Consider the following 41,139-nt stretch of genomic DNA (forward strand, 5'->3'; position numbering starts at 1 on the left):
GCTACTTACTCTGCCAATAAAGGTTGGAATGCGTTTATGGAGTTGCGCAATCAGGCCCAGCAAGGCCCTGCCGCAGGGATGAGTGAAGAAGAAATTGAAGCAGAAATTTCAGCCTACCGCGCGGGAAAGTAACAACGGCGGAGGAGCTCGTGGTGTACGCTGTTATTGACACTAATGTCATTGTGTCATCTTTGTTGACGAAGAATCCTTTGTCTCCTGTGATGTTGGTGATGCACGAACTTTTTGCTGGGAAAGTGCAATTGCTTGTTAATGACGCTATTCTTGCGGAATACAAAGAAGTCCTTTCTAGACCTAAGTTTGAGCTTGACGAAAAAGCGGTTTGCGAAACTTTGGAAAATATCAAAAGCCTTTGTATAAACGTTGATGCTCCAGAAAGCGGAGTTGTACTTCCGGATCCAAAAGACATTGTGTTCTATGATGTTGCTCTTGCTTGCCGTGACAAGGATGCGTCGCTTGTAATGGGGAATACCAAACATTTTCCAGGAGTTTCTTTTGTTGTAACTCCTCGAGAGTTTCTAGAAATTCTTGTGAAGGAGGGGGTGTGAAGAACGAACATGAAAAGTCGTTTCTTGAGGAACTTGAAAAATGGCGCAAGGATTACAATGTGACTGACGATAGTGTTGCTAAAGTCCTGAATAGAAAATCCAGGGAACTATCCAATGCGAAAAAGAATCCCAAAATTTGGGATTCTTCTTTCGTGTTTTGAAGTTCAGATTACTTCACCACGTAGATGCTGTTTCGAGGCATTCCTGGGATTGAAATCTTTTTGCCTTCTTCCACAAAGATTTGACGGATGGCGATTCTTTGTCCCATGGGATTGAAAACGTGGACGGTGGCCATGCCGCTCTTTGGGGTGATTTGCATATCCTTTGCTATTGCAGTGGGGTCCGTACTATCTGCAGGATTCTTTTCTACTTCAGAACTGTCAGCAGGAATTTCCCCTATTTCGGTACTATCCGCGGGCGTTTCAATATCGGGGACCTTGGTGGAGTCATCCTCAACGGGTTTTGTGTATCCGTCCACTAATCCGTTCAGGTAGATTTCCATATTCAGGTAGCCAGATGCGTCCTTCTTCAAGGCGTCACTGGGATCGTTCTTATTCAAACCCATTTTCTCTTCCCATTCATCGGGAATACCGTCCTTGTCGGTGTCGGTCTTAGTGCTGCTCTTAAAGTTGCCTACCACGTTGGCGAGGCTTAAGCTTGCTTCGTCAGAAATGATAGCACCCTTTTTCCCCAGAGAAGTCAATTCGTCAATCATGTATTTGTCAACGTCATCGCGTGCGGGGTAAGAGGCACCTACTTCTTTCACGATAATGTCGTAGGCTTCCTTGGCGGATGTTTGCTGGGTGATGGCTGCAAAGGCTACGGGCAAGTTTTCGAAACTATCGTGCGATGCTACCGTTTTAGACCCGTAGAAAGATCCGTCGGATTCTGTGGTCGCCAGGGATCCGCCCAGCTGTCCGTTTCCATCGGCGTCGATATAGTTGCCCTTCTGGTAAATCTGGAACGTTTGTGTGCCGCGGGTAAAGGCGGATGTGCCGCTGGAATTGGGGCCGCCAATAAAGTAGTTGTCTTCTACGGTGGCCCAGGAGTTCCCTTCGGAATCACCCATAATGTAGCCGCCGCCTCCGCCCCAGTTATAAACCACGTTGTTTACAAACTGGTTCAGACCCTTCACCTTCGGGTTACGAGTCTTGTTATCAATGTACAAATTGCGGAATAAGGTTACACCGCCATCAGTTTGTATCAGGCCACCGCAGGAATGGTCGTGCAGTCCTTGGCCGATAATGGAATTCTGGATGGTAATGTTTGCGGGTTTGCTACCCTTGTTGTCCCAGCTAATGGAGAAGGTTTCATCGCGGCCCCAGCTAATGGACAGATGGTCAAAAATCATATCGGTGCCGTTAGCCACACCGGCGGCATCCTTCTTGCCGCTAGGCGCGCTTTTACCCATGCGGAAACGCATGTGGCGAATAATCAAGTTCTTGGCGCCAGAAAAGGAAACGCGATCGCCGTAAACCACAACGCCATCCCCTGGGGCCGTTTGCCCGGCAATGATGGAGTTGCCCTTGAAAACCAAGGTACTCTTCAGCTTGATAATGCCACTGACGTCGAAGACCACAATGCGACCGTCCTTGCTGACGGCGTCTCTCAAGGAGCCTGTGCCGGAGTCGTCTAAGTTGGTGACGTGATAAACTTCAGGAGCGCTGGCGGCGCGAACGCCCAAAGTGAAGCGGCCAAATCCCTCGGCAGAGGGGAATGCCAACAGAGGTTCAGCGGCAGATGCTGCGGAGATCCCGAAGGACAAAATCAGAGCTGAGCTTAGAAAATTTTTCATACAAACAATCCCTTTTTAACACCAGCTGTAAATCTAATGTTTTTCAGGAAAAATACGATGAAAAAGTCTAGGAAGCGTTCAAAAACCGTTGTCTTTGGACAATTCTACTTTTTGGGGGCTGTATTGAGGAGAATTAGCAACTCACCCAAACAGTTTTTGGTTAAACTCTATCTCAAAGCCTGCGTAATGGGGTGTCAGCTTGCGAAGGGCGGTGCAGAGTCCGTCGGATTTTCCTTGGTAGGGAAAGTTTTTACGAACTTTCAGTTCCGGGGCCCTAGCGTGAATTTCGCTGATGATTACGTTTGCAATCATGTTTTCTTGGGGACGGCTCGGGTCAAAGAGAATGCCGATGTCGGCGTCCCTTTCCTTGCCGTTCAGTACCGGCGTAAAACTGTGGATCGCCAGATGTAGAACGGGTGTTGTTGCTGCGGTGGTGCTGACGTATTCTTCTACGGCATTGCGGTAACCCAGATAGTAGGCGAAGGCTCTCTTTCTTAGGGCGAAATATTTTGCGTCCCCCTGATTGTCCTTGATGGAATCCCAGAATTCGCTGAACACGCTATGGTTCCATAGGCTTCGATTTAGGTCGATAAAAAGTCTGCTGTATTTTCCAGCGCAGTAGAAATCGGGCTTTTCCTGTTTGACAAGACGTTTATAGATGTCATAAACACCATAGTCGTAACCCCGATGAGATTCCAAAATTTCGCAGGGAATGTTTAGATTCCTGGCGAATGAGGGAACTGCGTTATGAGCGTGTTCGCAGGAGAGGAGTAGTTTGAAATCGTTGAACATAGAATGGCTCTTGTTGTGCGGTTTGATTGGATTACTCTTCCACTCCATAGAGGGTATTTTCGGCTAGGCAGTGAGCCAAGCGTCCGTATTCACAAACAAAGTCGTCATGGCCGGGGTTGGCACCTACATTTTTTACTAGAGCACTTGCCAGGGTTCCGCGCTTAAACATTTTGCGGAGAAGCTCCAGGGAATGTACGGAAATTTTGGCTTGAACCTTAGAAGTGATTTTCTGAATCAGTTCGCCGGCGGTGATTTCGCTAGCCTCGATGCCAAAGACGGTAAGGAAGTTTCTGTCGCGGATGATGGTCTTTTCTGCAAAGCGGGTGGTGTCCATCAGGATCTTTGCTAAGGCCTCCGTTTCCAAAGCTTTTACGCGTTTCAGGGCGCAGCTGGAATTGATGCCGTTGAAGGCGCCTTCAGTAAGGCCCTTCAAGACTGCTACTTCCCATTCGGCGATGGCGATGTCTGCATCGGGGCATTCCTGAATATCCACCAGGCGGATTTCTACGGCGCCGCGATCAAAGCGGGCGATGGCTCCGCGGCTGTTTAGGAAGAAATGGTTCAGCAGGTGTTCCGGATCGTGGGGGGCGATGTCCTTCTTTACTTTCTCGAAAATCTGCTTGTTATAGTCTTCGTAGGTAAAGACGGCTTCCGGAATCACGAGCCCTGCAATGCTAGGGACTCTATCCTGATTGTGGCGGTAGGTTTCAATACGGCCGTCCAGGAAACCGCAGTATTTCCCATCCAGGAAGGGGCTGGAGGCGGCGATGGCGGGAATCAGGGGCAACAGCGCGCGAATAGCGGCGTGCAGTTTTCCAAATTCTTCGTCACCATTGAAGCTCAGGTTGATGTGGGTGCTCTGCAGGTTTGCCCAGCCGTGACCCTTGCAGTTGAAAATGCGGTCATAGGTCTCGTAGATTTCGTTGCAGTCATAGGGCCACAACTGCATTTCTGCCGGATCCATAAAGGGGTGGGCTGCGCTAGGCAGGAGCATGGCGTTTATGGATTTCAGCTTTTCGTTGGCAAGGAGAATTTCCTTGTGGAAGGTGGCTCCCAGATTCTTTAGGTGGTCCACCGGTTCGGCGCATTTCAGTTCCAGAACATGGCTAACCAGTTCGTTGGAAAGGCCAATGGGGCCGTGCTCCACGTCGGAAAGTTGTTCGCCGTTCTTGTCATGACCCAGGGGCACATCAGCACGAGGGAGAACATTGAGATTGTCACGGTCAACGATCATGTATTCCATCTCGATGCCGTATTTTTGCCAAAGTTTGTATGCGTTCATAATTATTCTCCACTCGTCATTCTGAGCGCAATGCCGAAGAATCCATAAAGCATTTCACTGGATCCTTCATTTCGCTGCGCTCCATTCAGGATGACGTATTCAGTGCACCCTTATTCCTACAGGTAAAACTCTCTTTCGTGTTGAAGGATCTTTTGCTGTGCTGCGTTCAAGCGGTCTTCAATTCGGTGACGCAAAGATCGCATAATGGCTGAATAAATTTTCTTTTTGCCCACTTGGTCTTCGATGCCGGCGTCAATGCTGGGGTTGTCATTGACTTCCATCACGATGGGGTGGCCGTTCCATTCCTTAAGATCTACACCGTACAATCCGTTTCCGATCATGCTGCAAATCTTTAGGGCGGTTTTCACAACGCCATGGGGCACGCTTTCGATGGGGAGGCAATCGAACATGCCGCAGATTTCGTCCTTGTCTTCGCTGGCCCAGTTGTAAATCTGCCAATGGTCCTTGGCCATATAGTACTTGCAAGCGTAAAGGGGCTTTCCGTCCAGAACGCCAATGCGCCAGTCAAATTCCGTGGGGGTGAATTCCTGGGCGATAAGCAGGTCGCTATGTTCGAACATCTGGTCCAGAGTCTTTTCCAGTTCTTCCTTGTTGGAGACTTTCTTGACGCCTAAGGAGAAACTGGAATCCGGGGACTTGAGCACCATAGGGAACCCGATTTCCTTGGCCAAAGTATGGCGGTTTTCGGAATGGGCGATGATGGTTCTGGGGGTATGGATTTTGGCGGCCTGCATCAGTTCCTGCAGGTAGACCTTGTTGGAACAGCGGAGGATACTGTCCGGATCGTCGATGACGGCAATGCCCAGAGATTGGGCGCGGCGGGCGAAACTGTAAGTGTAATGATTGACGTTTGTAGTTTCGCGGATGAACAAGGCGTCAAATTCGCCTACTCGGGCGTAGTCCTTCTTGGTAATCAGTTCTACGCGGAAACCTGTTTCTTCGGCAGCCTTGATGAAATTCTGGATGGCCTGCGCGTTGCTGGGAGGTTCCTTTTCATCGGGGTTGGTGAGGATGGCCAGGTCGTAAAGGTAATCCTCTTCCTTGCTTGCCACGTAGCGGTTCTTTTCGAAGTATTCCTGGGCGAACTTGTTCACCATTTCCATATGGGTTTCGGGAATTTCGTCGACGCAAATGGGGCGGATACTCTGGATAAACCATTTCTGCTTGAAAATGAACTTTGCACGAAGCAAGGGCGCCTGGAAAAGGCGGTAAAGTTCCTGGGAAAGTTCCAGATATTGGGGGCTGACATTCTGACCGAAATAAATGCTCAGTACGAATTCCGTGCCGGTCAGCTTGTGAAGATTTTTTTGAATCAGGTTGTCGATTTCGTCGGAGATATGCTTGATGACCGCAGTGGTCTTGAAGTCGCGAATGTTCTTGACGCAAGGAATTACCTTGTGTCCGCGGGCTTCTGCCAAAAGGGATACGTAGTAGCCCTTGCTCTGGTAACTGTAATCGCGGCAGAGGTTGAATACGCGGGTATTCTTTTCGCCGGTGTATTTGTGGGAGATCAGGTAATCCTGTGCGGATACGATTTCAATTCCTGGAACATTTAGTTTCCAGTTCTTCGGGTTATTCACCACGATGATTTTTTTCATGATTGTCTTCTGTTGAAGTTTTTCCCTACTTCTTTTCTACTACAAGAACGTTGCCGTCGTAGGTCATGACGCCAAGTAAAATGCTGTGGATCAATCTGAACTTATCCACCTTGTAGTAAGGTCCTTTGCAAAGGGGATTTGTGCAATCCGGGTCTGCCACCAGAAAGTTTTTCTTTTCGTCTAGGCCGTAGAGTACCACGAAGTGTCCGCAGGGGTCACCCTTGATATCGTCAGAGACGGAACGATCGTTTTCGTCGGTGTATTCCCGCTTGCATCTGTAGAGATAGGTGGCCGAGAGACCGCAAAGGACAGGGGTGCCCTTCTTAAAGAATTTCTCGAACATGCTAGCCCGCAAATCGGCGGTTGCGATGGTTCCTCCAAGGTCAATGAAGCGGATGTAGGCTTCGATGGCCTTCTTCAGCTTGGGGGCGTGTTTTGCCTTGTGCAGCGCGCAAAGTCTTTCGCGCAGTTCCGGCATTTTCAAGTCGCTCCAGCTGGGATCGAAAATCTTGAGATTGTAAGAGTAGATGGTGGCATTGAATCCTCTTTTTAAAGCGTCTATGCCCAAGAACACCCCGAGGGTGCCGCCTTCTTCAAGAGATTCAATTTCTGAGATGAGTTGGTGGAGGGGAACGTTTAAGCCAAGATGCGCGTAAACCGCATGAAGGCTCGTGGGGCCGCAGGTTACATCGTTAGGCTGCGGCAGGATTCTGATGTCCATCTTTGCCTCTGTCGAACGCCCTGGTCAACATGACCTAGGCCCTAAACTTGGCGGAGTCAGGTTGCCATCCTGGACCGTCGATTGGACATGTATAAAACTACCAATAAAAAGGTAGGAAAACAAGGGGGTCAAAAAAATTATTTTTTATACACTCTAATGTAGTCCACCAGCATTTCGTTGGGGAATTGAGAGTCGTCGATTTCGAAGCCCGGCCAGGTACCGCCAACAGCCACGTTTAGGATGAAGAAAAAGTCCTTGTGGAAGGTTCCCATTTCGCCGGCGGCGTCCTCAATCCCGATTTCCTGGTACTTGAAATCGTCCACGTACATGGTGATGGCGCTCTTGTCCCAGGTCATTTTGTAGTTGTGGAACTGGGTGATGTCCATGGGGTAGGAGGTACCGTAGTATTCCTTGGTGTTGTTGCCGTATTCGGCGTGTTGACCTTCGTGGGCCCAGTGGTGGGTGCCATAGACTACGCTTTCGTCGTTGACAGCTTCAATAATGTCGATTTCGCCGCAGGTGGGCCAGCTGACCTGATCAATGTTCTTGCCTAGCATCCAGAAGGCGGGCCGGATTCCCTTGCCGGAGGGCAGGGCGATGCGGGCCTCGATGGTGCCGTAGGTAAATTCGAACTTGCCCTTGGTAATGATTCGGGCGGAGGTGTACTTGGCGGTTCCGAAGTCTTCCTTCTTGGCGGCAATGTGGAGGATGCCGTCCATCACGTAGGTGTTTTCGGTACGGTCGGTGTAGTATTGGAGTTCGTTATTGCCCCAGCCGGAATTTCCTGTTTCGTAGGTCCATTTGGTAAGGTCCAGGGCGGTGCCGTTAAATTCGTCGGACCAGAAGGCTGTGGGGTCGGCGGGGGTGTCTGTGGGGAGTCCTGCGGATTCGCTGCTGGCAGGGTCGTCTGCGGAACTTGACTGCGCAACGTCTGCAACAGAGCTACTAGAAATAGACTCGTTGCTGCTACTAGATTCCTCGGCTACGCTCGGAATGACATTCTGGGAACTGCTAGAAGGTTCCGCGGCGGAACTTAACGGATTCTCCACGGCAGAACTTGCCAGCGTTGCGTCACCGGAGCTTACTTGCGCTACATCTGCGGAACTTTCCAGAACGTCACTCACGGAACTTGATTCGGGAGCATTGTTGTCAGTACCTGCTGGACTGTCTGATGAACACGCAAAAAAGTTAGCGCTTGCCAACAGGAGTGCAAAAAAGTAGCGTTGAACGTTTGCCAGTTGCATAATTCAAAATTTAATCTCTTTTGTGTCGAGTTCTCATTGAACTTTTGTATATTCTCGCTTGCATTAGCGAATGCAACATAGTTTATTAGATCACTTTCCTGCCTTGTGGCGGAGGTGGTCTTTTTTTTATGCTGACAAAAAATGACCTGTGAAAATGAGTGTATTTACAAAGTGTAATACGTTTTGTATATTAAATTCTGATCGGGGGCGTGTGTGAATATTACGGACCATGCGGCCGATCAGATGAAAAAAAGAGGCTTCACAGTAGAAATGCTGGGGCAGCTTTTGAAAGGACGATACTGGTTGAAACCATCGCCTCAACGACAGAATTGTTGTTTGATGACGGGCTTTGTTGATGGAAAATGGTGGACTGTGGTTACCGAAAGTGATTTGTATACTATGGTAACAGTAAGGAGAGCTCATGCGTCGGAAATTGAAAGTGATTAGAAGGATAAATGACGATTTTACCTTGGTAGAGGATTGGCATACTAAGGAAGAATTGGAAGAGATAGAAAACGAAGTGGGGGTGGGCGAAGGTATTGTAATCCCTGCTGGCGAACCTGGCGAGTCCGTTGACCAAGCTTTGGAACGTGCACGCAAGGCCATAAGAGAATATGAAAAACAGCAAAAGAAAGTTTATTCCTTCCGTTTGAAAATCAAGACCGTAGAAGGTTTGAAGAAAAAGGCCGCCGCCCTTGGTATCCCTTATCAAACCTATGTGGGAACTATTCTTGATCAGTTTGCTGTTTAGGTAGTCATGCCCATCCAACTTTCTGACCATTTCAATTATTCTAGGCTTCTGCGGTTTACCCTGCCCTCTATCGCAGCCATGGTGTTCACGTCCATCTATAGCGTTGTGGACGGCTACTTCGTTTCCAACTATGCGGGGGCACAGTCCCTGGCGGCGGTGAACATGGCCTGGCCCGTGATTATGATCCTAGGAACCCTGGGCCTGATGTTCGGTATTGGCGGTAGTGCCTTGATTGCGGCTGCCCAAGGTCGCGGTCGCTTGAAACGTGCCAATGAATATTTCTCACTGATTGTGTATGCGGCCATGGGGCTGGGCGTACTTCTGACGGTTATCACTTGGTTCTTGATGGAACCTTTGATGAAGATGTTGGGAGCCGAAGGCGGCCTGTTGTCAGACTGTATTTTGTACGGTCACATTGTTCTACTGGGACTTGTGCCTTTCATTATGCAGATGATGTTCCAGACCTTGTTCATTACGGCGGAAAAACCGCAGTTGTGTTTTTATGTGACTCTTGGTGCCGGCGTTGCCAACATGTTCCTGGACTGGCTTTTGGTGGGCATCCTGGGCTGGGGCTTGTTTGGCGCTTCTGTGGCTACGGATGTGGGTTTCCTCATAGGTGGCATTATTCCTCTGGTCTATTTCGCCCGCAAGAATTCTAGCACTTTGCGCCTGGGTAAAACTCGTTGGATGCCTCACGCTTTGATCAAGGCGACTTTCAATGGAAGTTCCGAATTGCTGTCCGGGATTTCCTCTTCCATCGTGACTTTGCTTTATGATTATCAGCTGTTGCGTTTCGCAGGCGAAAACGGTGTGGCTGCTTTTAGTGTCATCATGTACATCACCTTCGTATTCTTTGCGCTGTTCATCGGCTTCAGTAATGGAATCGCTCCCGTCATTTCGTACCATTTCGGTGCCCGCAACAAGGACGAATTGAAAAACCTGTTCAAACGCTGCTTTGTGATTATTGGTGTCTCTGGTCTTGCCATGTTTGGCTTGGCGGAGGCTTCCGCGTCCCTGCTTTCGAAAGTTTTTGTAGGCTACGACGTAGATCTCTATAATATGACGGTCTATGCCTTCCGCATTATCAGTTTCTGTTTCCTTCTTTCTGGCTTTAACATCTTTGCGTCATCTTTATTTACCGCTCTGAACAATGGCCTAATTTCTGCCACCATTTCCACTAGCCGTTCCATTGTTTTTGAATTGGTGTCGGTGCTGTTGCTGCCGCTCCTTTTCGGAATTGACGGTATTTGGTTTGCTATTTGGGGTGCAGAAATAGCCACCATTATTATGGCGGCTATCTTCATTATTCGTAAGCGAAAAACTTACGGCTATTTGTAATGTACGGCGTTAAACCTTTTTTAGATGTCAAAGTCGCTGCAAGAGTAAGAAGTTATTGAATCCAGCGACTCTGCTCTGAATCCGGAATCCAGCGCTTCCGATATCGAATCTATTCATCAGGTTCGCCTGATGGCTGCCGGTCTCAAGGCTGCACTCAAGGCTCGTTTCCATGCAGGCGTCTACCTGGTAAAGCAGGCGCTGTGGTCAAGAGTGTTACGGTTAAGTAATCCGAAACGTCTAACGGAAAAGAATTAAGCCACTCCTTCGGGAGTGGCTTTTTCGCTGTATAAAACGTTTTGTTTTGGGGACCTCGGAAAGGGCTGTCTAACTAGTCCTGGGGGGCTTCGGGCGGAACGCGGGCGATGCTGCCCACGGTGGCGCGGCAGGCCTTGATCAGGTCGGCGGGGGCGATCTTCAGCTGCAGTCCACGTTCACCGGCGCTCACGTAAATGTAGGGGAAGTTGTTGCAGGTCTCGTGCATAAAAATAGGGAAGTTCTTCTTCAGGCCAAGGGGGCTGCAACCGCCACGGATATAGCCTGTCAGCGGAGTCAAATCTTTTAGGGGAACGGTTTCGATTTTCTTGTTGCCGCTAACCTTGGCGGCACCCTTCAGGTCAACTTCGAGATTGCCCGGCACCACACACATGAGGTAACCGATCTTGTCGCCATGAACAAGGATGGTCTTGAAAACCTGGTTGATGTCTTCGCCCAGGGAGTCGGCTACATGCTGTGCGCCCAGGTCATTTTCGTCCACCACATAGGGAATCAGTTCGTAGGAAATTTTCTGCTTGTCCAGGATGCGTGCGACATTTGTCTTCTTGATTTCTGCGGCCATTTGAAACTCTCTTGATTTTTCCCAAATATAAAAACTGCGGAGATTCCCTGCAATAAGGCTAGCGTATGGATTCCTTGAGGGCGGCCAATGCCTTTGCCAACTGCGGGTCCATGGAGCCGGGAGAATTTTCCTGGCGGAGTTGTCTTGCCTTTTCCAGGGCGGCAGACGTGGGGTTGTTCATGATGGCTCGGGCGACTTTTGTGGCCTTTGGTACAAGAGGCTGCTTTAGAGGTTCCAATAGCGGTTCTAGACCGTTGACCTTGATTTCGTACAGCAGTCCCAGTAATTCTCCCAGGTGACCGTTTGGGAAACCTTTGGAATGGTACCACACTACATAGGGTTCGGGTAAGTCGATAAGCCTTACGCCTTGATAGCGGCCAAACGGCATGGTGGTGTTGGCAAGTTCTAGGAGTACTTCGGGATTCACGCCGAAAAAATACTATAAGATGACTTAATTGAAAGTCGCCAAAACGACAAAGTTGTTAAATATGGTTTGATTATGAAAGAGCGCACCGCCATATTGATTGGTTGCGGCACGATGGGCAAGCGTCATCGTTCCCGCTTCGAAGAAAACGGAGTCCGTTTTACGGAAACTCTGGATATGGATGCTGCTGAAATCTTGAAGCAGGAAAAGTGGACCCGCCCGGATTTTGCGGTGGTGGCGTCCCCTGCGTCGACCCATTACGAATATGCCAGGTTCTTTCTGGAACGTCGGATCCCCGTGCTGGTAGAAAAACCGTTGGCTGTTTCTGCTGACCAGGCCCGAGAACTCGTGAAGTTGGCCCAGGAGAACGAGACCCTTCTTTTTGTGGCCCAGTCCGAGTGCTATAACCCTATTTTCCTGAACTTCCGTAAGCACCTGCTGGTGGACCTGAAAAAGGCCGCTTCTGGACCTGCTCCTCTGAAGGTCAAGCTGGAATTCCGTCGCGAACATGGTTACAGCCCCCGGTGTCGTGATGTGGATGTGGCGTTGGACCTGCTGGTTCATGACGTCAGCCTGTTCCTGAATCTGTTTGACGCTAGAGACGTGGTGATGGTCGATGACGGCCGTGGATGCGCCTGTGGTGACCGCATCCGTATGAGCCTCAAGGTGGTGTCTGGTGAGTTTGCCGGCGTCGAGGCGGAGTTTATGGCCGACCGCGATAGTGAACATGATGCCCGGACCATTTCTGCTGAATTTGGTCGTAATGGGGACGATCCCGGTTTTGACTATTCTGTGAGCCTTGTTCATTATACGTCTTCTGGAGATGTGGCCCACATTCCCGATTCGCTGGATAACGAACATCGGTTCTTTTTGAAATTGTTGGCGGGGGCTTGCGGTGAGTGGGGAAATCGCGCCTTGTTGAATGCCGCCAATGCCGTAATTCTTGCCGCTGGAGAGGCTTCGGCGATTAAGGGATGAATTATTGGCGTCTTAGATGAATTTCGTCTAACTATAAAAAAGGCCCCGCCTTGGCGGGGTTTAAAAGTTTGCATTCCCTATCAGACGTCCACCATTAAATGGCTTGCATCTTGGTAGTGCTCTTGTGGTTGTACATCATGTGGCTGGCGTCCTTGATCAGATATTCCAGGTCGTCGCCCTTGCCCTGGGAGTAGCCCACCGCTGCAGAAATCTTGATTGAAGAACCGCTGTTCAGCTGATCCACCTTGACGTTCCACTTTAGAAGGGCCCTGTTGATGTCGCCCTTGGTGGAATTTTCAATAATAAGGATAAAGCGGTCGCCGCCGTAACGGAATAGGCGCTGTGTGGGAGTCTGCAGAATCTTGATGGAATCAGCGGTCATGGCTACCAGCGTGTCGCCAACGCTTTGCCCGTGGAGATCGTTGATCCGCTTGAGATCGTTGATGTCCCAGACGATTACGGAAATGCTCTTGAGGGTGGGGTAGAATTCCTTGGTGAGGCGGTCGAAGCAGATTCGGTTGAAGACGCCTGTCATGAAGTCGATGTCGGTTTTCTGGCCTAAGGCCATTTCGCGCTGGGTGCGGGATTCAATCTGCTTGGAGATGTGGAACAGGACCGGCAGGAACGAAATCAATATGAACCACTGGGGCACGATGAAGAATACGAACAGGGCGAGGTTGATGGGCATGCCCGGATCATTGGGTCCGAAGGTTCCCGCTACAATCTGCTGAATATAATATTCGGTGGTGTTGGCGGTGAACAGCAGCATGTTGCCGTTGCACAGGCCGAAATAGTAGCCGCCATATACGTTGACAATGTGGCCGATTAAAGTCAGGATGTAGGCGAACCGGATCACCTTCTTGCTGCGGTACTGCACCGATAGGAGAATCGGGAATATGGTAATCAGCAACGCGTGGTAAGTCAGCATGACGGCGATGAACTGGAAACTGACCGTGGCAAAGAATAGGGCTACGTACTTGGTGCGGCTATCGCCCAAGCCGAGAACGCGGGCCACGCTAAATGTGATGGCATTGATAAGGATGCTTCCGAAGAAGCCGATATTCATAATGGACTGCTCCACGATGAATATGCTCAGGAGATTTAGAACCCAGACCACGCCGAACAGCGCAGCCGTAAAACCAATGGCCTTCAACGTAAAGGCATTGGCGGTGAGCTCAAACTCCTTAAGGTATTCCTTAGTCATATTTTGAAAATAACAAAACTTTTATTGATGTGAATAGAATCACAGCGAAAAATGTAAAAAATGTTAAACCGTTTTGAAATTATGTAATAAGAATAACGTTTTTGGACTATTCCAGTGTGATATATGTCAAAACGACGATGAGGCAATATGTCCGAAAAGTCCGCGGAGCAAATACGAAAAAAGCCCGCGGCAAAACCGCGGGACTTTTTTAGCTTAAAGCGGAAAGTTTAAAGTGTAAAGAAATATCTTTAACCTTTAAACTTTATCCTCTACGCTAATTACAGCTTGATGCTGCAAGCCTTGGCGTTCCAGATTTCCTTAGCGTACTGGTCGATGGTACGGTCAGAGCTGAACTTGCCCATGCGAGCCACGTTCAGGATAGCCATTTCTGCCCAGTGCTTCTTGTCCTGGTAAGCTTCTGCGACCTTCTTCTGCATGTCGACGTAGCTACGGAAGTCTGCGCAGAGCATGTACGGGTCGTGGGTCAGGAGCTTGTCTGCAATGTGCTTGAACAGGTCCGGACGATCCGGGCTGAAGAAGCCAGAGCCGATCAGGTCGATCACGCGACGGAGATCGTCGTCGGATTCGTAGAAGTCGCGAGGACGGTAGCCCTTAGCGAGAAGGTCGGTCACTTCTTCAACGGTGAGACCGAAGATGAAGATGTTTTCGTCGCCGACTTCTTCCTTCATTTCGACGTTAGCGCCATCGAGAGTACCGATGGTGAGAGCGCCGTTGAGGGCGAACTTCATGTTACCGGTACCAGAAGCTTCGGTACCTGCAGTGGAGATCTGTTCGGACAGGTCTGCTGCCGGGATGATCTTTTCTGCGAAGGAAACGCGGTAGTTTTCCAGGAAGACCATCTTCAGCTTGCCCTTACATGCCGGATCAGCATCGATGATTGCTGCGACAGCGTTTGCAAGACGGATGATCTGCTTAGCCATCCAGTAACCCGGAGCGGACTTACCACCGATCATGATGGTACGCGGCATGATTTCCTTGCCGTCCTTGATCTGGATGTACAGGTGGATAGCGTGGAGGATGTTCAACAGCTGGCGCTTGTATTCGTGAATACGCTTGACCTGGACGTCGAAGAACATGTTGGTATCCAGTTCGACACCCTGTGCTTCCTTCAGGTACTTGGCCAGGCGTTCCTTGTTCTGCTTCTTCACGTCCATGAAGGCCTTCTGGAACTTGGCGTCCTTGGCCAGCTTTTCCAGCTTGCGCAGATCGTCCAGGTCCTTAACCCAGGAGTCACCGATCTTGGAGGTGATGAGGTCAGACATAGCCGGGTTAGCCTTGCGGACCCAGCGGCGAGGAGTAACGCCGTTAGTCTTGTTGTTGAACTTTTCAGGCCACAGTTCGTAGAAGTCCTTGAACAGGGTGGTCTTGAGAAGGTCGGAGTGCAGAGCGGCCACACCGTTCACAGCGTAGGAACCTACGATGGAGAGGTATGCCATGCGGATCATCTTGCAGCCACCTTCTTCGATGAGGCTCATGCGGCCGAGACGTGCGTTGTCGCCGGGCCACTTGAGGGAAACCATGCGCAGGAAGCGGGCGTTGATTTCGAAGATGATCTGGAGATGGCGGGGGAGCAGCTTTTCGAAGAGGCTGACGGGCCACTTTTCCAGAGCTTCCGGCATCAAGGTGTGGTTGGTGTATGCGAAAGTCTTGGTGACGATTTCCCATGCTTCATCCCATTCCAGGTTTTCTTCGTCCAGGAGGATGCGCATCATTTCGGCGATGGAGATTGCCGGATGGGTGTCGTTCAGCTGGATAGCCACCTTTTCGGGGAACATCTTCCAGTCGTTGTTGTGGAGCTTCTTGAAGCGCTTGATGATGTCCTGCAGAGAAGCGGAGCAGAGGAAGTACTGCTGCTTGAGGCGCAGTTCCTTACCGTTCATGGAGGAGTCATTCGGGTAGAGAACCTTGGAAATGGTTTCGGAAAGTTCCATGTCCTGCACAGCGGCGATGTAGTCACCGTTGTTGAAGTAGGAGAGGCCGAAGTCGTCGGTGGACTTGGCGCTCCAGAGGCGCAGGTTGTTCACGGTGTTGTTCTTGTAACCCGGAATCGGAGTATCGTAGGGGAGGGCCAGGACGTAGTCCTTGGTTTCCCAACGGTTGCGGAGCTTGCCCTTTTCGTCCATCCAGCTAACGACGTAGCCGTAGAAAGGAACCTTGATTGCGTTAGCCGGGCGAGCGATTTCCCACGGGTTGGGGAGACGCAGCCAGTTATCCGGCTGTTCTTCCTGTTCGCCGTTCACGATCTTCTGGCTGAACATGCCGTATTCATAACGGATGCCCATACCGGTGGCGGGGAGTTCGAGAGTTGCCATGGAATCCAGGAAGCAAGCGGCGAGACGGCCGAGACCGCCGTTACCGAGACCTGCGTCCACTTCCTGTTCGCGGAGGTCTTCCAGGCTCATGCCCAGTTCATCGAGAGCTTCGGTCACAGCACCTTCGACGTCCAGGTTCAGAACGGAGTTGCCGAGGGTACGGCCGATCAAAAATTCCAGAGACAGATAGTAGACGCGCTTCACGTCCTTTTCGTAGTAGGTTTCCTGGGTCTTGATCCAGCGGTCTACCAGACGGTCACGGACGGCGTATGCCACTGCCAGGAACTTTTCGTGGTCGGTAACAGTAACGCTGTTACGGGCCAAGGTGTGATGAATGTGGTCGGTAAAGGCCTTACGGAAGGATTCCGCATCGGTGCCGAGCACGGGGGCTTCTACTTTCTTAGTTGCTTTTGCCATAAGACATCCCTATGGGTTTGTGGTTAAAATTTTCTTACATGAAGTTTAGAAAAAAATGGGGATTATATAAAGGCATAGGGGATTATAAAAGGTTTTTTTGTTGGATAAATCACAACTAGCTTTTTTATTTTATAGCCATGAAAGTTGCAGTTCTTGGATCTACAGGCCTTATTGGTAAAAATGTGGTCAAACTTCTGTCCCGCCTAGACCAGGTTGTACGGGTTTATTGCCCTGTACGTACGATACCTGGAACAGATGGCGCGCCTGACCTTACGTCTATGGGTATTTTACAGGGTGCGTCAAAATTGGATTTTGAGGTGGTGGACTTCGGGAAACTTGCCGCAGACGGTGAAGGAAATAAGAAATTACTCGCCGGATTTTTAGGCTGTGAAGCCGTAATCTGCTGTCTGGGGACGACCATCAAACAGGCGGGATCCAAGGCGGAACAGGAACGTATCGATACCCGTTTGCCCTTGACCTGTGCGGCCATCGCCAAAAGGGCGGGGGTCAAGAACTTCCTTTGCGTTAGTGCCATGGGGGCAGATTCCCATTCCCCCTTCTTCTATAATCGACTGAAGGGTATGCTGGAAGACGGTCTGACCATGATGAACTTCGAAACACTGACCCTGGTCCGTCCGTCCTTGCTGTTGGGTAAGCACAAGGACCGTCGAATCGGTGAAGAACTGATGCAGAAACTCTTTGGCAAGAATCCTATGCTGGTGCCCAGCTTCTTTAGACCGGTACACGCCGAGACGGTGGCGGCTCACCTTGTGACTTCGCTGCTGAAACCGCCCAAGGACCACGTCTGCGTTTCTGACAACGTAAAAGGCAAGCGTATCATCTATAATAGAACGCTTGCCAAGACGAAAGTGGATCAGTTGTTTTAAAATTCTTTTAGCTGCAGGATGCGTTGCCGTAGGAGGCTTTGCATTTCTCCTTGGCGTTGTCCCAGGCTTCCTTCAGACGTTCTTTCTCTTCATTAGAACAGTGGGTGCAAGAAGTGTAGGCTTTACGGGCTGCATCCAATGCTTGTTTGTCGGATGATTGATTGCCTGTATTTGTATTTGTGTTGTTGTCGGTTTTATTGTCGGTTTTGCCGTCTGCACCGTCATCTGTCTTATCGGTGAAGTTGTTATCATCGCTACCGCTAGCAGAAATTTGCGTGGCGTTCGCGCAGTCTCCGATTAGAGTGTTGCCGATTTGCCAGTTAGAGGTAAATGCGAGACAGGGCTCATAGCTGAGATTGTAGTTGAAACTGACAGAATTTTGGCTGGAAGGGGTCATCTCGATAGACCACCAGCTTCGCATACCGCATTCGTTAAGCGCAACCAGGTTGGTGGCTCCCCATCCGATAAGACTTGCGCTCAGTCCTTCCCGAGAAATCTTTTCATCGGTAATGGCTCCCTGGCTGTAGCAGAAATTTTCTGTGGAACCGTTCCCGGGGGCGATGTAGCCGATAGTTTTCCAGTTGCCTAGGGCTGAGTTTTCTGCCAGGTAGATGTCCTGGAGCTTGACGTAACCAGAGGCGGCTACGGGAACTTCACTTGCCTTGGCCTTGGCTATGGAGTTGAACAGTTTGGGGGTACCTACGGCTGCAAGAACGCCGAGGATTACGATTACCACCATAACTTCAATAAGAGTGAAACCTTTTTTCATAAAAATCCTTCTTAGTATAATAGATATAACTTAATCCATCAAAAAAAAGGTTCCCGCTATTGCGGAAACCTTAGTCTTTTTGACAATATTCAGGGGTTTAGGCCTTGAATTTGGTAAACTTGTAGAGATATTTGGCTGTCTGGATGGGAGTTTTCAGGAAGGCGGACTTCTTGTAGCCGCTCAAGGCGAAGCCCTGCAGCACCTTGTAGAGCCCAACCTGGTCTTCGCGGTTCAGTTCCAGCAGGAATCTGCGGAACTTGTATTCGAAGTCGTGCATCTTGCCAAAGTAGTCGTAGCAGCGCTTTTCGTAAGTCTTCAGGAACTGCTTGGAAAGATTGTCTTCCTTGAATGCTTCAACCACGGTCTGGGCGCAGAATCGGCCCGCGCGCATTGCTGCCGCAATGCCGCCGCCCGTAAGCGGATTGGTATGATGGGCGGCGTCGCCCACCAGGGCGAAGCGGTCCAGGGTATAGTCCTTCAAGACGCTGGAAACGGGAATTACGCCGCCGACCACATGGTCAATTTCTGCGCCGGGGAACAGCTTGTGCAGCCATTCCAGGGTTACGTCGTAAATGGTTTCGTTCTTGTGGGGAATCAGGAAGCCTGCGCCAAACTTGGTCATGTTGGACTTCTGCTTGGGGAAGCTCCAGATGTAACCGTCATTGATAAAATCATGGCCCTGCCAGAAGGTCAGGTAGTCGGGGCGGGTCAGCATACCCTTCACATGGAAGTCGATACCGTTGCAAGTCATGCCCGGCTTCTGGATGCAGTCCAGTCCGACCATGCGGCCGATACGGCTTTCGACACCGTCGGCGGCGATGACCATCTTGGCCAAAATTTCCTGAGTTGATTCGGCGGTGACAGATCCGTCGCCGTTGCCCTTGCCCAACACGACACGGACCCTGCGGTAGCCGTCATTGCCTGCGGATTCAACGTCGCTTACAAATTCAGCGCGGGCGCAGGTAACAACTTCGGCACCGTCGTCGGCTGCAAGTTTGGCCAGCCACGGGTCAAACTTTTCGCGGTTCAGCATGATGCCAGTAGCCGGCTTGGGCACTTCGATGTTCACGCCGTTGGGGCCGTAGATATAAAGACCGTTGATAATGGTTTCGATGCAGTCTTCGTCGATGGGGCCGTAAGTCTGCAGGTCCTTCATGCTGGTGCTGGCTTCACCGCAGCGTACAGGGTAGCCGATGCGTTCACGCTTTTCAAGGAGCAAGGTCTTGAGGCCTGCCTTGGCTACATTGCGGGCGGCTACAGAACCACCGGGGCCTGCGCCAATCACCACTACGTCATACTTGTTATCAAGCATTGTCCACCTCCATGATCTTGAGGGCTCCTACGGGGCAGGTGTTGGTGCAAAGTCCGCAGCGGACGCACTTTTCGTAATCGATCTGCAAATCCAGACCGTACATGTCTAGGGCCATCTTGGAACATACGCCGACGCAGCCGGCGCACTTCAAGCACTTGGTCTTGTCGTGGACGAGTTTCTTCATACTAACTCAATATAAAAAATGCGGTGTGGGTATGATAGATTAAAAAGTTGTTTTTGTTGAAAAAAGGTGGCGAATACAGGGTAATGGAAAGGCATCGCGTTTTAGTTTCGCGACGCCTTGTGGGGTACTCTAAGCTCTTGTTCTGTAAAAGTGAGCCTTACAGGTTTTCCTTTTGCAGTTCATAGAAGGCCTGGAGCCAGGCGTTCATGCGGTTCCAGCCTTTGTCTTCCTGCTTGCGTATAAAGTCCCCGAAGGAGTAGAGCAACAAATTTTCGATGTCCGTGCCAACATTTATGTCTGTTACTTCGTAGAAGTGCTTGCTTAGCTTTAAATCGGTGCTGCGGACGACGTTTCCGTCAATGACGATGCTCAGGTGTCTTTTGTGGATGGCGAGGGAATAATGATGGACCTTTCCGTCAAAGAGCTTGGTCTTGCCGTATTCGACCGTGTCGGTGGCTGCGGTGTCGATGCCGTTGTAAATCTTTGTGCAGACTGCGTTAGGACTGGAATCGCAACGGCGGATTTCAAAGCCAATGCCATCCTTGATTGCTGTGATGATGGCGTCGCTTTTGGCGCTATCCAGTGTTGTCCAAAAACTAAGGACAAAACTGCTGTCTTTAAAGATATTGCCTTTACGCCATGCAGTGTCGCCGGCGTTTACTGATGCATGGAATGCGAAGACCCTGCTTGCGCCTACGGTTTCGTAGTCGTCAATCGCCGTAATGCCCCGAGAAACTTGGATGGAGGAACCCATGGGCGGGAGGGTTACCCAGTTGAGGAGATTTCCTCCTGTTACAAAGGCTATTTGCGGAAGTCCGTTCCAGTTTTCGTCCTGGAAGGATTCCCGATTTTGACCTTTCGTTTTAAAGGGAACCAGCAGGGAGTCCAAAGTCTTGTCGCCGAGACTGTCTAGATACGAAACCTTTGGGATCGAAAACTCAAGAATCTCGTTGGTCTTTGTGACTCCCTGGTGCGTGACATGGAGCGTGTCGGCGGAGTCTACGTACCAGTCAATGGGATGAGCTTGCGTACCTTTTGCATTGACGATTTCAATTTGATTGTAATTTACGCTGGAAGGTACATTGCCTATGGTTATGTAGCCTGCGTTCTTGGCGGATTCGTCATAAATGCCACAAGAAAGTGTTCTTGAAATGCAAAGGGAGTCGCCCAGCTGGAGTTCTGCAATGTCGTTTCTTACCAGAAGAAGTGCTGGGCTGCGAAGGTTCATCTTGATAGAATTCTTGACGAAACCCGAGTCGGTCAACAGATGGTCCTTGGCGAAACTTTCGCTGGAGACCACGTTGTTGGATACGATGGCATTATCTTTGTCGTAGGCTGTTGCTACGATGCTGAAATCGTTGTAGGGCACCTTTTCAAAGGTTGCCTTCATACTGCTATCGGCAATCGCAGAATCGATGACAGAGGTTCTATTGTCGATGGTTCTTGTGAGTGCAAGTTTGACTGATCTAGCGCTATTGCTTTCGTCAGAAACCAAGACCGTAAGGCTTGCCGTCTGTCCGGATTCAGTCTCGGTCAAAACGCCTGCGGTGGTGCCGCCTTCGCTACAGCCTGCGAGGTTCATAAGCCCTGCGAAACCCAAGCCCGCGATGCTCATGCTTGCAACGAAACCACGAATCTTTCGTAATTCGTAATTCATAATTCGTAATTTCATTACTTGCCCTCCGGATCCAGGTTAGAAAACAGGTGTAAGTTCAGTTGATAGACGCTGTCGGCCTTGGCCTTGTCTTCGCCGATGATGCGTCGTGCCTTGGCCTTGAATTCCTGCACGGCGGCTTCCAGGTCCTTGTAGGCTTCGCTTGAAATGCTGAAGGTCATGGTACTCATGACAGTGGGGGACTTGGGCGGCGTAATCAGGGCCTGCTTGGAAAGTTCAAAGCATTGCAACTGATACTGCTTGATCAGTTCCGCGTTGTTGTAAGGTCCGCTGGAAATGGACTCCCGGGTGGGTTTCCAGAAACCTTCCTCGTTCTTGCGGGCGAGACCCAGACGCTGCAAAAGTTCCAGGCTGTCGCTCAGCTTGCCCAGGGGAACCTTTGGGAAAATTCGCTTCTGCACCGGGGCCATATCGTCGCCCACATCCATGGCGTCCAGAATGGCGAACAGGGCGCTATGATACCAGTGGTTGTAATATTCGTAGGCGTCTGTGTTGATGATGTGCTGCGGGTTGGGGTGTTGACGCAGCAGTTCTTCCATGGCGGCCTTGCGGATGGTGTCGTTCTTGGCCTGATCCACCTGGACCATGGTCTCGAAGTATCTTGCTTCTTTCTTTTCGAGGCCCAGGACTTCGATGAACTTGGTCACCATGCGGGGGCTAACTTTCTTGCCTCTGAGAACATCGGCGAAGTAGCTGCGGCTCTTTTCCATGCCCAGCAGGTTGCAAATTTCGGTGCGGGTAAAACCGGGCTCCTGCTGTGCGCGGGCGGCCTGGTATTCTTCTAGATACTTGCGAAAGTGCGTAAACTGATAGATGTCAACAAATTTTTCCACAACTATAATATAGCATAAAATATTTAAAATATGAGAAAGTTTTTGAGAACATGTGCCGAGGCGCACAAATAAAAAAGCCCCCGATAATCGGGGGCCCTTATAAAAGTTAGACGGATTTGTCTTCGTTAACCCTTATTAGTACATCTTTTCGCCGGTAAGGCGCTTCTCGAAGTCGTCACGGCTCAGAGGCTTGTCGAAGAGGAATCCCTGTACGTGGCGGCAGTTCACGTCGTGGAGGAACTTGGCCTGTTCTTCATTTTCCACGCCTTCGGCAATGACTTCCTTGTCCATTTCCTTGGCCATGTTGACCACGTTCTTCAGCACGATTTCGTCCTGGGAACCGGCCTTTCCGATGTTGTCCAACAGGGATTTGTCCAGCTTGACCACGTTGAAGTCGAAGTTCTTGATGACATTCAGGGTGGAATATCCGGTGCCGAAATCGTCGATGGAAACGGAAATTCCGTGGCTGCGCATGGCGCCAATGAACTTCTGCATGGCTACGAAATCATCATAGTCGGACACTTCGGTCAGTTCCACTTCCAAGTACTTGCTTTCGACTTCGTACTTGTTCATGATGGCGAAGAAATCTTCCGAGAAATTGGGGTTCTTCAGGTGCAACTTGGAGAAGTTCACTGAAGTACGGACCGGTTCGATGCCGGAGTTTACCCACTTACGGATGTCGCTGCAGACGCATTCAAATACGTAGAAATCCAGCTGACAGACGGTTCCTTCACGTTCCAGGATGGGCAGGAAATCTGCAGGGGGGACTACAGTCCTGTGGCGGAGCCAGCGGACCAGCGCTTCGGAACCGCACAACTGCTTGGTAATCAGGTCGACCTTGGGCTGATAATAGACCATGAATTCCTTGCTCTTGAGGGCGTTCTGGAATTCGCTGGAAATTTCTCTCTGGTGCAGGGCGTCGACCAGCATTTCGTTGTTGAAACGGATAATGTCGGTGGTCTTGACGTTCTTGGCGGTATTCAGGGCGATGGAACTGCAGTTCATCAGTTCGGAAACGGTGTCCTGTTCGCGAACCACGTAGACGCCCATACGGGCAGAAATCTTGAAATTGAGGGGCTTGGGACCCTGGCTCAGGGTGACATCCAGGCAAGAGAATTTCTTGATAATCTCTTCGGTATGTTCGTTTCGGACCAGGAAGAAGAAATTGTCGCCACCGAGACGGGATATGATTTCATCGGGGCCGAGAACGGCCTTGGCGGCGTTCACGTAGGCCTTCATGGCGATATCGCCGACCTGGGGACTCATAGACTTGTTAATGTACTTAAAATTCTTCAGGTTGGTGAAGATGCCTGTGTGTCCGACGAAATTCTTCTGGCTGATCAGTCTGCCCACGAAATTCATGAGGCCGGGCTGGTTGTCGGCACCGGTCATGTAGTCGATTGTCCTGGCGCGTTCTGCCATGCCCATGAGGCGGGCGCGTCCGCCCAAGATGAAACAGTCGTAGCAGATGAGCTGCAAAGCATCCCTTTCCTGATCTGTAAAGTCATGACCGTCAACGGGATGGGCGTTAAAAGTAAAAGTGCCGCTTTCGGCTGTAGACATCACTTCGGCGATGTCTGAGCAGGTCGGGAGGGTGGGGAGCTTTTCCTTGTCATGGTAAATGAGCATTTTACCGTCGACGCCGGACTGGGCGAAGGTGGAAACCGGGGCTATAAGGCCACACTCCATGAAACCGACGTTCAGAACCCTTGCGATGGGCTCGATCATGCGGGATATCTGCGATAAAAGGACCTCAGGGGCAGTAATGGGGCTGAGAAGACCTTCCCTAAACCTCTTGTATTCGTCGCTGCAAAGCCTAAAGTCCATAATTTTCCTCAAAAAGAGCTAATCGGTTGTATGTCTTAAAGACAAAACCGAGCCAAATTTAAAAATCCGCGGTGCTTAGTGCAAGCAAAAATTGAGCAAAACCATCGGGACCGTGTTAAATGTTGTTTTTTATCACACATACTAATATATACCTAAAAAGAAGGATAAAAGTCAAATTTTACGTTTGTTTGTAAAAAAATATTGGGCTGGTGGTGGAATTTTGACGGTTTAAGTGCCGTATAGGGGTGTTTTGGAGGGCTCCGGGGGCATGGGGGCTTTGGGGTGTCCCCAAAAATTTCTACCTTTGCGCCGGCATTTAATGAGGTAAGCTCCTATGAAAAATGAGGCAGATAAGCCGAATTTCATTACGTCCTCCCTTGACTTCCTGGTCAACTGGGGCCGTACTAATTCTCTGTGGCCGTTCCCCTATGGTACGGCTTGCTGTGCAATCGAATTCATGAGTACGGAAGTGGGTCGTTATGACCTTTCCCGTATCGGTTCTGAATACGTGCGTTTTACGCCGCGTCAGTCCGATGTGCTGCTTGTGTCAGGTACTATTACATACAAGCAGGCTCCGATCCTGCAGCGCATGTACGAACAGATGGCAGAACCCAAGTGGGTGATCGCCATGGGCGCCTGCGCAAGCTCCGGCGGTTTCTATGACTGCTACTGCACCGTTCCGGGTATCGACCATATCATCCCCGTCGACGTCTATATCGGTGGCTGCCCCAGCCGTCCCGAAGCATTCTTCGACGCCATGTTCGACCTGCAGAACAAGATCAAGGACGAATCCTTCATGAAGCAGCGTGCGGAACGCGTCAAGGATCAGCTTGAAATGATCAAGGTGAAGACCGCCGAATGCAAGGCCGAGGCTAAGGCCATGGCTGCCGAAAAGGTCGCCGCCGCCAAGGATTTCCTGGTCGAAAAAGAACAGAAACTTATTAAGAAAGCACAGTTCTGGAAGGAGTAAAAATGGATTTTGCTGAAAAGACCGTTTCCCTCCTGGAAGAGAAGTTCGGCGGCAAGCGCGAACCTCTGGCCAAGTGGGACGCCTGTGTGGTGATTCCTAAGGAATACCTCCACAATGCAGTGGAGTTCCTGAAGAACGATAGTTCTACCCAGTTGGATATGCTGCTGGACGAAGCCGGCATCGACTATCTGACTTACCCCAATCACGAAGGTCCTCGCTTTGCAGTGAGCTACAGCTTCAAGAGCACCAAGGTTGCCGGTCGTCGCATCCGTCTTAAGGTGCTGGTCAGCGAAGCCGACCTGAAGGTCCCCACCATCACCGACCTGTACAAGAGCGCTGATTGGCTGGAACGCGAAGTCTTCGACCAGTTCGGAATTGTGTTCGAAGGTCACCCGGACCTCCGCCGCCTGTTGAACCATGTTGAATTTGTGGGCAATCCTCTCCGTAAGGATTACCCGGCCCAGAAGCGCCAGTGGCTTTCCACTAGCGACTACCTGATGCCCGAACTTGAAAAGCGCCTTGAATCCAAGGGTTACAAGGTGATCGAACGCTCCGAGGAAATCAATCCTGTGGACGAAGAATATCTTGAAGGGAGCAGACAATGATCGTATTAGATCCGAATGGCGAAAAGCTGAGCCTCATGTCCCTGAACGTGGGTCCCACTCATCCGGCTACCCACCACTGCGTACGCTTGCTTACCGCTCTCGACGGCGAAACTATCGTTGCCGGCGTTAGCGAAATTGGCTTTATGCACCGCGGTTTCGAAAAGATGGTTGAACGCGGCACCTGGCAGCAGGTGATTCCCTACACTGACCGCTTGAACTACTGCTCTGCAATGATGAACAACATTGCGTTCTGCCGTGCCGTCGAAAATATGTTCGGCATCGAAATCACTGAACGCAACAAGGTCCTCCGCGTTATTGTGAACGAATTAAGCCGAATCAACGACCACTTCATTTGCGTGGCCGCTGCATTCCAGGACTTGGGTGGTACCACTCCGTTCATGTACGCATTTAACCCCCGCGAAGAAATTATGCTGATTTGGGAAAAGCTCACTGGCGCTCGTCTGACCAATAGCTTTGCCCGTATCGGTGGTCTGTATCGCGACACCTATAGCGGTTTCGAAGGTGATGTCCTGGCAGCCTGCAACTCTGTTGAAAAGGCTCTCAAGGATCTTCACGCCTGCTTGGACCGTAACCGTATCTTCCTGGATCGTACCGTTGGCGTTGCCAAGATTTCCAAGGAAGACGCTATCAGCTACGGCTGGACCGGCCCCGTGCTCCGTGCTACCGGCGTAGAAAGCGACCTGCGTAAGGATGAACCTTACTACGATTACGAAACCTATGACTGGGACGTTGTGGTTGGCACCAATGGTGACGCAAACGACCGTCTCCAGGTTCGTCTCTACGAAATCGAAGAATCCGTTAAGATTGTACGTCAGGCTCTGAAGCGTCTCGCTCCGGGTCCTGTTGACATTGTCGATCCTCGTATTCGCGTGCCGTCTCACAAGATGGCTTACCAGGATATGGAAGGCCTCATCGGCCGTTTCAAGAGCGTTTACGAAGGCATCCGCGTGCCCGAGGGCGAATACTACTGCGGTAGTGAATGCGCTAACGGCGAACTTGGCTTCACCATCATTGCCGATGGTTCCGGCCACCCGTACCGCATCAAGGTTCGTTCCCCCAGTCTCGCTCACGTTTCCGCTTTCAACTTCCTGGTTGAAGGTCTTACCTTGGCCGACTCTATGGCTACCTTGCCTGGCCTCAACATGATTGCAGGAGAACTTGACCGATGAGTGAACATATTAAAGGTGCAGTTCATTTTGTTGCAAACAACAATCTGAAGTTCGATCGTCCGGAACAGCCTATTGGTGCTATGCCGGATCCGGCGCAGACCTTTGGCCACGTGAACAAGATTCAGGAACAGCCCAATCCCAAGGAAGTGCTGGAAAAGCTCTCCACTCCCGAAATCAAGGAACGTTGCGCTGACTTGCTGAGCCGTTACCCTGAAGGGCAGGGCGCACTTCTCGAAGTGCTGTGGCTTGTGCAGGGCGTGTTCGGCTGGGTTCCCACCGAAGGTATCCGCTGGGCTGCTAACGTTTGCGGTTGCGCTCCGGCTCATGCTCTTGGCGTCGCCACTTTCTATACCATGTATAACCATGCTCCCAAGGGCAAGTTCATGTTGCAGTTCTGCCGCAACATCAGCTGCGCTATCAAGGGTGCACAGCCCCTCATCAAGTACATCGAGAATAAGCTTGGCATCAAGTCCGGCGAAACCACTCCCGATGGCCTCTTCACCATTCTCCAGGTTGAATGCCTGGGCTCTTGCGGCAACGGCCCCATGATGCTGGTGAACGATGACTTCGCTACCGACGTTGTTGACGGTCAGCTGAAGATGAAGCGCGGCACTACTCTCACTGAAGAAAGCATTGACCGTATCGTCGAATGGTGCAAGGCTCATGCAGACAACGTTCCCAAGCACGACGTGCTGGGCGGTGTTGTTAAGGGTCATTGCGGTCATCCGGGCGCTCCTGGCGCAACTGCCAAGCCCCAGGTCAATGACTATGCTCCTCCCAGCCCCGTTCTCTGCGTCAAGGCTGAAGCCGATGCAGCTGGTGCTACCCTCACTTGGAAGGGTGCTCCGGAATTCACCAAGATCGTGGTTGAAAAGAAGTCTGGCAATGATTGGGTCGTCGTTGGCGAACCCGGCGTTAAGGACAAGGCTTTCGTGGATGCCGCTGGTAAGGTTGGCGATGAATATCGCATGATCGCTACCTCTGGCGAACGCGTGGCTAAGCCTTCCGCTGTTGCTGTTACCACTCAAAAGCCGGAACCGGTTGAAGAGAAGAAGGTATAATTATGGCAGAATGCGTAAAAGTTTGTACTGAAAACTTCGGCAAGGGCGCCCAGGACATTGAAGTCTACAAGAAGCTGGGCGGCTACGAAAATATTTCCGAACGCTTGTTCAATATGAGCCAGTTCGAGCTCATCGACTACGTGCAGCGCACCAATCTGCGTGGCCGTGGCGGTGCAGGCTTCCCCACCGGTATGAAGTGGAGTTTCGTGCCCCGCGGAACCGGCAAGCCCGTGTACATCGTGGTGAACGCTGACGAAGGCGAAGGCGGTACCTTCAAGGATCACTTCCTCATGTTGGAAGATCCCCACCGTCTTATCGAAGGCCTTATCATCGCCGCCTGGGCTCTGGGTTCCCGTGCAGCATACATCTACTGCCGTGGCGAATTCCTGCCCTGCATCGAAAGCCTCAACAAGGCTCTGAACCAGGCTTATGCCGCTGGCTACCTTGGCGAAAATATCTGCGGAACCAAGTTCAGCTTCGATATCTTCGTACATCGCGGTGCTGGCGCCTACATTTGCGGTGAAGAAACCGCACTCATTAACTCTCTCGAAGGCCAGAAGGGTCAGCCCCGCCTGAAGCCGCCTTTCCCGGCTGTTAGCGGTGCATGGAAGAGCCCCACCTGCGTGAACAACGTAGAAACCATTATGGCTCTCCCCTGGATCCTGAAGCACGACCCCAGCGAATACGCCAAGATGGGTACTCCCCGTGCAGGTGGTACCAAGGTGTTCTGCATTTCCGGTGACGTCAAGAATCCGGGCGTGTACGAAGCTCCTCTGGGCACTCCCATGATGACCATGATCAACGAATATGCTGGTGGCGTGGTCGGTGGCAAGCTGAAGGCTGTGCTGCCCGGTGGTTCTTCTTGCGCTCCTCTGACTGCAGAAGAAGCTGCGGTTGCAACCATGGATTACGAATGCCTGGCTTCCATGAAGACCATGTTCGGTTCCGGTGCTATGATCGTCATTAACGACACTCATAACATGGTTGACCTGTTGAATGTATTGGGTAATTTCTACAGCCACGAATCCTGTGGCCAGTGCACCCCGTGCCGCGAAGGTACCGGTCTTCTGCACCGCATGCTGAACCAGATCGTTGCTGGCAACGGTCACGACGGCGATGTGGAACTGATGCAGAGCCTTACCGGTGGTTTCGGTGGCGTGACCATTTGTCCGCTGTCCATCTCTCTGGGCGGCCCTGTAGCTTCCTACAGCACAAAGTTCCGCGCCGACTTCGACGAATACATTGCAAAGAACCCGGACCACGCAAAGCCGCGTGTCCAAGAAACCGCACGTCCTGGAATTTTCTGGTAATAATATGAGTAACTACTATAACATGCCGAAACTCCCGACCGAAAACAGCCCGAAGGTTGAAATCTTCGTGGATGACAAGGCCGTGATGGTTCCTGGCGATACTAACCTCCTCGAAGCCCTGAAGGCTGTCGGGATTGAAACTCCGCACGTCTGTTACCATCCGTATCTGCCGGTTTCCGGTAACTGCCGTCAGTGCCTGGTTGAACAGGAAGGCCCCCGTGGTCGTATGCTGGTCATCTCCTGCTATACTCCTGTCGCTCCGGGTATGAAGATTTATACTCCTGCTTCCTCTGCTCGCGTCAAGAACGCCCGCAAGGCAACTCAGGAATTCATGCTGGTGAACCATCCGCTGGATTGCCCTATCTGCGATAAGGCTGGCGAATGCACCCTGCAGGAAAACTACATGGAATGCGGTCAGAACGAAGGCCGTCTCCGTCCGGAATATGGTAAGAACTACCACGGCAATCCGGCTCACCAGTTCGTTGACGCCAAGGGCCAGGTCCGTGGCGGTAAGCACGTGGATATCGGTCCCCGAATCCTTCTCGACGAAGAACGCTGCGTACAGTGCGACCGTTGCGTCCGCTTCATGCGTTCTGTGGCCAAGGATGAACAGCTGCAGCTTGCAGGCCGTGCCGACCACACTTACATCACCACGTTCCCCGGCGAAAAGCTGGACCACGAATATGACCTCTGCGTCACTGACGTGTGCCCCACCGGTGCAATGACTGCCAAGTACTTCCGTTTCCAGAAGCGCGTATGGCTCCTGAGCCACACCCCGACCATCTCTATGGATGACTCCCTGGGCGCAAACATCTGGATCGACCATGCCGACGGTAAGATCTACCGCGTCATGCCCCGTTGCAATCCGGAAGTGAACCGCAGCTGGCTCTCTAACACCAGCCGTATGGCATTCCAGAACTTTAACAAGAACCGTCTCCCCGCAATCGGTGGCGTCAAGGTCATCAAGGAAGCTCTCGCTTCTGCAACTGGCAAGATCGCTCTCGTTGCCGGTGGCGAATGCACCATCGAAGACTTGGCTGCTCTCCGCATGCTGAAGGAATCCCTGGGTGACCGTGCCGATATCTTCGGCGGTTCTCTCAAGATCAAGTCCGAACCCGATGGCATCGCCAAGAGCGGTGACCCCATGGCAAATCGCGCCGGCTTCAAGCTCCTTGGCCTTGCCGACGACAATCTGTGGGATCTGGCTCAGAACGTTTCCAACTACTCCGTGCTGGTCTGCGTGAACAACAACATTGTTGGCGATGGCAACAAGTCCATGGACGTAATCGAAAAGATTCCGACCCGCATCGTTCTTTCCGCTTTCAATGACGAAACTGCAAACAAGGCTACCCTTGCTTACGGTATCAGGCACTGGAGCGAAGTCCAGGGCACCATGGTGAACTCTCTCAACATTCTCCAGAAGTTGAACGCAGCTCCCACTTGCCCCGATGCAGAACTGAGACCCGCTTACAAAGTTCTCTCTGAACTGGCTGGCAACACCTTCACCTGTGCATACGACGCTTTCAAGAAGGCTGCCGAATACGCCCCGGCTCTCGCCGGCCTCGCTTACGACAGCATCAAGAGCACTGGCCTTCATCTTGAAGGAGGTAACGCATAATGGATATTATTGAATCCAAATCCTGGGTTGAATGGCTGATCACGATTGCGAAGTTCGCCTTCTGCTTCGTGCCGGTCCTTTACATCCTCCTGTTGATTCCTATGGAACGCCGTGGCGCCGGCTTTATGCAGGACCGTCAGGGCCCCAACCGTTCCTACATCAAGATCCCGTACTTCGGCAAGATCCGCTTGCTGGGTTACGTGCAGAACATGTGCGACGGTACCAAGCTGTTCTTCAAGGAAATGTTCGCTCCCAAGGGCGCAAGCAAGTTCCTGTACTACGTGGCTCCGGCAATCCCGTTTGCCATCGTGTTCCTGTCTCCCTGCGTCATTCCCTGGTTCGGACCTCTGGTTTTCGAATGGGGTGGCAAGGTCGTGACGATCAGCGGTTCCATCCTTGATACCGAAGTGGGCATCTTGCTCCTGTTCGGTTTCTCTTCTCTGTCTGCATTCGGTGCTGTCCTGGCAGGTTGGGCTTCCAAGTCCAAGTACAGCTACCTGGGCTCCCTCCGAACTTCTGCAATGACCATTAGCTACGAAGTCTGCCAGGGCCTTTCCATGATGGGCCTCCTGGTGCTCGCAGGCTCCTTCAGCCTCACCGACATCGTTAGCTGGCAGGAACACCACGTCTGGGGTATCGTTGCCCAGCCGGTGGCTTTCTTCTGCTTCCTCATTGCAACTATCGCCGAAACTGGCCGTGCTCCCTTCGACGTTGCCGAAGGTGAACCGGAATTGGTTGCTGGTTACCACACTGAATACGGTGCAATGCAGTTCGGTATGTTCTACATGGGCGAATACGCTCATATCTGCATCGCTTCCTTCCTGGTGGCAACCCTCTTCCTGGGTGGCTACTCTGTACCGTTCGTTACTACCGAAACCATGCAGGCTCACATGGGCGGCTCCCTGGCCATCCTCTGCTGGGTGCTTGCATTCCTCGGCCTCGCATTCCTCCACATGATGCACCGCTACTCCAAGAAGCTCCGCGCTTCTTCCCAGAGCAATAAGATGGTGATCCTGCAGGAATACAAGCTGTACAAGCTGGTTGCCGGTATTGCTACCGTCGTGTTCATCGCTGCCGGTGTCGCTTCCTGGATGTTCTACACTCCGGAAATCGCACATACCGCCGCTGGCGTCAACACCATCGGTACTGCTCTCGGTACTGCTGTTATCCACCTGCTGGTTCTCGTCGTCAAGAGCGTGTTCTTCTGCTGGGTCTGGATCTGGGTCCGTTGGACTCTGCCCCGCTTCCGCTATGACCATGTGATGAACCTCGGTTGGAAGATTATCCTTAACATCGCTATCCTGAACCTCGTCGTGACCGCAGTTGTCGCAAAGCTCGTTGGAGGTAACTAATGGCTCGCGTTATTAAACAGAAACCCATGACCGTCATCGAACGCCTCTACATTTTCGAGGCTATGCGCGGTCTGTGGACCACCCTTAAGCATGCTGCCCGTGGTTTGTTCCGCTACGAAGAACTTCCCACTATTTCCTACCCGGAAGGCCAGCCCGAAGTTCGCAACACCTATCGCGCCAAGCATCGCTTGATGCTCCGCCCCGATGGCACTCCCCGTTGCGTTGCTTGCGGCATGTGCGCTGCAGCTTGCCCTGCTCACTGTATCTTTATCGAAGCAACCCAGTCTGACGATCCCCGTATCGAAAAGCGCGTCATGCGTTTTGACATCGACCACCTGGTTTGCGTGTTCTGCGGCCTTTGCGCCGAAGCCTGCCCGGTAGATGCTCTCCGCATGGATACCAAGCAGATCGTTTTTGAACATCGCAACCGCGAAGATTTCGTGGCACACCTGGCCGATCTCATCGAATGGGATCCGAAGGATTACCCCGAAGACGCACAGAGCCAGATGGCTCCGGGCGGTACCAAGAACGCCGAGGCCCGCAAGGTCTGGGGAATGGAGGTTAAGTAATGCTCGCCCTGATTTACTTCATTGTCCTTGGAATTATCGCAATTGGCTCTGCCGTTTGCGTGCTCCTTTCCAAGCATCCGCTCTACGGAGCTCTTTCCCTGGTTCTTACCATGCTCTCCCTGGCCGGTATCTACGGCCTGCTGGGTAGCCCCTTCATGGGCGTTGTCCAGATCATGGTTTACGCAGGCGCAATCATCATGTTGCTCACCTTCGTGATCATGGTGCTGAACGCCGGTAAGGACAGCAAGACTCCCATGTTCGACAAGGTTTCCCTGTTCGTGATTCCGGCCGTGATCGTTCTCGCCGGTCTCGTGGGCTTTGCCCTGGTTCGTGCTCCCATCGTCTTCGATGCTACCACCCTCCGCGGCTCTGTAAAGCTCACCTCCGAAACACTGTTTAACGTAGCTCAGGAAGGCCCCGGCTACTTCGTCCTGTTCGAAGTCCTCGGTCTGTTGCTCCTTTCTTCCATGGGTGCCGCTGTGCTCATGGCCAAGAAGCGCCTTGGCTCTGAAATCGAGGAGGAAAAGTAATGGAACTCCAAGCTATGTATGTTCAGATTTTGGCCCTGGTGATTTTCGCCATCGGCCTTATCGTGGCCATTTCCCGCAGAAACATCTTCTTCGTGCTCATGGGTGTTGAACTCGCCCTGAACGCCGTGAACCTGTCTTTCGTGGGCTTTGCCAAGACCCTGCCTGCCGAAATGAGCGTTGCAGGCCAGATCGTGCCGCTGTTCGCAATTGCTGTTGCAGCTGCCGAAGCTTGCGTGGGCCTTGCCATGGTCATCATGATCTTCCGTAACCGCGAGAGCGTTGATTCCAACGACTTCTCTAACTTGAAGGGGTAATAATCAATGACTAATTTACCGCTTTGGTTTATTCCGCTCTTCCCGCTCATCGGTACCATCCTTTTGGGTACCATCGCCGTGATTTCTTCCGGCAGCAAGAAGGGCCCTTCCGAAGGTTTCGTTGGCGCGCTGGCCGTGTTGTTCCCGGCTCTCGCTTTCGCTAGCGTTGTCCTGCTGGCTTTCGGCATGCCCGAAACCGGCATCCGTCAGACCCTCTGCAACTGGATCGACGTCCCCATGCTCAAGGTGGACATCGGATTCCTGTTTGACGGTCTGTCCCGCATCATGCTGCTGTTCGTCACTGGCATCGGCTCCCTGATTGCGCTGTACTCCATCGGTTACATGCACGGCGACCGTGGCTTTGCCCGCTTCTTCGCCTACATCAACCTGTTCCTGTTCAGCATGATCGTGCTGGTCCTTTCCGACAGCCTGCTCCTGACCTTCCTGGGTTGGGAAGGTGTGGGTCTCTGCTCTTACCTGCTGATCGGTTTCTGGAACCACGACGTGAACAACTGCAAGGCTGCAAACAAGGCCTTCATCGTGAACCGCGTGGGTGACATCGGCTTCCTCCTGGGTATGCTGGTGCTCTGCACTATCGGCGGCTCCGCCATCCTCAACTACGATCAGCTGGCTGCATTCATCCAGATGGTCGTTTCCGGTGGCCACGTTGAAATCGTCATTCCGTTCCTGTCTCTCGCCGGTATCTGCTTCTTCGTAGGCTGCACCGGTAAGTCCGCCCAGATTCCTCTTCTCACTTGGTTGCCCGATGCAATGGCTGGTCCGACCCCGGTTTCCGCCCTCATCCATGCTGCAACCATGGTGACCTCTGGCGTGTATCTGCTTGCCCGTCTCGGTTCTATGTTTGCCATGCTCCCCACCGTGCTTGATATCATTACCGTTGTCGGTATGCTCACTGCATTCTGGGCCGCTGTGGCTGGCCTCTTCCAGAACGACATCAAGAAGGTGCTGGCATACTCCACTATCTCTCAGCTGGGCTACATGTTCATGGCTGCAGGTGTGGCTGCATTCGATGCTTCCATCTTCCACGTCTTTACCCACGCCTTCTTCAAGGCAGCCCTGTTCCTCGGTGCCGGTGCCGTGATTCACGCCCTGGCTGGCGAACAGGATATGCGCAAGATGGGTGGCCTGGTCAAGAAGGTTCCCGTTACCGCATGCGTCATGATCTTTGCATTCCTGGCCATTATCGGTATCCCGGGCTTCGCCGGTTTCTGGTCTAAGGACCTGATCCTGGAACGTCTCTATATGAGCGGTCCCATGGGCCCCTACTACTATGCAGTTGGCCTCCTCACTGCTGTTATTACCGCAGTCTACATGGGCCGTCTGATCATCCTGACCTTCTTCGGTTCCTATCGCGGTTCCAAGGAAAGCGAACATCACATTCACGAAGCTCCGGCTTGCATGCTGATCCCCATGGTGATTCTCGCCGTTGGCGCAGTGTTCTCCGGCTATATGTGGGCAGATTCCATCGGCCTTACCTTCTTCCGTGATATGCTTGCTCCTGTTGTTGGTGCTGCACAGCTCTCCGTGGCTCACTCCGAAGCCCACGTGAACCCCATGGTGTTCGCCGGTCTCGGCACTGCCGCTGCTGTTCTCGGTCTCGTGATTGCCTGGGCCAAGTTCGGCAAGGCTCGCATTCCTGAAGCCAAGGGCTCTTCTGCTCCTACCGGCAAGATGGCTACCTGGACCTTCCTCTTCGATATCATTCACGGTTGGTTCATCTGCCTTACCAATGTTGTTGCCTGGATTATCGAAAACTGCGTGGATAAGCTGGTTCTGTTTGTCCAGTGGCTGGTAGCCGGCATTGTTGAAATCCTGGGTGATGGCGTTGCCTCCTTCCAGGTTCGCAAGGTTCGCCTGCAGCTCGCTCTTAGCGTTGCCGGTGTTGTAGCCCTTGTGCTCGTTGTTCTTCTGACCGGAGGTATGATCTAATGCTTCTGCATCTCCTCGTCTTGGCTCCGTTCGTTGCCGCAATCCTCATGGTGGCAACCTCCAAGGAAGATCCCAAGTCTTCTTCCCGCCTGGCTTTCCTCTTCGGCCTTGCCTTTGTGGGCATGTCCGTCGCTCTGATCGCCGGTGGCAACCAGGCTACCGAAGCTGTGGAATGGTTCCGCATTCCTGGCGCAAAGGGCCCGGTTTACTACTACCTGTACAGCCATGGTCTGGGCGCCTGGATGACGCTCCTTTCCACTGGTCTTTCCCTGGTGGCTCTCATCACTGCTCGTAACACTACCTGCAAGAACTACCGCAACTTCGCAATCGGCATCTTCGCCTTGATGGGCGCCATGAACGGCACCTTCCTGGCCGCCGACGCAGTGCTGTTCTTCTTCTTCTTCGAAGCAATGGTGATCCCCGCCGCAATCCTTATCGCCGGTTTCGGTGGCAAGGATCGCGTCAAGGCTGCTATGACCTTCGCCATCTACACCCTGGTGGGCTCCGCTCCCATGATGGTGGCTCTGTGGTACGTGCTGACCAAGGCTGACAATTCCCTGCTCCTTTCTCTGGCCCTGGCTATCCAGAACATGGATCCCGCCGTCCAGACCTCTATCCTCGTTTGCTTCCTCCTGGCCTTCATGGTGAAGACTCCGATCTTCCCGTTCCACGGCTGGCAGGCAATTTCCTACTCCGAAGCTCCCGCTCCGCTCTCTGCAATCCTTACCGGTGCAATGAGTAAGGCTGGCGTCTTTGGTTTCATTGCCTGGATCCTCCCGATTTTCCCGCTTTCTATGACTGCTGTCAGCACCATGATGTGGCTGGGCCTCGTGACTGCCGTTTACGGCGCTCTCATGGCTCTCCGCGCCAAGGATGCCAAGAAACTTCTGGCCTTCAGCTCCATGGGTCACCTCGGCCTGGCTGTTGCCGGTGTCTTTAGCCTTTCCGAAGTTATGCTCCCCGCAGTGCTGGTGCTCCTGGTGGCACACGGCCTCTCCGCAGGCGCACAGTTCCTTCTGATGGGCATTGGCGAACGTATGACTGGAACTCGCGAACTGGATAAGCTTGGCGGTCTTGCCCGCAAGACTCCGGTGTTCGGCACCCTGTTCGGCTTTGTGGCTGTGATGGCCCTGGCTGTTCCTGGTACTGCAGGCTTCGTCGGCGAATTCACCGTGCTCCTGTCCCTCTGGGATATGGGCCCGCTCCCCGCACTGGTTGCTGGTCTCACCATCATCCTCTCTGCCGCTTACATGCTCCGCTTCGTCCAGAAGGTTATCTTCGGTGAACAGAAGTGCGAAGTGACCGGCACCCAGATGACCGCCCTGGAAGGTTCTTCCATCGGTATCATGGCCGCCCTGCTCCTGGTGTTCGGTATGCATCCCGCATTCATCACCAACGCTCTGCACCTCTTCGACGAACAGGCTGTGGAACAGATGGCTAAGCTCTCCGGCAACGCCCAGCAGATCGAAGAAACTGCCGAAAACGAAGCAGTTCCCGCCGCTGAAGCTGCCGCCTCCGCCGAAGACGAAAATATCGCAAGCGTTGCCCAGCCCATGACCGAAGAAGACTTCCGTCAGCTGGATTCTAACCTGGCCGCCAACGGTTTCAGCGAAGAAGAACGCGCATCTCTCATCAAGCAGCTCCGCGAAATGGATGTCGACACCGCCGCCGCTTCTGAAGCCGCTGTTGAAGGAGGTAACAACTAATGAGTAACATGATCATTCTCTTGCCGGTTATCCTGGTTGCCGTTGGCGCCCTGATTTCCTTGGCTGCAGAACCCTTCATCAAGGACGAGAACAAGCATAAGATCCTTCCCTGGGTCGCTTCCGCATTCGCCCTGTTCGCAGCCGGTGCCTACGCCCTGGTCACTACCGATACCTTCTACGGCCTCTATGCCATGGATCCGGCCCGCCGCCTCCTGGGCGTTGCCATTGTGCTCTGCGCCTTCCTGGGTATCGCTGGCCTCCAGTGGACCCTGGGCCACGAAAAGTTCAAGGGTGGCGAAGCTTATGCCCTCCTGATGCTTGCTACTACTGGCGCCCTGCTCATGACTCAGGCCATCGACTATGTGGCCCTGTTCCTGGGCATGGAACTGGCTAGCTTCCCGATCTACGCCCTGGTGGGTATTCGCCGCAAGGATGCAAACGCTAACGAAGGTGCCTTCAAGTACTTCGTTTCCGGTTCCATCTTCAGCGCCATCTTCCTCTACGGTGTGGCTATGGTTTACGGTGCTACCGGTACTACCAGCTTCAATTCCGCCATTCTCCCGGGTCGCGAAAGCATCTACGGCATTGGCGTGTTCATGACCGTGATTGGCCTCCTGTTCAAGGCTGGTGCCGCTCCTGTCCACTTCTGGGTGGCTGACGTCTACACCGGTGCTTCCGTTGCAGTGACCGGCTTCATGGCTGCAGTTGTTAAGGTTGGCGCTCTCGCCGCCCTGGCTTCTGTATGGCTCGGCATCCTGGTGACCAAGGCTGGCTCCGCAGCCGCCTGGAACCTTGCTGAACAGGTGACCATCGGTTCCCAGTCCAAGGGCCTCTATTATGTGGTTGTTATCGTGGCTCTGCTTTCCATGGTGTTCGGTGCCTTCGGCGGTCTCGCCCAGAAGTCCATCCGTCGCATCTTGGCTTACTCCGCCGTGATGAACGCCGGCTTTATCGTAATCGGCCTGCTGCTGCCCAACTACGCTGCAAACGGTACCGTTCAGATGGGCCCCATGTTCTACTTCCTGGTGACCTACGCCGTTGCATCTGCTGGCGCCCTCACCGGTATTGCCTACCTGTCTGGCCGTGACGACCGCAACGAAACTCTGGAAGCGATCCAGGGCCGCGGCCGCAAGCGTCCCTTCGTTGCTCTGGGCGTGACTGTCTGCTTGGCAAGCCTGGCTGGCCTTCCGCCGGTTGCTGGTTTCCTGGCCAAGTTCACCCTGTTCACCGACGCATTCGCCGCTGGTATGGGCTGGCTCGCTGCCGTGGCCTTCGGCCTCTCCCTGGTGGCTGCCGTGTTCTACCTGCGTATCGCCTTCGTCCTCTTCATGCCCCTCAAGCCTGAATGCGAATGCAAGTGCGTATGCGCCAAGAGCGCACCCTTCAGCTACCTGCTGAAGTTTGCAGTGACCGTTGCCGCTATCGCCCTCCTGGTGGTCGGCGTGATCCCCGGCATCGCCCTGATCTAATCAGTTACAGGACGTCATTCCTGAACTGACCCAAAGTCATCCTGAACTTGTTTCAGGATCCTAAACTTCGAAAACGCCTCGTAGGAATCCCCTACGGGGTGTTTTTGTTTATAAGCGGATTTTATAAAGTACTTGAATGAATTCGCCTTCTGAACATTTTGGGGGTTCGTGTGTGACAAGGAACAAAAAATAGGGGGGGAAGCGGAAAAGGAACGCCTGATTTTGTAAGAAAATTAGTGACAATAATGCAATGAAAATTTATCTTTCGTCACTGAGAAAGATCAAGGTTTGTATGAAAAAGATAATCTATGCTATGACTTTTGCCGGCATCTGCGCTGTAGGCGCTAATGCTGCTTTGAATACCGTGAATGGTTGCTACCAGATCGGTACCTATGATGAACTGAAGGAATTCGCTACCAAGGTGAATAATGGTGAAACCGCCGCCTGTGGTCAGGTGACCCAGAATATTACTGTTTCAAGCTCTACTTCGTGGGGAACAACAAAATATGAAGATTGGACTCCGATTACAAACTTTGAGGGTTACTTTGAAGTGTTGAATGGAGCGACAATTGATCATTTGACCCTCTCGAAAAGCACTGTTGGGGGTGTACTTGGTAATTATGATTACAAGGGACTTTTTGACAAGGTCAAGGGTGGCGCAGTCATCAAGAATGTGAAGTTGACGAATGCCGATGTAAATGGTGAAAAGTATGTCGGTGGTATTATCGGAAGTATTGAAAGTTCCGGTGATAACACAAAGGCTGTCGTATTGGATAACTGTAGCGTTGCTGGTTCCGTTAAAGGTGATAAAAATGTTGGAGGTCTTGTTGGAAATGTGTCTTCCAACACAAAGCTGATTGTTGTAAACAGTTATAATTCCGCAACAATTTCAAAAACAGGACTGTCTGCGGCTGTCGCTGATCAAGGTGGTTTGATTGGCTATGTGTCTTCTGTCGCTTCTGTGACTTTAGTTAACTGCTACAATACTGGTTCTGCTACGACAAACCCCCTTGTTGGTAGTTCCGATGGTTCAATCAGTGCTACCGATGTAGTTTGTAGCACCTCAAGTAAGTGCAATAACGTTGTAAAGGACGCCACTTATAATGCAGCCCCTGCAACTGCTTATAACGCAAATTTGAACAACGAAACTTACCAGGCTGAAAAGGTAAAAGTCCTTTATGATGAAGCTTATGCAGGTAAGATGCAAGCAGTCTATCAGAACTATGTAGATCTGTCTGGCGTTACCATCGCTTACGAAAACAGCAAGGTAACTGCAACCTTCACTGATGATGCAACTACCTTCTCTATCCCTCAGGATATCAAGGTCGACAAGGTTGTCTTCAACCGCAAGTTCACTAACACCAAGTCTTCTACAATCGCTCTGCCTTTCAGCGCAAGTACGTCTGTAATTGCTGGTGCTGAATTCTACACTATTACGGGCGTCACACCGAGAGATCAGACTGATGAGAATTCTCGTGATACCGTTGTTGGAGATGGTGTTACCTCCGTTGAAGCTTATGTACCTTACCTTGTAAAGCCTACCGGTAATGATGGTTCTTTCGCTGTTTCTGGTGCCGTAACCCTGAAGAAGACTCCCGCCTCCCAAAACACTACTGTTGGTGATTGGTCTTTCATCACTGCTCTTGAAAAGAAGGTCTGGCGCCGTGCCGATGCCTCTAAGAATCTTGAAGCTAGTAACGAAGACGAAATTGGCCGCATCTATGGTTTTGCAGGTGCTGAGTCCGATGGCTTTGTTCCTGGCAACTTTGTTCGTGTAGAAAAGGCAAACATCATGCCTATGCGCGCTTACTTGAAGTATACAGGTAATCTTGGAGAATGCGGAAACGCTCTTTGCAAGGCTTCTCCTGTAGTTCTTTCTGACTCCATGGTGGTTCGCCTCAATTCTATAAAGACCGTTGATCCTTCTGTTGGTGGCGAAGTGATTGACCCGGAAGAAGAAACCACTTCCATTGTCAAGCCGTTTGTGGCTCCTGTTGCAGAAAAGGCTAACCGTTGGTACGATCTCTCTGGCCGCCGCCTCAACAAGAAACCTTCCAATCGTGGTTCCTTCTACAGCAAGCAAGCCGTCGTCAAGTAAGGAGTGAAAAATGAATATTAACGAAAATATCGAAAAGAAAGAATACGTCGCTCCTCAAATGACCGTTTTGAAGATGGACGGTGTTGCGACTCCGCTCTGTTGTTCTGATAATTGCGGTTATGGTTCCCAGTCGCCTAATGATGAAGGTGAATCCCTGGATTAACTTTCGTTCTATCGATACGAGAACGTTCTTGTAACACTCTAGTCGAAGCAGAACAAATACAGCATTAAAAAATCCCGCAGCAAAACCTGCGGGATTTTTTTTATCTGTAAATAAAACTTCCATCAAAAAAGTGGATCTTTTCTCTCCGTGAATTCTGGCAAAAGTCTCCTGTAAAATGCATAATAAGCAGCCGACAATTGACAAAGCCCTGTAAACCGCGCTCGACAGAGCAACTTCAATTGACAAAGCACTGTAAACCGCACCCCTCCGGTGTCCACGACCTGTTCGGGGGATCTCCTTTGTTCGTGCTAAAAAATTTTACAATCATTTTTCAAAAAATCGGGATCCATTCCCCGCAAAAAAGCGTGTATAGGATTGGTGGCGATTTTGCCTTCCCGCAAAGGTGTGCGCAACAACCGAAAAAATACATGAACAAAAGAAAACATGA

At 51.8% G+C, this 41,139-nt stretch carries 38 protein-coding genes and 1 pseudogene; 23 read left to right on the forward strand and 16 right to left on the reverse strand.

Going from position 1 to position 41,139, the window contains the following annotated elements; translation table 11 throughout:
* The first annotated feature begins 152 nt into the window (after positions 1 to 152).
* Both BUB94_RS14425 and BUB94_RS16935 read left to right on the forward strand, forming a co-directional pair.
* Positions 153 to 566, forward strand: coding sequence for a putative toxin-antitoxin system toxin component, PIN family (locus tag BUB94_RS14425; protein ID WP_249269455.1), 414 nt, complete (start codon positions 153 to 155; stop codon positions 564 to 566).
* On the forward strand, positions 563 to 727 hold the full coding sequence (locus tag BUB94_RS16935) for a hypothetical protein (protein WP_158236684.1): 165 nt from the start codon (positions 563 to 565) through the stop codon (positions 725 to 727). The genes BUB94_RS14425 and BUB94_RS16935 overlap by 4 nt, the downstream gene beginning before the upstream one ends.
* An 8-nt stretch (positions 728 to 735) precedes the next feature.
* Here the strand turns inward: BUB94_RS16935 and BUB94_RS14430 are convergent, their stop codons facing one another.
* From BUB94_RS14430 to BUB94_RS14455, 6 genes are all read right to left on the reverse strand, one after another.
* Entirely contained in the window at positions 736 to 2,361 is a 1,626-nt protein-coding gene (locus BUB94_RS14430; RefSeq protein ID WP_139260261.1) for a pectate lyase family protein, read from the reverse strand.
* Between the two features lie 141 nt (positions 2,362 to 2,502).
* Positions 2,503 to 3,153, reverse strand: a complete 651-nt coding sequence (locus BUB94_RS14435; protein WP_073238339.1) for an N-formylglutamate amidohydrolase — start codon at positions 3,151 to 3,153, stop codon at positions 2,503 to 2,505.
* Between the two features lie 31 nt (positions 3,154 to 3,184).
* Entirely contained in the window at positions 3,185 to 4,435 is a 1,251-nt protein-coding gene (locus BUB94_RS14440) for a glutamate-cysteine ligase family protein (RefSeq protein ID WP_073238342.1), read from the reverse strand.
* Positions 4,436 to 4,551: 116 nt separating this feature from the next.
* Entirely contained in the window at positions 4,552 to 6,054 is a 1,503-nt protein-coding gene (locus BUB94_RS14445) for a RimK family protein (RefSeq protein WP_073238345.1), read from the reverse strand.
* A gap of 25 nt (positions 6,055 to 6,079) precedes the next feature.
* On the reverse strand, positions 6,080 to 6,775 hold the full coding sequence (locus BUB94_RS14450; RefSeq protein WP_073238348.1) for a cysteine peptidase family C39 domain-containing protein: 696 nt from the start codon (positions 6,773 to 6,775) through the stop codon (positions 6,080 to 6,082).
* A 137-nt stretch (positions 6,776 to 6,912) separates the two neighbouring features.
* Positions 6,913 to 8,019, reverse strand: coding sequence for a glycoside hydrolase family 16 protein (locus tag BUB94_RS14455; RefSeq protein ID WP_073238351.1), 1,107 nt, complete (start codon positions 8,017 to 8,019; stop codon positions 6,913 to 6,915).
* A 213-nt stretch (positions 8,020 to 8,232) separates the two neighbouring features.
* On the opposite strand from BUB94_RS14455, the gene BUB94_RS16550 reads away from it, so the two are divergent.
* From BUB94_RS16550 to BUB94_RS17335, 4 genes are all read left to right on the forward strand, one after another.
* Positions 8,233 to 8,466 carry a DUF4258 domain-containing protein gene (locus BUB94_RS16550; RefSeq protein ID WP_139260262.1) on the forward strand — a complete coding sequence of 78 codons (234 nt, stop codon included), beginning with the start codon at positions 8,233 to 8,235 and terminating at the stop codon, positions 8,464 to 8,466.
* Positions 8,459 to 8,770: a hypothetical protein gene (locus BUB94_RS14460; protein ID WP_139258354.1), complete on the forward strand. Its 312-nt coding sequence runs from the start codon at positions 8,459 to 8,461 to the stop codon at positions 8,768 to 8,770. Before BUB94_RS16550 ends, BUB94_RS14460 begins: the two co-directional genes overlap by 8 nt.
* A 6-nt stretch (positions 8,771 to 8,776) precedes the next feature.
* The gene (locus tag BUB94_RS14465) at positions 8,777 to 10,108 is read left to right on the forward strand and encodes an MATE family efflux transporter (RefSeq protein ID WP_073238353.1); all 1,332 of its coding nucleotides are present in this window, start codon (positions 8,777 to 8,779) and stop codon (positions 10,106 to 10,108) included.
* A 129-nt stretch (positions 10,109 to 10,237) separates the two neighbouring features.
* Entirely contained in the window at positions 10,238 to 10,363 is a 126-nt protein-coding gene (locus BUB94_RS17335) for a hypothetical protein (RefSeq protein ID WP_256375068.1), read from the forward strand.
* A gap of 73 nt (positions 10,364 to 10,436) precedes the next feature.
* Here the strand turns inward: BUB94_RS17335 and ybaK are convergent, their stop codons facing one another.
* Both ybaK and BUB94_RS17545 read right to left on the reverse strand, forming a co-directional pair.
* Complete coding sequence (gene ybaK / locus BUB94_RS14470) at positions 10,437 to 10,943, reverse strand: Cys-tRNA(Pro) deacylase (protein ID WP_073159617.1); 507 nt, start codon at positions 10,941 to 10,943, stop codon at positions 10,437 to 10,439.
* Between the two features lie 58 nt (positions 10,944 to 11,001).
* On the reverse strand, positions 11,002 to 11,370 hold the full coding sequence (locus BUB94_RS17545) for a DUF3820 family protein (protein WP_073238356.1): 369 nt from the start codon (positions 11,368 to 11,370) through the stop codon (positions 11,002 to 11,004).
* Positions 11,371 to 11,442: 72 nt separating this feature from the next.
* Here BUB94_RS17545 and BUB94_RS14480 point away from each other — a divergent pair, with 72 nt between their 5' ends.
* Positions 11,443 to 12,345 carry a Gfo/Idh/MocA family protein gene (locus BUB94_RS14480; RefSeq protein WP_073238360.1) on the forward strand — a complete coding sequence of 301 codons (903 nt, stop codon included), beginning with the start codon at positions 11,443 to 11,445 and terminating at the stop codon, positions 12,343 to 12,345.
* Between the two features lie 94 nt (positions 12,346 to 12,439).
* Here BUB94_RS14480 and BUB94_RS14485 read toward each other — a convergent pair whose 3' ends face one another.
* The gene (locus tag BUB94_RS14485; protein WP_073159623.1) at positions 12,440 to 13,549 is read right to left on the reverse strand and encodes a GGDEF domain-containing protein; all 1,110 of its coding nucleotides are present in this window, start codon (positions 13,547 to 13,549) and stop codon (positions 12,440 to 12,442) included.
* 278 nt (positions 13,550 to 13,827) lie between these two features.
* The gene (locus tag BUB94_RS14490; protein ID WP_073159625.1) at positions 13,828 to 16,299 is read right to left on the reverse strand and encodes a glycogen/starch/alpha-glucan phosphorylase; all 2,472 of its coding nucleotides are present in this window, start codon (positions 16,297 to 16,299) and stop codon (positions 13,828 to 13,830) included.
* Positions 16,300 to 16,436: 137 nt separating this feature from the next.
* Here BUB94_RS14490 and BUB94_RS14495 point away from each other — a divergent pair, with 137 nt between their 5' ends.
* Positions 16,437 to 17,186 carry a Rossmann-fold NAD(P)-binding domain-containing protein gene (locus BUB94_RS14495; RefSeq protein ID WP_073238364.1) on the forward strand — a complete coding sequence of 250 codons (750 nt, stop codon included), beginning with the start codon at positions 16,437 to 16,439 and terminating at the stop codon, positions 17,184 to 17,186.
* A gap of 7 nt (positions 17,187 to 17,193) precedes the next feature.
* On the opposite strand, the gene BUB94_RS14500 is transcribed toward BUB94_RS14495, so the two are convergent.
* The 6 genes from BUB94_RS14500 to BUB94_RS14525 form a co-directional block, all read right to left on the reverse strand.
* The gene (locus tag BUB94_RS14500) at positions 17,194 to 17,955 is read right to left on the reverse strand and encodes a pilin (protein ID WP_073159628.1); all 762 of its coding nucleotides are present in this window, start codon (positions 17,953 to 17,955) and stop codon (positions 17,194 to 17,196) included.
* Between the two features lie 97 nt (positions 17,956 to 18,052).
* Positions 18,053 to 19,267 carry an NAD(P)/FAD-dependent oxidoreductase gene (locus tag BUB94_RS14505; protein WP_073159630.1) on the reverse strand — a complete coding sequence of 405 codons (1,215 nt, stop codon included), beginning with the start codon at positions 19,265 to 19,267 and terminating at the stop codon, positions 18,053 to 18,055.
* Positions 19,260 to 19,451: a 4Fe-4S binding protein gene (locus BUB94_RS14510; protein ID WP_073159632.1), complete on the reverse strand. Its 192-nt coding sequence runs from the start codon at positions 19,449 to 19,451 to the stop codon at positions 19,260 to 19,262. Before BUB94_RS14510 ends, BUB94_RS14505 begins: the two co-directional genes overlap by 8 nt.
* Before the next feature lie 157 nt (positions 19,452 to 19,608).
* A complete protein-coding gene (locus tag BUB94_RS14515) occupies positions 19,609 to 21,123 on the reverse strand; it encodes a hypothetical protein (protein WP_175549742.1) in 1,515 nt (504 codons plus the stop codon).
* Positions 21,123 to 21,959 (reverse strand): TIGR02147 family protein, encoded by an 837-nt coding sequence (locus BUB94_RS14520; RefSeq protein ID WP_073159636.1) that lies wholly within the window; start codon positions 21,957 to 21,959, stop codon positions 21,123 to 21,125. Before BUB94_RS14520 ends, BUB94_RS14515 begins: the two co-directional genes overlap by 1 nt.
* A gap of 135 nt (positions 21,960 to 22,094) precedes the next feature.
* Entirely contained in the window at positions 22,095 to 23,786 is a 1,692-nt protein-coding gene (locus BUB94_RS14525) for a GGDEF domain-containing phosphodiesterase (protein ID WP_073238371.1), read from the reverse strand.
* A gap of 334 nt (positions 23,787 to 24,120) precedes the next feature.
* Between BUB94_RS14525 and BUB94_RS14530 the strand changes: the two are divergent.
* From BUB94_RS14530 to BUB94_RS16940, 15 genes and pseudogenes are all read left to right on the forward strand, one after another.
* A pseudogene (locus BUB94_RS14530) lies at positions 24,121 to 24,621 on the forward strand (NADH-quinone oxidoreductase subunit B); the annotation flags it as partial.
* A 137-nt stretch (positions 24,622 to 24,758) separates the two neighbouring features.
* A complete protein-coding gene (locus tag BUB94_RS14535; protein ID WP_073238377.1) occupies positions 24,759 to 25,361 on the forward strand; it encodes an NADH-quinone oxidoreductase subunit C in 603 nt (200 codons plus the stop codon).
* A complete protein-coding gene (locus BUB94_RS14540; protein ID WP_073238380.1) occupies positions 25,358 to 26,551 on the forward strand; it encodes an NADH-quinone oxidoreductase subunit D in 1,194 nt (397 codons plus the stop codon). Before BUB94_RS14535 ends, BUB94_RS14540 begins: the two co-directional genes overlap by 4 nt.
* Positions 26,548 to 27,612 carry a complex I 24 kDa subunit family protein gene (locus tag BUB94_RS14545; RefSeq protein WP_073238383.1) on the forward strand — a complete coding sequence of 355 codons (1,065 nt, stop codon included), beginning with the start codon at positions 26,548 to 26,550 and terminating at the stop codon, positions 27,610 to 27,612. The genes BUB94_RS14540 and BUB94_RS14545 overlap by 4 nt, the downstream gene beginning before the upstream one ends.
* A 2-nt stretch (positions 27,613 to 27,614) precedes the next feature.
* Positions 27,615 to 28,922, forward strand: coding sequence for an NADH-quinone oxidoreductase subunit NuoF (nuoF, locus tag BUB94_RS14550; protein WP_073159648.1), 1,308 nt, complete (start codon positions 27,615 to 27,617; stop codon positions 28,920 to 28,922).
* Between the two features lie 4 nt (positions 28,923 to 28,926).
* Positions 28,927 to 30,540, forward strand: a complete 1,614-nt coding sequence (locus BUB94_RS14555; protein ID WP_073238396.1) for an NADH-quinone oxidoreductase subunit G — start codon at positions 28,927 to 28,929, stop codon at positions 30,538 to 30,540.
* A complete protein-coding gene (locus BUB94_RS14560; protein ID WP_073159652.1) occupies positions 30,540 to 31,892 on the forward strand; it encodes a complex I subunit 1/NuoH family protein in 1,353 nt (450 codons plus the stop codon). The genes BUB94_RS14555 and BUB94_RS14560 overlap by 1 nt, the downstream gene beginning before the upstream one ends.
* Positions 31,892 to 32,461 (forward strand): NuoI/complex I 23 kDa subunit family protein, encoded by a 570-nt coding sequence (locus BUB94_RS14565; RefSeq protein WP_249269454.1) that lies wholly within the window; start codon positions 31,892 to 31,894, stop codon positions 32,459 to 32,461. The genes BUB94_RS14560 and BUB94_RS14565 overlap by 1 nt, the downstream gene beginning before the upstream one ends.
* Positions 32,461 to 32,991 (forward strand): NADH-quinone oxidoreductase subunit J family protein, encoded by a 531-nt coding sequence (locus BUB94_RS14570; protein ID WP_073159654.1) that lies wholly within the window; start codon positions 32,461 to 32,463, stop codon positions 32,989 to 32,991. The genes BUB94_RS14565 and BUB94_RS14570 overlap by 1 nt, the downstream gene beginning before the upstream one ends.
* The gene (nuoK, locus tag BUB94_RS14575; protein WP_073159656.1) at positions 32,991 to 33,305 is read left to right on the forward strand and encodes an NADH-quinone oxidoreductase subunit NuoK; all 315 of its coding nucleotides are present in this window, start codon (positions 32,991 to 32,993) and stop codon (positions 33,303 to 33,305) included. The genes BUB94_RS14570 and nuoK overlap by 1 nt, the downstream gene beginning before the upstream one ends.
* Positions 33,306 to 33,311: 6 nt before the next feature.
* On the forward strand, positions 33,312 to 35,255 hold the full coding sequence (nuoL, locus tag BUB94_RS14580) for an NADH-quinone oxidoreductase subunit L (protein ID WP_073238386.1): 1,944 nt from the start codon (positions 33,312 to 33,314) through the stop codon (positions 35,253 to 35,255).
* A complete protein-coding gene (locus BUB94_RS14585; protein WP_073238389.1) occupies positions 35,255 to 36,961 on the forward strand; it encodes a complex I subunit 4 family protein in 1,707 nt (568 codons plus the stop codon). The genes nuoL and BUB94_RS14585 overlap by 1 nt, the downstream gene beginning before the upstream one ends.
* Positions 36,961 to 38,430 carry an NADH-quinone oxidoreductase subunit N gene (locus tag BUB94_RS14590; RefSeq protein ID WP_073238391.1) on the forward strand — a complete coding sequence of 490 codons (1,470 nt, stop codon included), beginning with the start codon at positions 36,961 to 36,963 and terminating at the stop codon, positions 38,428 to 38,430. The genes BUB94_RS14585 and BUB94_RS14590 overlap by 1 nt, the downstream gene beginning before the upstream one ends.
* A 292-nt stretch (positions 38,431 to 38,722) precedes the next feature.
* Complete coding sequence (locus BUB94_RS14595; RefSeq protein ID WP_073238393.1) at positions 38,723 to 40,528, forward strand: hypothetical protein; 1,806 nt, start codon at positions 38,723 to 38,725, stop codon at positions 40,526 to 40,528.
* Positions 40,529 to 40,538: 10 nt separating this feature from the next.
* Positions 40,539 to 40,691 carry a hypothetical protein gene (locus BUB94_RS16940; RefSeq protein ID WP_175549743.1) on the forward strand — a complete coding sequence of 51 codons (153 nt, stop codon included), beginning with the start codon at positions 40,539 to 40,541 and terminating at the stop codon, positions 40,689 to 40,691.
* The last annotated feature ends 448 nt before the right edge of the window (positions 40,692 to 41,139 follow it).

Origin of the sequence: Fibrobacter sp. UWH9 (genome assembly GCF_900129715.1) — a bacterium.
Lineage (GTDB): Bacteria > Fibrobacterota > Fibrobacteria > Fibrobacterales > Fibrobacteraceae > Fibrobacter.

Coding starts and splice junctions, on each gene's coding strand:
- BUB94_RS14430 (WP_139260261.1), bottom strand. CDS start 2,361: ATGAAAAATTTTCTAAGCTCAGCTCTGATTTTGTCCTTCGGGATCTCC.
- BUB94_RS14435 (WP_073238339.1), bottom strand. CDS start 3,153: ATGTTCAACGATTTCAAACTACTCCTCTCCTGCGAACACGCTCATAAC.
- BUB94_RS14440 (WP_073238342.1), bottom strand. CDS start 4,435: ATGAACGCATACAAACTTTGGCAAAAATACGGCATCGAGATGGAATAC.
- BUB94_RS14445 (WP_073238345.1), bottom strand. CDS start 6,054: ATGAAAAAAATCATCGTGGTGAATAACCCGAAGAACTGGAAACTAAAT.
- BUB94_RS14450 (WP_073238348.1), bottom strand. CDS start 6,775: ATGGACATCAGAATCCTGCCGCAGCCTAACGATGTAACCTGCGGCCCC.
- BUB94_RS14455 (WP_073238351.1), bottom strand. CDS start 8,019: ATGCAACTGGCAAACGTTCAACGCTACTTTTTTGCACTCCTGTTGGCA.
- BUB94_RS14465 (WP_073238353.1), top strand. CDS start 8,777: ATGCCCATCCAACTTTCTGACCATTTCAATTATTCTAGGCTTCTGCGG.
- BUB94_RS17335 (WP_256375068.1), top strand. CDS start 10,238: ATGGCTGCCGGTCTCAAGGCTGCACTCAAGGCTCGTTTCCATGCAGGC.
- ybaK (WP_073159617.1), bottom strand. CDS start 10,943: ATGGCCGCAGAAATCAAGAAGACAAATGTCGCACGCATCCTGGACAAG.
- BUB94_RS14480 (WP_073238360.1), top strand. CDS start 11,443: ATGAAAGAGCGCACCGCCATATTGATTGGTTGCGGCACGATGGGCAAG.
- BUB94_RS14485 (WP_073159623.1), bottom strand. CDS start 13,549: ATGACTAAGGAATACCTTAAGGAGTTTGAGCTCACCGCCAATGCCTTT.
- BUB94_RS14490 (WP_073159625.1), bottom strand. CDS start 16,299: ATGGCAAAAGCAACTAAGAAAGTAGAAGCCCCCGTGCTCGGCACCGAT.
- BUB94_RS14495 (WP_073238364.1), top strand. CDS start 16,437: ATGAAAGTTGCAGTTCTTGGATCTACAGGCCTTATTGGTAAAAATGTG.
- BUB94_RS14500 (WP_073159628.1), bottom strand. CDS start 17,955: ATGAAAAAAGGTTTCACTCTTATTGAAGTTATGGTGGTAATCGTAATC.
- BUB94_RS14505 (WP_073159630.1), bottom strand. CDS start 19,267: ATGCTTGATAACAAGTATGACGTAGTGGTGATTGGCGCAGGCCCCGGT.
- BUB94_RS14510 (WP_073159632.1), bottom strand. CDS start 19,451: ATGAAGAAACTCGTCCACGACAAGACCAAGTGCTTGAAGTGCGCCGGC.
- BUB94_RS14515 (WP_175549742.1), bottom strand. CDS start 21,123: ATGAAATTACGAATTATGAATTACGAATTACGAAAGATTCGTGGTTTC.
- BUB94_RS14525 (WP_073238371.1), bottom strand. CDS start 23,786: ATGGACTTTAGGCTTTGCAGCGACGAATACAAGAGGTTTAGGGAAGGT.
- BUB94_RS14535 (WP_073238377.1), top strand. CDS start 24,759: ATGGATTTTGCTGAAAAGACCGTTTCCCTCCTGGAAGAGAAGTTCGGC.
- BUB94_RS14540 (WP_073238380.1), top strand. CDS start 25,358: ATGATCGTATTAGATCCGAATGGCGAAAAGCTGAGCCTCATGTCCCTG.
- BUB94_RS14545 (WP_073238383.1), top strand. CDS start 26,548: ATGAGTGAACATATTAAAGGTGCAGTTCATTTTGTTGCAAACAACAAT.
- nuoF (WP_073159648.1), top strand. CDS start 27,615: ATGGCAGAATGCGTAAAAGTTTGTACTGAAAACTTCGGCAAGGGCGCC.
- BUB94_RS14555 (WP_073238396.1), top strand. CDS start 28,927: ATGAGTAACTACTATAACATGCCGAAACTCCCGACCGAAAACAGCCCG.
- BUB94_RS14560 (WP_073159652.1), top strand. CDS start 30,540: ATGGATATTATTGAATCCAAATCCTGGGTTGAATGGCTGATCACGATT.
- BUB94_RS14565 (WP_249269454.1), top strand. CDS start 31,892: ATGGCTCGCGTTATTAAACAGAAACCCATGACCGTCATCGAACGCCTC.
- BUB94_RS14570 (WP_073159654.1), top strand. CDS start 32,461: ATGCTCGCCCTGATTTACTTCATTGTCCTTGGAATTATCGCAATTGGC.
- nuoK (WP_073159656.1), top strand. CDS start 32,991: ATGGAACTCCAAGCTATGTATGTTCAGATTTTGGCCCTGGTGATTTTC.
- nuoL (WP_073238386.1), top strand. CDS start 33,312: ATGACTAATTTACCGCTTTGGTTTATTCCGCTCTTCCCGCTCATCGGT.
- BUB94_RS14585 (WP_073238389.1), top strand. CDS start 35,255: ATGCTTCTGCATCTCCTCGTCTTGGCTCCGTTCGTTGCCGCAATCCTC.
- BUB94_RS14590 (WP_073238391.1), top strand. CDS start 36,961: ATGAGTAACATGATCATTCTCTTGCCGGTTATCCTGGTTGCCGTTGGC.
- BUB94_RS14595 (WP_073238393.1), top strand. CDS start 38,723: ATGAAAAAGATAATCTATGCTATGACTTTTGCCGGCATCTGCGCTGTA.
- BUB94_RS16940 (WP_175549743.1), top strand. CDS start 40,539: ATGAATATTAACGAAAATATCGAAAAGAAAGAATACGTCGCTCCTCAA.